Source organism: Pseudomonas sp. 9.2(2024), from assembly GCF_039695385.1.
Taxonomy (GTDB): domain Bacteria; phylum Pseudomonadota; class Gammaproteobacteria; order Pseudomonadales; family Pseudomonadaceae; genus Aquipseudomonas; species Aquipseudomonas paraglycinae.
This window is the reverse complement of the sequence record NZ_CP155585.1, coordinates 3097792-3155462: the sequence shown is the minus strand read 5'-3', so window position 1 is coordinate 3155462 and position 57671 is coordinate 3097792. Positions and strand designations below refer to the sequence as shown.

48 protein-coding genes and 1 pseudogene (2 of these 49 only partly in view) are annotated in these 57671 nt (G+C 60.9%); 18 read left to right on the top strand and 31 right to left on the bottom strand.

The window, feature by feature from the left end:
- Both treS and ABFB52_RS14135 read right to left on the bottom strand, forming a co-directional pair.
- On the bottom strand, positions 1–2545 hold the 5' portion of the coding sequence (gene treS / locus ABFB52_RS14140) for a maltose alpha-D-glucosyltransferase (protein ID WP_129974288.1). The gene continues 797 nt to the left of window position 1, outside the view; the window shows 2545 of its 3342 coding nt (coding positions 1–2545); its start codon is at positions 2543–2545; its stop codon lies beyond the left edge, outside the window.
- Between the two features lie 178 nt (positions 2546–2723).
- Positions 2724–4721, bottom strand: a complete 1998-nt coding sequence (locus ABFB52_RS14135; RefSeq protein ID WP_129974289.1) for an alpha-1,4-glucan--maltose-1-phosphate maltosyltransferase — start codon at positions 4719–4721, stop codon at positions 2724–2726.
- A gap of 218 nt (positions 4722–4939) precedes the next feature.
- Between ABFB52_RS14135 and ABFB52_RS14130 the strand changes: the two genes are divergently transcribed.
- Entirely contained in the window at positions 4940–5098 is a 159-nt protein-coding gene (locus ABFB52_RS14130; protein WP_165369575.1) for a hypothetical protein, read from the top strand.
- On the opposite strand, the gene ABFB52_RS14125 is transcribed toward ABFB52_RS14130, so the two are convergent.
- Positions 5099–5635: an MgtC/SapB family protein gene (locus tag ABFB52_RS14125; RefSeq protein ID WP_085745831.1), complete on the bottom strand. Its 537-nt coding sequence runs from the start codon at positions 5633–5635 to the stop codon at positions 5099–5101.
- Between the two features lie 123 nt (positions 5636–5758).
- Here ABFB52_RS14125 and ABFB52_RS14120 point away from each other — a divergent pair, with 123 nt between their 5' ends.
- The 3 genes from ABFB52_RS14120 to mapR all read left to right on the top strand — a co-directional run bounded on the left by ABFB52_RS14120 (position 5759) and on the right by mapR (position 9288).
- The gene (locus ABFB52_RS14120; RefSeq protein ID WP_007952135.1) at positions 5759–6007 is read left to right on the top strand and encodes a DUF3203 family protein; all 249 of its coding nucleotides are present in this window, start codon (positions 5759–5761) and stop codon (positions 6005–6007) included.
- 195 nt (positions 6008–6202) lie between these two features.
- Complete coding sequence (gene ccoG, locus ABFB52_RS14115; RefSeq protein ID WP_129974290.1) at positions 6203–7633, top strand: cytochrome c oxidase accessory protein CcoG; 1431 nt, start codon at positions 6203–6205, stop codon at positions 7631–7633.
- A 245-nt stretch (positions 7634–7878) separates the two neighbouring features.
- The gene (mapR, locus tag ABFB52_RS14110) at positions 7879–9288 is read left to right on the top strand and encodes a GntR family transcriptional regulator MpaR (RefSeq protein ID WP_039772397.1); all 1410 of its coding nucleotides are present in this window, start codon (positions 7879–7881) and stop codon (positions 9286–9288) included.
- Between the two features lie 174 nt (positions 9289–9462).
- Here the strand turns inward: mapR and ABFB52_RS14105 are convergent, their stop codons facing one another.
- From ABFB52_RS14105 to tpx, 7 genes are all read right to left on the bottom strand, one after another.
- Entirely contained in the window at positions 9463–10209 is a 747-nt protein-coding gene (locus tag ABFB52_RS14105) for an SDR family oxidoreductase (protein WP_007955033.1), read from the bottom strand.
- A gap of 85 nt (positions 10210–10294) precedes the next feature.
- Complete coding sequence (locus tag ABFB52_RS14100; RefSeq protein WP_085745833.1) at positions 10295–12376, bottom strand: EAL domain-containing protein; 2082 nt, start codon at positions 12374–12376, stop codon at positions 10295–10297.
- A 189-nt stretch (positions 12377–12565) separates the two neighbouring features.
- Positions 12566–14035 (bottom strand): efflux transporter outer membrane subunit, encoded by a 1470-nt coding sequence (locus ABFB52_RS14095; RefSeq protein WP_129974202.1) that lies wholly within the window; start codon positions 14033–14035, stop codon positions 12566–12568.
- The gene (locus ABFB52_RS14090; protein WP_129974201.1) at positions 14032–17139 is read right to left on the bottom strand and encodes an efflux RND transporter permease subunit; all 3108 of its coding nucleotides are present in this window, start codon (positions 17137–17139) and stop codon (positions 14032–14034) included. Before ABFB52_RS14090 ends, ABFB52_RS14095 begins: the two co-directional genes overlap by 4 nt.
- Positions 17140–17251: 112 nt before the next feature.
- A complete protein-coding gene (locus ABFB52_RS14085; RefSeq protein ID WP_039772386.1) occupies positions 17252–20344 on the bottom strand; it encodes an MdtB/MuxB family multidrug efflux RND transporter permease subunit in 3093 nt (1030 codons plus the stop codon).
- Positions 20341–21648, bottom strand: a complete 1308-nt coding sequence (locus ABFB52_RS14080) for an MdtA/MuxA family multidrug efflux RND transporter periplasmic adaptor subunit (protein ID WP_085745836.1) — start codon at positions 21646–21648, stop codon at positions 20341–20343. Before ABFB52_RS14080 ends, ABFB52_RS14085 begins: the two co-directional genes overlap by 4 nt.
- Positions 21649–21823: 175 nt before the next feature.
- Positions 21824–22324, bottom strand: a complete 501-nt coding sequence (gene tpx / locus ABFB52_RS14075) for a thiol peroxidase (RefSeq protein ID WP_011333939.1) — start codon at positions 22322–22324, stop codon at positions 21824–21826.
- Positions 22325–22594: 270 nt separating this feature from the next.
- Here tpx and ABFB52_RS14070 point away from each other — a divergent pair, with 270 nt between their 5' ends.
- The 3 genes from ABFB52_RS14070 (at position 22595) to ABFB52_RS14060 (ending at position 25808) form a co-directional block, all read left to right on the top strand.
- Entirely contained in the window at positions 22595–23020 is a 426-nt protein-coding gene (locus tag ABFB52_RS14070) for a YciI family protein (RefSeq protein WP_129974200.1), read from the top strand.
- Positions 23021–23169: 149 nt separating this feature from the next.
- Positions 23170–24816 carry a J domain-containing protein gene (locus ABFB52_RS14065; protein ID WP_129974199.1) on the top strand — a complete coding sequence of 549 codons (1647 nt, stop codon included), beginning with the start codon at positions 23170–23172 and terminating at the stop codon, positions 24814–24816.
- Positions 24813–25808 (top strand): DUF3829 domain-containing protein, encoded by a 996-nt coding sequence (locus ABFB52_RS14060; RefSeq protein ID WP_129974198.1) that lies wholly within the window; start codon positions 24813–24815, stop codon positions 25806–25808. Before ABFB52_RS14065 ends, ABFB52_RS14060 begins: the two co-directional genes overlap by 4 nt.
- A 49-nt stretch (positions 25809–25857) precedes the next feature.
- On the opposite strand, the gene ABFB52_RS14055 is transcribed toward ABFB52_RS14060, so the two are convergent.
- The 4 genes from ABFB52_RS14055 to ABFB52_RS14040 all read right to left on the bottom strand — a co-directional run bounded on the left by ABFB52_RS14055 (position 25858) and on the right by ABFB52_RS14040 (position 29939).
- Positions 25858–26529 carry a DUF3313 domain-containing protein gene (locus tag ABFB52_RS14055; RefSeq protein WP_011333935.1) on the bottom strand — a complete coding sequence of 224 codons (672 nt, stop codon included), beginning with the start codon at positions 26527–26529 and terminating at the stop codon, positions 25858–25860.
- Positions 26530–26685: 156 nt separating this feature from the next.
- Positions 26686–27660: a hypothetical protein gene (locus tag ABFB52_RS14050; protein WP_064381826.1), complete on the bottom strand. Its 975-nt coding sequence runs from the start codon at positions 27658–27660 to the stop codon at positions 26686–26688.
- Between the two features lie 129 nt (positions 27661–27789).
- Positions 27790–28269 (bottom strand): DUF934 domain-containing protein, encoded by a 480-nt coding sequence (locus ABFB52_RS14045; RefSeq protein ID WP_129974197.1) that lies wholly within the window; start codon positions 28267–28269, stop codon positions 27790–27792.
- On the bottom strand, positions 28266–29939 hold the full coding sequence (locus tag ABFB52_RS14040) for a nitrite/sulfite reductase (protein ID WP_129974196.1): 1674 nt from the start codon (positions 29937–29939) through the stop codon (positions 28266–28268). Before ABFB52_RS14040 ends, ABFB52_RS14045 begins: the two co-directional genes overlap by 4 nt.
- Before the next feature lie 330 nt (positions 29940–30269).
- Between ABFB52_RS14040 and ccoN the strand changes: the two genes are divergently transcribed.
- Together ccoN and ABFB52_RS14030 are read left to right on the top strand one after the other, a co-directional pair.
- A complete protein-coding gene (gene ccoN / locus ABFB52_RS14035) occupies positions 30270–31697 on the top strand; it encodes a cytochrome-c oxidase, cbb3-type subunit I (RefSeq protein ID WP_085745864.1) in 1428 nt (475 codons plus the stop codon).
- Positions 31698–31712: 15 nt separating this feature from the next.
- A complete protein-coding gene (locus ABFB52_RS14030) occupies positions 31713–31934 on the top strand; it encodes a CcoQ/FixQ family Cbb3-type cytochrome c oxidase assembly chaperone (RefSeq protein WP_085700713.1) in 222 nt (73 codons plus the stop codon).
- A 291-nt stretch (positions 31935–32225) separates the two neighbouring features.
- Here the strand turns inward: ABFB52_RS14030 and ABFB52_RS14025 are convergent, their stop codons facing one another.
- Together ABFB52_RS14025 and ABFB52_RS14020 are read right to left on the bottom strand one after the other, a co-directional pair.
- Entirely contained in the window at positions 32226–32717 is a 492-nt protein-coding gene (locus ABFB52_RS14025) for a hypothetical protein (RefSeq protein ID WP_129974375.1), read from the bottom strand.
- Between the two features lie 115 nt (positions 32718–32832).
- Entirely contained in the window at positions 32833–33342 is a 510-nt protein-coding gene (locus tag ABFB52_RS14020) for a GNAT family N-acetyltransferase (RefSeq protein ID WP_129974376.1), read from the bottom strand.
- Positions 33343–33754: 412 nt separating this feature from the next.
- Here ABFB52_RS14020 and ABFB52_RS14015 point away from each other — a divergent pair.
- From ABFB52_RS14015 to ABFB52_RS13995, 5 genes and pseudogenes are all read left to right on the top strand, one after another.
- A pseudogene (locus ABFB52_RS14015) lies at positions 33755–34126 on the top strand (DUF6124 family protein).
- Between the two features lie 184 nt (positions 34127–34310).
- Positions 34311–36167, top strand: coding sequence for a hypothetical protein (locus ABFB52_RS14010; RefSeq protein ID WP_134023783.1), 1857 nt, complete (start codon positions 34311–34313; stop codon positions 36165–36167).
- 446 nt (positions 36168–36613) lie between these two features.
- Complete coding sequence (locus ABFB52_RS14005; RefSeq protein ID WP_085747265.1) at positions 36614–36985, top strand: DUF6124 family protein; 372 nt, start codon at positions 36614–36616, stop codon at positions 36983–36985.
- A gap of 146 nt (positions 36986–37131) precedes the next feature.
- A complete protein-coding gene (locus ABFB52_RS14000; RefSeq protein ID WP_129974314.1) occupies positions 37132–38907 on the top strand; it encodes a hypothetical protein in 1776 nt (591 codons plus the stop codon).
- Between the two features lie 50 nt (positions 38908–38957).
- Positions 38958–39098 carry a hypothetical protein gene (locus ABFB52_RS13995; RefSeq protein ID WP_165369578.1) on the top strand — a complete coding sequence of 47 codons (141 nt, stop codon included), beginning with the start codon at positions 38958–38960 and terminating at the stop codon, positions 39096–39098.
- Between the two features lie 153 nt (positions 39099–39251).
- On the opposite strand, the gene ABFB52_RS13990 is transcribed toward ABFB52_RS13995, so the two are convergent.
- The 13 genes from ABFB52_RS13990 to ABFB52_RS13930 form a co-directional block, all read right to left on the bottom strand.
- Entirely contained in the window at positions 39252–40229 is a 978-nt protein-coding gene (locus ABFB52_RS13990; protein WP_129974313.1) for a LysR family transcriptional regulator, read from the bottom strand.
- A gap of 39 nt (positions 40230–40268) precedes the next feature.
- Positions 40269–41216: a peptidylprolyl isomerase gene (locus tag ABFB52_RS13985; protein WP_129974312.1), complete on the bottom strand. Its 948-nt coding sequence runs from the start codon at positions 41214–41216 to the stop codon at positions 40269–40271.
- The gene (locus ABFB52_RS13980) at positions 41213–41680 is read right to left on the bottom strand and encodes a YbjN domain-containing protein (RefSeq protein ID WP_085683839.1); all 468 of its coding nucleotides are present in this window, start codon (positions 41678–41680) and stop codon (positions 41213–41215) included. Before ABFB52_RS13980 ends, ABFB52_RS13985 begins: the two co-directional genes overlap by 4 nt.
- A 29-nt stretch (positions 41681–41709) precedes the next feature.
- Entirely contained in the window at positions 41710–42339 is a 630-nt protein-coding gene (locus ABFB52_RS13975; RefSeq protein ID WP_129974311.1) for a DNA repair protein, read from the bottom strand.
- 17 nt (positions 42340–42356) lie between these two features.
- Entirely contained in the window at positions 42357–44054 is a 1698-nt protein-coding gene (locus tag ABFB52_RS13970; RefSeq protein WP_127797981.1) for a putative porin, read from the bottom strand.
- A 39-nt stretch (positions 44055–44093) separates the two neighbouring features.
- Positions 44094–44798, bottom strand: a complete 705-nt coding sequence (locus ABFB52_RS13965) for an energy transducer TonB (protein ID WP_064381837.1) — start codon at positions 44796–44798, stop codon at positions 44094–44096.
- A 3-nt stretch (positions 44799–44801) separates the two neighbouring features.
- Positions 44802–45227: a biopolymer transporter ExbD gene (locus ABFB52_RS13960; RefSeq protein WP_007955109.1), complete on the bottom strand. Its 426-nt coding sequence runs from the start codon at positions 45225–45227 to the stop codon at positions 44802–44804.
- Positions 45228–45238: 11 nt separating this feature from the next.
- Positions 45239–47038 carry a DUF2341 domain-containing protein gene (locus ABFB52_RS13955; RefSeq protein ID WP_346836135.1) on the bottom strand — a complete coding sequence of 600 codons (1800 nt, stop codon included), beginning with the start codon at positions 47036–47038 and terminating at the stop codon, positions 45239–45241.
- 14 nt (positions 47039–47052) lie between these two features.
- Entirely contained in the window at positions 47053–48648 is a 1596-nt protein-coding gene (locus tag ABFB52_RS13950) for a ShlB/FhaC/HecB family hemolysin secretion/activation protein (RefSeq protein ID WP_129973658.1), read from the bottom strand.
- 55 nt (positions 48649–48703) lie between these two features.
- Positions 48704–49330 carry a transposase gene (locus ABFB52_RS13945; protein WP_129973657.1) on the bottom strand — a complete coding sequence of 209 codons (627 nt, stop codon included), beginning with the start codon at positions 49328–49330 and terminating at the stop codon, positions 48704–48706.
- 281 nt (positions 49331–49611) lie between these two features.
- Entirely contained in the window at positions 49612–50820 is a 1209-nt protein-coding gene (locus ABFB52_RS13940) for a DSD1 family PLP-dependent enzyme (protein WP_165369560.1), read from the bottom strand.
- Between the two features lie 74 nt (positions 50821–50894).
- A complete protein-coding gene (locus tag ABFB52_RS13935) occupies positions 50895–52223 on the bottom strand; it encodes a D-arabinono-1,4-lactone oxidase (RefSeq protein ID WP_165369559.1) in 1329 nt (442 codons plus the stop codon).
- Positions 52224–52299: 76 nt separating this feature from the next.
- Positions 52300–52653: a c-type cytochrome gene (locus tag ABFB52_RS13930; RefSeq protein WP_102687644.1), complete on the bottom strand. Its 354-nt coding sequence runs from the start codon at positions 52651–52653 to the stop codon at positions 52300–52302.
- Between the two features lie 353 nt (positions 52654–53006).
- Here ABFB52_RS13930 and ABFB52_RS13925 point away from each other — a divergent pair, with 353 nt between their 5' ends.
- Both ABFB52_RS13925 and ABFB52_RS13920 read left to right on the top strand, forming a co-directional pair.
- Positions 53007–54632 carry an NADP-dependent glyceraldehyde-3-phosphate dehydrogenase gene (locus ABFB52_RS13925; RefSeq protein ID WP_074690886.1) on the top strand — a complete coding sequence of 542 codons (1626 nt, stop codon included), beginning with the start codon at positions 53007–53009 and terminating at the stop codon, positions 54630–54632.
- Between the two features lie 46 nt (positions 54633–54678).
- Positions 54679–55719, top strand: a complete 1041-nt coding sequence (locus tag ABFB52_RS13920) for an FUSC family protein (RefSeq protein ID WP_173892785.1) — start codon at positions 54679–54681, stop codon at positions 55717–55719.
- 3 nt (positions 55720–55722) lie between these two features.
- Here the strand turns inward: ABFB52_RS13920 and ABFB52_RS13915 are convergent, their stop codons facing one another.
- Positions 55723–56616: a DMT family transporter gene (locus ABFB52_RS13915; RefSeq protein ID WP_129973654.1), complete on the bottom strand. Its 894-nt coding sequence runs from the start codon at positions 56614–56616 to the stop codon at positions 55723–55725.
- A gap of 138 nt (positions 56617–56754) precedes the next feature.
- Between ABFB52_RS13915 and ABFB52_RS13910 the strand changes: the two genes are divergently transcribed.
- Together ABFB52_RS13910 and ABFB52_RS13905 are read left to right on the top strand one after the other, a co-directional pair.
- Positions 56755–57192 carry an Lrp/AsnC family transcriptional regulator gene (locus tag ABFB52_RS13910; RefSeq protein WP_007955121.1) on the top strand — a complete coding sequence of 146 codons (438 nt, stop codon included), beginning with the start codon at positions 56755–56757 and terminating at the stop codon, positions 57190–57192.
- A gap of 40 nt (positions 57193–57232) precedes the next feature.
- On the top strand, positions 57233–57559 hold the full coding sequence (locus ABFB52_RS13905; RefSeq protein WP_102687648.1) for a YceK/YidQ family lipoprotein: 327 nt from the start codon (positions 57233–57235) through the stop codon (positions 57557–57559).
- Positions 57560–57630: 71 nt separating this feature from the next.
- On the opposite strand, the gene ABFB52_RS13900 is transcribed toward ABFB52_RS13905, so the two are convergent.
- Positions 57631–57671, bottom strand: partial view of a Bax inhibitor-1/YccA family protein gene (locus ABFB52_RS13900; RefSeq protein WP_007955123.1) — the final stretch only. Its footprint extends 631 nt past the window's final position; 41 of the gene's 672 nt are visible here — the last part of the coding sequence; its start codon lies off the right edge, out of view — the gene reads right to left on this strand; it ends in the stop codon at positions 57631–57633.

Below are 57671 nucleotides of genomic sequence, written 5' to 3'. Positions count from 1 at the left end.
GTTGCGCCTGCTCGGACACGGCGTCCGCCAATTCATCGCGCAGCGCCCGTTCAAGGTTGTTCTGCGTCCATTCCCAGGCATCGCCCTGATTGCTCAGGTAGCCTTGGGCGATCATCAGCAGGTTGTCTTCGCCCTTCCCGTCCCGGCGAATCACCGAGCCGAGCAGCGGAGAGATATTGGCAAATCCGGCCGCCGTCAGGTAAGCGCTCATCTCCAGTTCCGGGTGTACGCCGGAAGCGACTTTGCGGATCAGCTTGAGCACCAGACTGTTGCCGATCACCACCGAACTGTTGGACTGCTCGGCGGACAGATAGCGCACTTCGGATTCCGCACCGAGGCCGAGTTTTTCCAGTTGCGACGTTGCCTCGAAACGGATCTCGCCCTCACTGGATTCCAGCACCGTTCCGCTCTGCATGCCTTCGAGCACCGCGCGAATAAACGCTTCGAGACTGAACGCATCGGTGATCAACCCGACCTGACGCACCCGACGCACTCGGGCCAAAGCCAGTTGTTGCGGCAACGCCGGCCCGACCTGATCTTCGGCAATGAAGCCGAACGGCAATTGATAACGGCTGGTCTGCCCGCCGCTCTGCACTTCGATTTCACTGAGCAGCACCGGATGCTGCGCGTCGCCGAAGCGCACGCCGTAGGCCAGTTTCACCTGGTCAATCGCAGCGTCCTTGCCGGCGAACCAGCGGCGGTTTTGCAGCCAGCTCGGCAGGATCGCCCGTTCGAGGGTGGCGCGGGACGGCGCTTCGAGCAGTTCTTCCATGCGCTTTTTCAGCACCAGAGTGGTGAAGTCCGGCAGGCTCTGCGCCGGCTCGACGTGCCAGCTCGGCATCTGGTTTTCCGCCGCCAGGCCGAACCAGTAGAAACCGTAAGGCGGCAGGGTCAGAAGGAAACTCAACTGGCCGATGGGCGGGAACGCGTTACCGCCGAGCATCTCCACCGGCACCATGCCGACGTAGGCCGACAGGTCGAGCTCAACGGCTTGCGCACTGCGGGATACGTTGGCCACGCACAGAATGATTTCGTGCTTGCCGTCCGGCCCGGTGTATTCACGGGTGTAGGCCAGCACCCGGCGGTTGGCCGGCGAAAGCATTTTCAGCGTGCCGCGCCCGAATGCCTTGGATTGCTTGCGCACCGCCAGCAGGCGGCGAGTCCAGTTCAGCAGCGAATGCGGGTCACCGGCCTGGGTTTCGACGTTGACCGATTGATAACCGTATTGCGGGTCCATGATCGGCGGCAGTACCAGACTGGCCGGATCGGCGCGGGAGAAACCGCCGTTGCGGTCGATCGACCATTGCATCGGCGTGCGTACACCGTCGCGGTCGCCGAGGTAGATGTTGTCGCCCATGCCGATTTCATCGCCGTAATACAGGGTCGGCGTGCCGGGCATCGACAGCAGCAGGCTGTTGAGCAGTTCAATGCGGCGGCGGTCGCGCTCCATCAACGGCGCCAGACGCCGGCGAATCCCGAGATTGATCCGAGCGCGACGGTCGGCGGCGTAGTAGTTCCAGAGGTAGTCGCGTTCTTTGTCGGTGACCATCTCCAGCGTCAGCTCATCGTGGTTGCGCAGGAAAATCGCCCACTGGCAGTTGGCCGGGATCTCCGGGGTCTGGCGCAGGATGTCGGTGATCGGGAAGCGATCTTCCTGGGCCAGTGCCATGTACATGCGTGGCATCAGCGGGAAGTGGAACGCCATGTGGCATTCATCACCATTCACACCCTCGGCGTCGGTGTCGCCGAAGTACAGCTGAGTGTCTTCCGGCCATTGGTTGGCTTCGGCCAGCAACATGCGATCCGGGTAGTTGGCGTCGATCTCGGCGCGGATCTGCTTGAGGACGTCGTGGGTTTCCGGAAGGTTTTCGTTGTTGGTACCGTCGCGCTCGATCAGGTACGGAATCGCATCCAGGCGCAGGCCGTCGATGCCCATGTCCAGCCAGTAGCGCATCACCGACAGCACCGCTTTCATGACTTGCGGGTTGTCGAAATTCAGGTCCGGCTGGTGCGAATAGAAGCGGTGCCAGAAGTACTGGCCGGCTACCGGATCCCAAGTCCAGTTGGACTTTTCGGTGTCGAGGAAAATGATCCGGGTGCCGTCGTATTTCTGGTCGTCATCCGACCACACATAGAAATCCCGCGCCGCCGAACCGGGCTTGGCCTTGCGCGCCCGCTGGAACCACGGGTGCTGATCGGAGGTGTGGTTGATGACCAGCTCGGTGATCACCCGCAACCCACGCTTGTGCGCTTCGGCAATGAACCGCTTGGCATCGGCCATTGTCCCGTAATCGCTGTGCACGCCACGGTATTCAGCGATGTCGTAACCGTCGTCGCGGCGTGGCGAGGGGTAGAACGGCAACAGCCAGATGGTGTTGACGCCGAGTTCGGCGATGTAATCGAGTTTGGCGATCAGGCCGGGAAAGTCGCCGATCCCGTCGTTGTTGGAATCGAAAAAGGATTTGACGTGAACTTGATAGATGACCGCGTCCTTGTACCAGAGCGGGTCTTTGATGAAGGTGGCAGCCTTGGGTTTCTTCGCCATGTGAAACTCCTGTTGAATTCAATAAGGGCGCCCTGCGCAGATCGCTGATCGCTGATCGTTCCCACGCTCTGCGTGGGGAATGCATACCGGGACGCTCCGCGTCCCAAAGCGGACGCAGAGCGTCCATGGCGGCATTCCCACGCGGAGCGTGGGAACGATCAGGAACCGATCAAGTCGATCAGGAAGAAGTGATCCGCCAGATTCCGAACGGCTGGTAAGCCGGGTCGATCCGCATGAACTGGTACTTGCCGTGCCAGTCCCAGCGATGGCCATTCATCAGGTCTTCGCCGTGGGTGGTGGCATCGTCCGGCAGGCCCATTTCCCACAGCGGGAGCTCGAAATTCGCTTCCTGAACGTTATGCGGATCGAGGCTGACGGCCACCAGAATGAAATTGCTGCCGTCCGCGCTGCGTTTGCCGAAATACAGAATGTTGTCATTCCAGGCGTTGTAGATCTTCAGGCCCAGATGGCTGTGCAGCGCCGGATTCTGCCGGCGGATGCGGTTGAGCTGGGCGATCTCGGCAATGATGTTGCCGGGCTGGTTGAAGTCGCGGACGCGGATCTCGTACTTCTCGGAATCGAGGTACTCCTCCTTGCCCGGCACCGGCGCCGATTCGCACAGTTCGAACCCGGAATACATACCCCACAAGCCCGAGCCCATGGTCGCCAGCGCCGCGCGGATGAGAAATCCGGGACGTCCCGATTCATGCAGGAACGCCGGGTTGATGTCCGGGGTGTTGACGAAGAAATTCGGCCGGTAGCACTCGCGCCACGGCGATTCATTGAGTTCGCTGAAATAGGTCGCCAGTTCGGCCTTGGTGTTGCGCCAGGTGAAATAGGTGTAGCTCTGGGTGTAACCGACCTTGCCCAGCCGCGCCATCATCGCCGGCGTAGTGAAGGCTTCAGCGAGGAAGATCACTTCCGGGTACAACGTACGGACATCGGCGATCAACCATTGCCAGAACGGCAGCGGCTTGGTGTGCGGGTTGTCGACGCGAAAGATCTTCACGCCCTCCTGCACCCAGCCGACCACGATGTCGCGCAATTCGACCCACAGGCTCGGAATCGCTTCCGGTGCGTAGAAGTCGACGTTGACGATGTCCTGGTATTTCTTCGGCGGGTTCTCGGCGTATTTGATCGTGCCGTCCGGCCGCCAGTTGAACCAGCCCGGATGCTGCTTGAGCCACGGGTGATCCTGGGAACACTGAATGGCGAAATCGAGGGCGATTTCCAGACCATGCTCAGCGGCTGCGGCCACCAGCCGACGGAAATCCTCGCGGGTGCCGAGCTGCGAGTGAATCGCTTCGTGGCCGCCCTCCTCGCTGCCGATCGCATACGGGCTGCCGGGATCGTCCGGGCCGGCGGTCAGGGAATTGTTGCGGCCCTTGCGATGGCTGCGGCCAATCGGGTGGATCGGCGTGAAGTACAACACGTCGAAGCCCATGTCCTGAATCATCGGCAGGCGCGCGTGCACGTCATTGAAGGTGCCGTGGCGGGCGGGATCGTCGGTGATCGAGCGGGGAAACAGTTCGTACCAGCTGGCGAATTCCGCCAGTTCGCGCTCGACGTCCACCGGGAATTCCGGGCTGAGACTCAGATAGGCGCGGTGATCGGCCTCGGCCATCAGTTGCGCACTGCGCGAGTGCAGAAACAACGCGACCTGCTCGGTTTCGAGCAGGCCGGACAATTCGTGGTGCAGGCCGGCCAGTTGTTCGCTGAGCTGACCTTCACTGCGCTCGGCGGCCTGTTGCACCATGGTGCGCCCCTCTTGCAGCTCGAGGCTGACCGGGACGGCGGCGGTGTGCTTTTTCTCCAGTTCGTACTGAAAACTGGCGAACTGGTCGATCCAGGCTTCGATCAGAAACAGATAACGGCCCACGCGCTGTGGCTGGAAAACGCCTTTCCAGCCGTTATTGCCCTGATCGGACATGACCTCGGTCTGCCACGACTCATCGCCCTCTTCGCGCCAGCGGATGCGCACCGCCAGTTTGTCGTGACCGTCGGCGAACACCTTGCTGGTGACCACGATCTCGCGGCCCGCGATCGCCTTGACAGCAAACTGTCCGCCGTCGAGGGTCGGCGCGGTGTTTTCTATGACGATGCGCGGCAACAGCAAGGCCTGCGACAGCGGTATATGCGGGTTGTAGCTCTGTTCCGAGGGTTTTTCAGCAGTCATTGAGCATCTCTCCTTAACGCCCCAAGGACGCTCGTTTGCCTGTTTGGCGGTCACGGCCGGGCCTTCGCCCGATGATGAACTCTCTCAGGTTCCGAGCGGCCGTCGCCGGGAAAAGTTCACAGGGATTTGCCGCGCTACAAAATCGGATCGATTTCGCAGTGAAGTGGTCAATCCACTTAAGCACGTCCCACGCCAAGTTCCACACGGAGGTTCACCCGATGACTATTCCGATTCCCGCTGAAACACCCGATCCGAACATCGATAAACCGACCCTGCCCGAGACCGAGCCGCAGCCGATTCCCGAACAGGAACCGCCTGGCACCACGCCACCACCGAAGGAAGAACCACCCACGACCATGCCGCCGGTAATCGTCTGATCAGCGTAGGTCGCTGTGGTCTTTCTCGATGCGGTCCTTCTCGATGTGATCCTTTTCGAAGACCCTGACGATCCGCGGCATGACACTGAATATTCCCAACGCGAGCAACGTACTGAGCACCGCCGTCGCCTCGCGGCCCAGACCGGCCGCGACGCCGATGGCGGCAGTCATCCACAAACCGGCGGCGGTGGTCAGGCCCTTGACGTGGCCTTCGTCGCCTTCATGATTTTTCAGGATGGTGCCGGCCCCGAGAAAGCCGATCCCGGCAATCACGCCCTGCACCACCCGGCTCATCGCGTCGGCCTGGGAACCGGACAATTGCGGTACCAGCACGAACAACGCCGCGCCAAGGGCTACCAGCATGTGCGTTCGCACCCCGGCAGCCTTGCCCTTGTGCTCGCGCTCAAACCCGAGAATCCCGCCCAATATCGCCGCCATCAGCAGGCGCACGGTGATCCGGGTCAGCTGCGACGCATCGCCGATGTCGGCGAATTCCGCTTGCAGGGTTTCCCACACTTCATGCCACCAGGCGTTCATCGGCCAGTCCTTGTTATGAGTTTATAAAGGATGGACAGCGCCGACCATTAATCGGTTGCGTAGAACGATCTGCAGAACCGCGCACCCAAATGATTCAGACTCCCGTGAAAAAAGGACAACCCCATGCCCCTTCGTATCGATGAAAGCAATCCGGAATCGAAAGTCTGTTTTTTCACCGTTGAAAACGGTGAGGAAATCCGGATCTGCGACACGCTGGAAGTCAGGACAGATAGCGAAAAAGCCATGTCGTTCGTCGAAGTGGAAGGACGGCGCATCTACGTCACCGAGGCCGAAGCAGATGCATTGACCGTCGCCGGCGCCCGGGATGGACGCAAACACCTGAAGGCCGACGACAGTGATTCGGTGATTTGACTGACCTCGATCAACAAGCGGCGCAGGCGTCTGGGATAGGCGTCTGCGCCTCGGCCCACGGGCTGCTTCAAGTTGTCGCAGGCGTTTGTGCGAAACCCATCTGATACGCTTTTTATTGAAATACCTGAGTCTGTTATGCAAACAGATCGGCGCTCATAGTTCCCTGGCCTGATGGAGGCTGATGAGCGAACGACCATGAGCGAACGAATCCCCGTCCGAACCGTAGAAGCATCTCCCCAGATAAAAAAAGTACCGGCGCGCCCAATGAAGGCGAAACACGCCACCAGCGACAACCAGATCTTCACCCGCAGCTTCACCGGCCTTTTCCGCACCCTGCGCATGAGCGGCGCGGGGTTTCTGTTCCTGTTGTTTTTCGGCACGGTGTGGCTGAACTGGGGCGGTCGTCAGGCGGTGCTCTGGGACCTTTCCGAAAGCAAATTCCACATCTTTGGCGCGACCTTCTGGCCGCAGGATTTCATTCTGCTCTCGGCGCTGCTGATCATCGCCGCGTTCGGCCTGTTCGCGATTACCGTGTTCGCCGGCCGGGTGTGGTGTGGCTACACCTGCCCGCAGAGTTCGTGGACGTGGATCTTCATGTGGTGCGAGAAGATCACCGAAGGTGAACGCAACCAGCGGATCAAGCTGCAGGCTGCACCGTGGAGCCTGAACAAACTGGCCCGGCGTGCGGCCAAGCACACGCTGTGGCTGGCGATCAGCGTACTGACCGGCCTGACTTTCGTCGGCTACTTCACCCCGATCCGGCCATTGGCCGAAGAGTTGCTGACCTTGCAGATCGGCGGTGTCAGCCTGTTCTGGGTGCTGTTTTTCACCGCCGCCACTTACATCAATGCCGGCTGGCTGCGTGAGGCGGTGTGCATGCACATGTGCCCCTATGCACGGTTCCAGAGCGTGATGTTCGACAAGGACACCCTGGCGATTTCCTACGACGTGGCCCGTGGCGAAAACCGAGGCCCGCGCAAACGCGACATGAAACCGGCCGAAACCGGCCTTGGCGATTGCATCGACTGCCAGTTGTGCGTGCAGGTCTGCCCGACCGGCATCGACATCCGCGACGGCCTGCAAATGGAATGCATCGGCTGCGCGGCGTGCATCGACGCCTGCGATTCGATCATGGACAAGATGAATTACCCCCGTGGCCTGATTCGCTATACCTCCGAGCGTGAGTTGCAGGGCGGCAAGACGCACTTGTTGCGCCCGAGATTGATCGGCTACGTCGCGGTGCTGGTGGTGATGATCGGCGCCCTCGCCCTGGCGCTGGTCGAGCGACCGATGGTGTCGTTGGACGTGACCAAGGATCGTGGTCTGTTCCGTGAGAACGGTCAGGGCCAGATTGAGAACATCTACACCCTCAAGGTCATCAACAAAACCCAGCAGCGTCAGGACTACAACCTGAGCCTGGTGGATGGCGACGGCTTCCAGCTGCAAGGCAAGACTGAGCTGAGCCTGGCGCCGGGCGAAATTGTCGATGTGCCGGTGTCGGTGGCGATGACCACGGAACGCGCGGCCAGCAGCTCGCAGACCTTGAGTTTCAAGATTGCCGACAGTGATGAGCCTGAGGTTTATAGCGTGGCGAAGAGCCGGTTTGTTGCGCCGATGAATCGCTGATCCCTTAGAATCGCCCCCTCACCCCAGCCCTCTCCCGGAGGGAGAGGGAGCCGACCGAGGTATCTGGCGCTATACGTCGACCTGAAATACCGCGTCGATTATGGATTCACTGCAGCATGTTCATGTCGGCGCAACTCTTAAGCATCCCACGATCAGTCCCCTCTCCCTCCGGGAGAGGGCTAGGGTGAGGGCTGATGCCACTGACCCACCACAAAAACACCAAACACCACGTACCAAGGCCCCCGATGAAACGCTACGAAAAATTCGCCGACGACATCGCTGAACTGATCCGCTCCGGCGTCCTCGGCCCCGGTCAGCGGGTGCCGTCGGTGCGCTACGCAAGCCAGACTTACGGCGTCAGCCCGTCCACGGTGTTCCAGGCCTACTACCTGCTGGAGCGTCGCGGCCTGATCCGTGCCCGGCCGCGCTCCGGCTACTTCGTCAACACCCACGCCCCGAGCCCGTTCTCGGAGCCGGTGATCAGCAGCCAGGTCAACGAGTCCACCAAGGTCGACGTCAGCGAACTGGTGTTCTCGGTACTCGAATCAATCAAGGATCCGAGCACCGTGCCATTCGGCTCGGCATTCCCCAGCCCGACCCTGTTCCCCCTGCAGCGTCTGTCCCGCTCGCTGGCCAGTGCCGCCCGGGAGATGGACCCGCGCATGGTGGTCACCGACATGTCGCCGGGCAACCCGCAACTGCGTCGGCAGATCGCCCTGCGCTACATGGTCGGCGGGCTGATGCTGCCGATGGAAGAACTGCTGATCACCAACGGCGCCCTCGAAGCGCTGAACCTGTGCCTGCAAGCGGTGACCGAACCCGGCGATCTGGTGGCCATCGAAGCCCCGGCGTTTTACGCCAGCCTGCAAGTGCTCGAACGCCTGAAGCTCAAAGCCGTGGAAATCCCCGTGCACCCGCGCGACGGCATCGACCTCGGCGTGCTCGCCCAGACACTCGAGCGGCACCCGATCAAGGCCTGCTGGTGCATGACCAGTTTCCAGAACCCGATGGGCGCGACCATGCCCGAGGCCAAGAAACAGGAGCTGGTGGAACTGCTGAAACAGCATCAAGTGCCGCTGATCGAAGACGACGTCTACGCCGAACTTTATTACGGGCAGCAGGCACCGAAACCGGCCAAGGCCTTCGACACCGAAGGCTTGGTGATGCATTGCGGTTCGTTCGCCAAAAGCCTGGCCCCCGGCTACCGCATCGGCTGGGTCGCCGCCGGCCGCTACGCGCAAAAGATCGAACGGCTGAAACTGATGACCTCGCTGTGCGCCTCAATGCCCGCGCAAGCCGCCATCGCCGACTACCTGCAACACGGCGGCTACGACCGTCACCTGCGCAAACTGCGCTACGCCCTGGAAGAACAGCAAAGCGCGATGCTCGCAGCCATCGCCCGCTACTTCCCGGCGCAGACACGCGTCAGCCAACCGGCCGGCGGTTACTTCCTGTGGCTGGAACTGCCACCGCAGATGGATTCGTTGAAGTTGTTTCAGATGGCGTTGGCGCAGGGGATCAGCATTGCGCCGGGGCCGATCTTTTCGCCGACCCAGCGCTTCAGGAACTGCATTCGATTGAACTACGGCAGCCCGTGGACCGAGGATGCGGAGAAGGCGATGGAAACGTTGGGGCGGATTGTGCGGTCGTTCTGAAAGACCGCTGATCGTTCCCACGCAACCAGTTCAACGCCTAGACGATGATCGTTCCCACGTCGAGGCGTCGAACCGTCCGCGTGGGAATGCCTCAAGGGACGCTCCGCGTTCCAGCTCTGGAAGGGACGCGGAGCGTCCCGGGCTGCATTCCCACGCGGAGCGTGGGAACGATCATTAACGGCCGCCGCCGAGATCGACAAAAGTCCCGGTGGCATAAGAAGCCTTGTCCGACAGCAACCAGACAATTGCCTCCGCCACCTCATCCGGCCGGCCGCCCCGGGCCATCGGAATCGCCGACTCCAGCTTGCTGACCCGATCCGGGTCGCCGCTCAACGCATGGAAGTCGGTATAGATGTAACCCGGACGCACCGCATTCACGCGAATCCCCTCGCCCGCCACTTCCTTGGACAGGCCGATGGTGAACGTATCCAGCGCGCCTTTGGACGCTGCGTAATCGACGTATTCGTTGGGCGATCCCAGCCGCGCGGCGACCGAAGAAACGTTGACGATGCTGCCGCCCTGCCCGCCGTGTTTGGGCGACATACGCAGGATTGCGTGCTTGGCGCAAAGGATCGGCGCCAGGACGTTGGTTTTCATGATTTTGAGAATGCGAAATTCGGACATTTCGTCGACCCGGGATTTTTGCCCCACGGTGCCGGCGTTGTTCACCAGGGCGGTGACGCGGCCCAGTTCGCTGTCGACCCGGTTGAACAGCGCGATCACTTCGTCTTCGATACTGACATCGGCGCGCACAGCGATGGCCGTGGCGCCGCGCTCACGCACCTGATCGAGCACGTGGTGAGCGGCCTGTTCGTCCGTCTGGTAATTGATGCAGATCCGATAGCCTTGCTCGGCAGCCAACAATGCAGTGGCGGCGCCGATTCCTCGACCGCCGCCGGTGATCACAATGACTTTATCCATGCTGGCCTTTCCCCCGATGCACACGTGACAGTCGGGGCAAGAATAACCGTCATTGCAGGGTTTTGCATGACCTGCGATTAGCGGCTCAGCTCACCGCCAATGGTTTGCCGCGCGCGATGTCCTGCAGGAAGCGATCCGCCGGCATCGGGTGACCGAGCAGATAACCTTGCAGCGAATCGCAGCCCAGTTGCGTCAGGAAATCCTGCTGCGAGTCGGTCTCCACACCTTCAGCCACGATGCGCAGCCCCAGTGCCTGACCGAGGGCGACGATCGCCGAGACGATAGCCGCGTCATCGCTGTCGTGTTCCAGATCGCGGACAAAACCGCGGTCGATTTTCAGCTCGTTGGCCGGCAGCCGCTTGAGGTACATCAGGCTCGAATAGCCGGTGCCGAAATCATCGATGGACAGGTCGACGCCCATGTCAGCCAGCTCCTGCAACACCGTCATGCTCGCATCGGCGTCGCTCATGGCAGTGGTTTCGGTGATTTCCAGGGTCAGGCTGTTGGCCGGCAAATGGTGGGTGGCCAGGGCCTTGGCCACGCTGCGCACCAGTCCTGAGTGGCAGAACTGCAATGCCGACAGGTTCACCGCAATCCGCCAGTCGGTGTAACCCAGCACGTACCATTCGCGCATCTGCCTGCAGGCTTCGTTGAGCACCCATTCGCCAATCGGAATGATCAGTCCGGTCTTCTCCGCCAGATCGATGAACTTGTCCGGCATCAGCATGCCTTGGGTCGGATGTTCCCAGCGCACCAGCGCCTCGGCACCGACCGGACGACCATCGGCCGCATGGAATTTGGGTTGGTAATGCAGGCTGAACTCGCCGTGCTCAAGCGCCGCCCGCAAGTCCTGCAGCAATTGCAGCTGCTTGCGGGCGTTGCTGTTCATCGAGGCGTCGAAGAAGCTGTAGCCGTTCTTGCCGCCGCCCTTGGCGTGATACATCGCGGCGTCGGCGTTCATCAGCAGCTCCTGAGCGTTCTGGCCGTTGCCCGGGTACAGGGCGATGCCGACGCTGGCGGAAATCTGCAGCTCATGTTCGGCGACCCGGAACGACTGCGCGATCAGGCCGACCTGACGCGCCGCCAGGCCCAGTGCATCGTTGGGCTCGGTCAGGCGCACCAGCAAGACAAATTCATCGCCGCCGATCCGCGCCAGCGTGTCGAGGCTGCGCAAGTCTTCACGCAGACGCACCGCCACTTCGCGCAGCAACTGGTCGCCCATGTGGTGACCGAAAGCGTCGTTGACCGGTTTGAAGCCGTCCAGATCGATGAACATCAGCGCAAAACAGCCGCCCTGTTCGTTGACCTTTTTCATCGCCTGGTTGATCCGGTCGTCCAGCAGCATGCGGTTCGGCAGGCCGGTCAGGGTGTCGTGCAAGGCCAGTTGGGTGAGTTCGCGGTTGGCGACGGTCAACGAATGGGCCAGATCAGCCGTGCGGGCTTCCAGACGCGCGTCGAGAATCGAGGTCAGCAGCGCGATGGCCAGCACCGCCAGCGTGGTGATCAGCACCAGATTGTCGAGGCCGTTGCCGTTCAGACCGCCGAGTGCCGCGCCGCAGAAACTCCCGTCGGGAAACCGCGCCGCCGCCATGCCGGTGTAGTGCATGCCGACAATCGCCACACCCATGACAATCGCCGCCCCGGCCCGAAACACCCGCACGTAAGGCGAGTGTTGACGCAGTCGGAAAGCGATCCACAGCGCTGCCGCGGACGCGCCGACGGCGATCAATAAGGAGGCGCCGAACAGTGTCGGATCGTAGTCGATGCCCGGTTGCATACGCATCGCGGCCATGCCGGTGTAGTGCATGGCGCTGATGCCGGCGCCCATGATCAATGCGCCAAAAGCCAGTTGCCAGGCTGGCAGTTTCGGCTGGCTGACCAGCCACAGGGCAAAACCGCAGGACAGCACGGCGATCAGCAATGAAAGCGCGGTGATTGAAATGTCGTAACCGAGGCTGATCGGCAGCTTGAATGCCAGCATGCCAATGAAGTGCATCGACCAGACGCCGATGCCCATGGCAAACGCCCCGCCGGCCGTCCACAAATGCACGGCGCGGCCCTTGGCAGTGGCAATGCGCCCGGTGAGATCGAGCGCGGTGTAGGAAGCGAGGATCGCCACACACAGCGAAATGAAAACCAGCGTGAAGGAATAGCTACCGATGAGCATGAGAATTCTCGTGACCACCCCGCCGTACTGCGTCCGTTCTCGGCGGGGCCAAATGCGCCGATTGTACTGATTGCGTAAAAGAATTCACTGACAAAGTAATCAAATGGCCATCAACCCGATGAAACGCTTGTTTGATCGTCTGACAGGGCTCTAATTCAGGGTCTTGAGAAGATCGTTACCAGCTCGGTTTCAGCGGTTATCAGTGGTTTCCAGCTGCCCGTCCCAACCACCGCCCAGCGCCGCAATCAACTGCACGCTGGCAATCAAACGGCTCTGCAGGATATTCAGGACAGTGCGCTCATTGCTCAACGCCGTCGCCTGCACCGTCACCACGTCGAGATAAGCAATCACCCCGGCCTTGTACTGGTTCTCGGTCAGACGCAACGAATCCCGTGCCGCATCGAGCGCTTCCTGGCGCACCGCCGCTTCGTCCTCGTACACCTTCAATTGCACCAGATAGTTTTCCACTTCGCGGAAACCGTCGAGCACGGTCTGGCGGTATTTGGCCACGGTCTGGTCGTACACGGCTTCGGTGCGGTCGACTTCGGCCGAGCGGATGCCGCCGTCGAACAGCGGCAGGGTCATTTTCGGCCCCACCGACCAGAAGCGGTTCGGCAGGCTGATCAGGTTCTGCGAGGTACTGCTGCTGTAGCCGCCGCTCAGGCTCAGGCTGAAGTCCGGGTAGTACGCGGCCTTGGCCACGCCGATGTTGGCGTTGGCCGCGATCACCGAGCGCTCGGCCGAAGCGATGTCCGGGCGGCGCTCGAGCAACTGCGACGGCAGACTCAGCGGGATCTGCGGCAGCTTGGGAATGTCCTGGGTTTCGGCAATGTTGAATTCGGCGGGCGGCTGGCCGGTCAGTACCGCGATGGCGTTTTCGAACTGCGCCCGTTGCCAGATCAGGTCGACCAGATCGCCCTGAGTGGTTTTCAGCTGGGTCTGTGCCTGCGCCACCGCGTCACGCCCGGAAACCCCGGCGTTGTACTGGTTCATGGTCATTTTAAGCGAGCGCTCATAGGCGGCCACTGTCGATTCGAGCAAGCGTTTCTGCTGATCGATCACCCGCAGTTGCAGGTAGTTCTGCACCAGTTCCGACTGCTGGCTCAAGCGCATCGCCGCCAGATCGGCGTAGCTCGCCTGGGCGCTGGCTTCATTGGCTTCAAGGCCACGACGCAACTTGCCCCAGACATCCGCTTCCCAACTCACGCCCAGTTGCGCGTTGTAAGTGTCACGGATACCGCTGGAGGAACTGCTCAGGCTCGAACTGCTGCTGCCAGTGCCCTGGCTGGAACGGGTCTTGCCGGCGCTCAGATCGACACTCGGGTAAAACGCTCCGCGCGCGCTGCGCACCAAGGCCTGGGCCTGACGGTACTGGGCTTCGGACTGGGCGACGGTCTGGTTCGAGCTGTTGAGTTTCTCGATCAGCTCGTTGAGCTGACGGTCGCCATACAGCTCCCACCAGGCACCGCGTGCCAGGGAATCGCTCGGGTTGGCCTGACGCCAGCCTTCGGCTTCCTTGTACTGGGCGATTTCGGCGGTCTGCGGGCGCCGGTAGTCCGGGCCGACGGCGCAGGCACTGAGCATCGCCACGCACAGCGACAGGCTCAGCAGACGCGAGCCGCGAACGGTAGCCAGATTGATAAGCGAACGGTCAGTCATAGCGGAGTTTCCAGAGCGGCATCGGTGCGCACGCCACGCCATTTGTTGAAACGATGGCGCAGCTTGTCGAGATAGAGGTAAACCACAGGCGTGGTGTAAAGGGTCAGCACCTGGCTGAAAACCAGCCCGCCGATGATGGTCAGACCCAGCGGCTGGCGCATTTCCGCGCCTTCGGCCCGGCTCAGCAGCAACGGCAAGGCGCCGAGGATCGCCGCCAGCGTGGTCATCAGGATCGGCCGCAAGCGTTGCAGACAGGCGCTGCGGATCGATTCCAGCGGCGCCATGCCTTGATGACGCTCCAGTTGCAGCGCCAGGTCGATCATCAGGATCGCGTTCTTCTTCACCACACCGATCAGCAGGAACAGCCCGAGCAGCGAGATCAGGCTGAATTCGCCGCCCAGTACATAGATCGACAGCAACGCACCGACCCCGGCCGACGGCAATGTCGACAGAATCGTCAACGGATGAATGTAGCTTTCATACAGCACACCCAGCACCAGATACACCGCCAGCAGCGCACCGAGGATCATGAACGGCTGGCTCTTCTGAGTGGCGGCGAAAGCGTCGGCTGTACCGGCCATTTTTGCGATCACGTCTTCGGGCAAGCCAACCTTGGCAATCGCCCGCTCGATGGCCGCACTGCCCTGCTCCACTGTCACGCCTTCGGCCATGTCGAAGGAAATGCTCTCGGAGGCGAACTGGCCTTCGTGGCTGACCCGGTCGTCTTCCAGGCTGTTTTCATAATGGGCGAAGGTCGACAGCGGAATCCGCGCACCGTCGGCGGTGATTACCTGAACCTGCTTGAGTGTCACCGGATCCTGGGCGTATTTCGGATTGACCTCCATCACCACCTGATACTGGTTGAGGCTGTCGTAGATCGTGGAAATCTGCCGCTGACTGTAGGCGTTGTTGAGCACGGCCGTGACCATGTTCATATCCACGCCCAGGCGCTTGGCCTGATCGCGGTCGACGATCAGCGTCACCTGCTGCGCACCGCGTCCTTCACGGGCGTCGATGGCAGTCAGTTCCGGCAAGGCGCGCAATGCGGTGACCACTTTCGGGTACCACTCGCGCAAGGCGCCCAGATCACCACTTTGCAGGATGTAGCTGTACTGCGAAGTGGTCTGCTCGCGACCGCCGCCGAATTGCAGGTCCTGGTCAGCCATCAGCATCAACTGCGCACCGGCCACCTTGGGCATTTCCTTGCGCAGGCGCTCGATGACCTTCTGCGCAGAGATATTGCGCTCCTTGATCGGTTTCAGGCGCACCAGCATGAACGCGTTGTTGGTGCCGTTGGTGCCACCAATGAACCCGGCCACACTCTCGACCGCTGCGTCCTTGAGCACGGCGCGGCGGAACACTTCCATTTTCGGCTGCATCACGCTGAACGACAGACCGTCGTCACCGCGCACAAAACCGATCAACTGGCCGGTGTCCTGCTGCGGCATGAAGGTTTTCGGCACCACCACATAGAGAGCGACGTTGACCCCGACGGTGATGATCAGGCTCAGCAAGGTCAGTCGACGGTGGCGCAACACCCAGTCGAGGCTGGTGGCGTATTTGCCGACCATCCAGTCGTTGGTGCGGCGGCTCCAGCGTTGCAGGCGGTTTTCCTCACCCGGCGTATGAGGTTTGAGCCAGCGGGCGCAGAGCATCGGGGTCAGCGTCAGGGAAACCACCAGCGACACCACGATGGCGGCGGCCAGGGTGATTGAAAACTCGCGGAACAGGCTTTCGATGATCCCGCCCATGAACAGGATCGACAGAAACACCGCCACCAGCGAGACGTTCATCGACAGCAAAGTAAAACCGACTTCCTTGGCCCCGAGGTACGCGGCCTTCATCGGTTTGACGCCTTCGTCGATGTGCCGGGAAATGTTTTCCAGCACCACGATGGCGTCGTCCACCACCAGCCCGGTGGCGAGAATCAGCGCCATCAGCGACAGGTTGTTCAGCGAGAATCCGTAGAGGTACATCACCGCGAAGGTGCCGACCAGCGACACCGGCACCGCCAACGTCGGAATCAGGGACGCGCGGAAGTTACCGAGAAACAGGAACACCACCAGAATCACCAGCGCCACGGCGATCAGCAGGGTCATTTCCGCTTCGTGCAGGGTGGCCTTGATCACCGGCGAGCGATCCATGGCCAGGTTCAGTTTGACGCTGGCCGGGAGCACTGCCTGCAACGCCGGCAACTGCGCCTTGATTTCGTTGACCGTCTCGATGATGTTGGCGCCGGCCTGGCGGTTGATCACCAACAGCACCGCCGCGTCATCATTGAAGAAACCGCTGTTGTAGCGGTCTTCCACGCCGTCGCTGACCTTGGCCACGTCTTTCAGACGCAGGGCCGCGCCACCGTTGTAGTGGATGATCAGCGATTCGTAGTCCTTGGCTTTCTCCAACTGGTCGTTGGCCTGGATCTGCCACAGGCGCTGCTCGTCCTCGACCGAACCCTTGGGCCGGCGCACGTTGGCTTCGGCGATGGTCTTGCGCACATCGTCCAGCGCCACGCCGTACTGGTTCAGCGCCTGGGGTTCGAGTTCGATGCGCACCGCCGGCAGGGAACTGCCGCCGATCTGCACTTCGCCGACGCCCTGCACCTGGGACAGGCTCTGGGACAGGATGGTCGAGGCCAGGTCATAGAGCTGGCCTTTTTCCAGCACGTCCGAGGTCAACGACAACACCATGATCGGTGCCTGCGACGGGTTGACCTTCTTGTAGGTCGGCATGCTGCGCATCCCGCTCGGCAGCAGGTTGCGCGAGGCGTTGATCGCCGCCTGCACTTCCCGCGCCGCGCCGTTGATGTCGCGGTCGAGGTCGAATTGCAGAATCACCCGGGTCGAGCCCTGGCTGGAGCGGCTGCTCATGGTATTGACGCCGGCAATGGCGCCGAACGAACGCTCCAGCGGCGTGGCCACGGTGGACGCCATGACTTCCGGGCTGGCGCCGGGCAGGCTGGCCTGCACCACGATCACCGGGAAGTCCATTTGCGGCAGCGGCGACACCGGCAGCAGACCGAAGCTCACACCGCCCAGCAGCATGATCGCCAATGAAAGCAGCATGGTTGCCACGGGGCGTTTGATGAAAGGACCCGAAAGATTCATAGGTGGCAACCACTAGCGACAAGCTGCAAGCCGCAAGCTAAAAACCTGTTCCGAGTCCGCTTTTCTCTTGCAGCTCGAAGCTTGACGCTTGCAGCTGTATTCACGTCGCCCTTCACGCAACCTCTCCTGTGCCGGACTTCGCCCAACGCCGTCCCAACCGATCAAAAGCCAGGTAAATCACGGGCGTCGTGAATAAGGTCAGCACCTGACTCACCAGCAACCCGCCGACCATCACCAGACCCAGCGGTTGACGCAATTCAGCGCCGGAACCGGTGGCCAGCATCAGCGGCACCGCACCGAACAGCGCAGCCAGCGTGGTCATCAGAATCGGCCGGAAACGCAACAGCGCCGCCTGATAAATCGCCTGCTCCGGCGCCATGCCCTGAGTGCGTTCGGCGTCGAGGGCGAAGTCGATCATCATGATCGCGTTCTTCTTCACGATACCGATCAGCAGGATGATGCCGATGATCGCGATCATCCCCAGGTCATTGCCACTGAGCAGCAACGCCAACAAGGCCCCCACCGCCGCCGACGGCAAGGTCGACAGAATGGTGATCGGGTGAATGTAGCTCTCGTAAAGCACGCCGAGCACGATGTACATGGTCACCACCGCCGCCAGAATCAGCAGCAAGGTGCTCGACAGCGATGCCTGGAACGCTTCGGCCGCGCCCTGGAACTGGGTCTGCACGCCGATCGGCATGCCGATGTCCTTCTGCACCTGCTCGATGATGTCCACCGCATGCCCCAACGCCACGCCGGGCGCGAGGTTGAACGACATCATCACCGCCGGGAACTGGCCGATGTGGGTGATCGCCAGTTGCGCCTGCCGCTCCTCGACGTGGGCCAGACTCGACAACCGCACCTGACCGCCATCGGTGGTCTTGACGTGAATCTGATCCAGCGCCTGCGGGCCGATCTTCTCCCCGGCCTGTGCTTGCAGCACCACGCGGTACTGGCTGGCCTGGGTGTAAATGGTCGAAATCTGCCGCTGGCCGAACGCGTCGTACAGCGCATCGGTGATGTTCGACACCGACACACCCAGCCGTGAAGCAGCGTCGCGGTCGATCACCAGGAACACCTGCAAACCCTTGTCCTGCAAGTCACTGGCGACGTCGGTCAGTTCCGGGCGCTGGGCCAGGGCCTCGACCAGACGGCCGCTCCACAGGCTGAGCAATTCAGAATCCGGCGACGACATGCTGAACTGGTATTGGGTACGGCTGACGCGGTCTTCGATGGTCAGGTCCTGCACCGGCTGCATGAACAGACGGATGCCGACAAGCTTGTCCAGCTGCGGTTGCAGGCGGGCAATCACTTCGGTCGCCGTCAGATCACGCTGGCCATGGGGCTTGAGGTTGATCAGCAGCCGACCGCTGTTGAGCGTGGCGTTGTCACCGTCGACACCGATGTAGGACGACAGGCTTTCCACCGCCGGATCCTCGAGAATCACCTTGGCCAGCGCCTGCTGACGCTCGCCCATCGCCGCGAAGGAAATCGACTGCGGTGCTTCGGAAATGCCCTGGATCACCCCGGTGTCCTGCACCGGGAAGAAGCCCTTGGGCACCACCATATAAAGGAACACGGTCAGGGCCAGGGTGCCGATGGCCACCAGCAGGGTCAGCGGCTGGTGCTTGAGCACCCACTGCAACTTGCGCCCGTAAGCGGCGATCATCCAGTCGATGAACGCACCGCTGGCACGGTAGAAACGGCCCTGCTCATGTGCTTCCGGCTCACGCTTGAGCAGACGCGCGCACATCATCGGCGTCAGGGTCAGCGAGACCACCAGGGAAATCAGGATCGCCACCGCCAGGGTGATGGCGAATTCGCGGAACAACCGCCCCACGACGTCGGCCATGAACAGCAGCGGAATCAGTACCGCGATCAGCGACAGGGTCAGGGAAATCAGGGTGAAACCGATCTGCTTCGCGCCCTTGAGCGCCGCCTGCATCGGGCTGTCGCCCTCCTCGATGAAACGCGCGATGTTTTCCAGCATCACGATCGCATCGTCGACCACGAAACCGGTGGCGATGGTCAGCGCCATCAAGGTCAGGTTGTTGACCGAGAAGCCGGCGAGGTACATCACGCCGAACGTACCGATCAGCGACAGCGGCACAGCCACCGACGGAATGATCGTGGCACTGGCGCGGCGCAGGAACAGGAACGTCACCATCACAACCAGTGCGATGGCGATCAGCAATTCATGTTGCACGTCGGTGACCGAGGCACGGATGGTCTGGGTGCGGTCGGTCAGCACGACTACGTCGAGACCGGCCGGCAGGTTGTCGGTGATGCTCGGCAGCAGCGCCTTGATCCGGTCGACCACCTCGATCACGTTGGCGCCCGGCTGACGCTGGATGTTCAGCAGCACGGCCTGATTCTGGTTGGCCCACGCCGCCAGACGCTCGTTCTCGGCGCCGTCGACGATCTGCGCGACATCCTTGAGCCGCAGCGGTGCGCCGTTGGCGTAGGCCAGGATCAGGTTGGCGTAATCCTTGGGCGAGGTCAGCTGGTCATTGGCGTCGAGCATTGACACCCGGGTCGGACCGTCGAAGTTGCCCTTGGGCTGGTTGACGTTGGACGCGCTGATCAGCGTGCGCACGTCCGACAGGTTCAGGCCGTTGGCTGCGAGTGCTTCTGGGTTGACCTTGATCCGCACCGCCTGACGCTGGCCGCCGGCAATGCTGACCATGCCGACGCCGCTGATCTGGGCGATCTTCTGCGCCATGCGCGTATCGACCAGATCATTGAGCTTGGGCAGCAGCATGGTTTTCGAGGTGATGGCCAGGGTCAGCACCGGGGTGTCCGCCGGGTTGACCTTGTTGTACACCGGCGGCGCCGGCAAGTCGGTCGGTAACAGGTTGGTCGCGGCGTTGATCGCGGCCTGCACCTGCTGTTCGGCGACGTCCATGTTGATGTCGAGGCTGAAACGCAGGGTCAGCACCGAGGCACCGCCGGAACTGGTCGAGGCCATTTGCGTCAGGCCCGGCATCTGCCCGAACTGGCGTTCCAGCGGCGCGGTAACGGCACTGGTCATCACGTCCGGACTGGCACCCGGATACAGGGTCATGACCCGGATGGTCGGGTAATCGACCTGCGGCAAGGCCGAAACCGGCAGCAGGCGATAGGCGATCAGACCGGCCAGCACGATGGCCAGCATGCTCAGCGTGGTGGCGACCGGGCGGAGGATGAACAGACGCGAAATGTTCATGCGCCCTTCTTGGCCTTGTCGGTGACGGCGGCGTCAGGCGCGGTGGCGGCGGACTTGCCTTGCAGGTGTTCGGTCGGAGTGGTCGGCACATCCTTGCTGTCGTTGACCACTTCCACTTCACTGCCTTCCTTCAGGCGGTCGGTGCCTTCCAGCACCACGCGGTCGCCGGCGGCCAGGCCTTCGGTGATCACGGTGTTTTCACCATCGCTGGCGCCGATCTTCAATTGGCGGATGGTGACTTTCTTGTCGCCGTCCAGCGCGTAGACGAAGGTGCCGTTGGTACCGAACTGGATGGCAGCCGATGGAGCCAGCACCACACCTTTCAAGGTGTCAGCCAGCAGGTGAACGTTGACGAACTGGTTGGGGAACAGCGACTGATCGCGGTTCTCGTAGCGCGCCTTGAATTTCAGGGTGCCGGTGGTCACGTCGATCTGGTTGTCGAGACTTTGCAGTACACCGGTGGCTTGCAGTTTCGTGTCGCCACGATCCCAGGCCTCGGCCGGCAGTTTGGCGCCGCTGCGGTAGCGGGCGAGTACGGTTTCCAGGCTGTTTTCCGGCAGGGTGAAGGCCACGCTGATTGGTTGGGTCTGGGTGATGACCGCCAGGAACGTGGTGTCGTTGGCCGCCACGAGGTTGCCGACGTCGAGCTGACGCAGGCCGACGCGACCGGCAATCGGTGCGCGGATCTTGGTGAATTCGAGATTGAGCTTGGCGTCGTTGACCGCCGCCTGATTGGTTTTTACGGTGCCGAGGTACTGGCCGACCAGCGCTTCAGCGGTGTCCAGTGTCTGCTTGGCGATGCTGTCTTCCTTGTAAAGACCGCGATAGCGTTCGACATCGACCTGGGCGTTCTTCAACTGCGCCTGATTCTGCAGCAAGGTGCCTTCAGCCTGGAGCAAGGCGTTCTGGTACGGGCGCGGGTCGATCTCCGCCAGCAGGTCGCCGGCCTTGACCATTTGCCCTTCCTCGAAATAGATCTTCACCAGCTCGCCGCCGACCCGGCTGCGCACATTGATGGTATTGAGCGCCGTCACCGTACCGAGGGCCTTGTAGTACAGCGGAAAGTCCCCGGTGACTGCCGGCGCCACGCGCACCGGAATCGGCCCGGCCGCCCCGCCGAAGCCCGGACGCATCATCCCCGAACGACCGGTATGGCCGGCCTGCGCCTTCTCGCCGCCCTCCTTGTGGGTCGAACCGGCGGGCCAGAATTTCCAGCACAGACCGGCAATGACCAGCAGGACAAGCAGGCTCAACAGCCAGCGACGGGAGTTTCGGGAAGACGATTGCATGGAGTGATTAACCATTGGGCGCGTGGGCTTCTTTTACGGGAGGCTGAACGATAAGCACTGGCCGGGATTTAGCAAAGCAGCTTTACCGGCAATTTACCTTCCACTTACGTTTCAAGGTGTGAGGCAAAACACTGATACACAAATGAAAACGGCCTGGACAGGGCCAGGCCGTTAACAATTGTAAAAGCGCTTACTTGAGAACGGACAGCGCCGCTTCGTAGTTAGGCTCTTCTGCAATTTCCTTGACCAGTTCGCTGTGCAGGACGTTGTCGTTTTCGTCCAGAACAACCACCGCACGGGCGGTCAGGCCTTTCAGCGGGCCGTCAGCGATGGCCACGCCGTAGTTCTCGAGGAACTCGGTGCCGCGCAGGGTCGACAGGTTTTGTACGTTTTCCAGGCCTTCGGCGCCGCAGAAGCGAGCCTGGGCGAACGGCAGGTCAGCCGAGATGCACAGCACTACGGTGTTGCTGATGTCGTTGGCCTGAGCGTTGAACTTGCGCACGGAGGTGGCGCAGGTCGGGGTGTCGACGCTTGGGAAGATGTTCAGCACTTTGCGCTTGCCGGCGAAGTCTTTCAGGGTGACGTCGGACAGATTGCCGGCTACCAGGGAAAAGGCTGGCGCCTTGGAACCGGCTTGTGGCAGTTGGCCGTTGACTTGAACCGGGTTGCCTTTGAGCGTGACTTGAGCCATGAACGGAGTCCTTCTTAACGTTGTTGGGAAAGCATGCAAGAGGCAGAAGTTAACCACGAAATTGTCCGACGACCTATGCCTGGACTGAAATTGTCATGTGCTGGCACGCAAAACTGGATACACATTCTCCAGTAGCCCCACATCCCCGCCCTCAAAGAGGGTGATGCTTGTTAAAACGCAAGTCTGCGTCTTTTCTTTAACGACCTGTCGATTCAGACCCCGGCCGTTCGACTAAGCCATGAATCCCTCACCTATCTGCGGAGAAACACCATGCGCTTCATGATCATTGTCAAAGCCAGCCACGACTCCGAAGCCGGCGTGATGCCCAGCGAGCAATTGCTGACCGACATGGGCAACTACAACGAACAACTGGCCAAGGCCGGCATTCTGGTGTCCGCCGACGGCCTGCATCCTAGCAGCAAAGGCGCCCGCGTACGTTTCAGTGGTGAAACCCGCAGCGTGATCGACGGCCCGTTTGCCGAGACCAAAGAGCTGATCGCCGGTTACTGGATCTGGGACGTGAAATCCAAAGAGGAAGCCATCGAATGGGTCAAGCGTTGCCCGAATCCCATGCCGGGCACTGAGTCGGAGATCGAGATTCGCCAGGTCTTCAGCCCGGAAGATTTCGGCGCCGAGTTCACCCCGGAACTGCGCGAGCAGGAAGAACGCATCCGCGAACAAGCCAAAAAACACTAAGGCCCCGAATCGGGAGCGTGAGCATTTTCTGCATGGCCGATGACGACTGAGCGAGACACGAGGACTTTTCGACGCGAAACAGGTAGGGTGCGCAACATCACAATGCCACCACTGGATCGCGTCGCGGTTGTTATGGAGTTGTCATCGCAATGAGTTGCTGGACCGTCCTTGGCCTGTCGGCCGACGCCGATGTGCGCACTATCAAACGCCAATATGCCGTCCTGCTCAAACAGACCCGCCCCGACGACGACCCCGAGGGCTTCCAGCGGCTGCGCGATGCCTATGAGCAGGCGCTGGCCTACAAGGAATGGCAGCAGTATCACGAGCAGAATCAGGACGAAGAGCAGGAACAGAGTATTGAAGAATCCTGGGACCTGACCGGCCTCACCGTGGTCGAGGTCGATGCCCTGCAACTGGCGACCCGCTCGCTGGATGGGCTCAGCGTTGAAGAGCTGAATCATCGCCATGCCGTCACCCTCGAACAGGGTTGCGCGCATTTCTTCGAAGACACGGTGCTGCATCATTGCATTGAACACCCTGAGACTTCGCAGACGCTGGTGGACTGGGCCATCCCGACCTTCTTCTGGTTCAGCGCCTGGCAACGCCTGGAGCTGGACGAAATATCGATTGACCTGTTGCTGGATCAACAACGCGCGCGCATTGCGCAACCGATGCGTGATGCGCTCGAACGGGAAGACGTCGACGGATTTCTCCAGGCCTATGCCCGCTGCGCGGATTTCAACTGGTTGGCGATTCAGCAACATCAGGAATGGTTCAACCGTGCCCTGAGCCATTTGCTGCTGGATGCGCCGGTCTGGTCTCCCGAGATTTTCGAACGGGTGCGCGCCGGTCAGGGCTGGCACGGCTGCACTGGGAATCCCTGCCCTGACGGCGAATGGCAACGCCTGCTGGCTCGCCAGAATGCGCCGCTTTTCCTGGCTCACCAGCAACAACTGGCCACGGAGCCCGCCGTCACCCCCGAACACCGCGCCGCCCGCCTGCTGCTGGGCACCGGCTCGTTCAGCGCCCGCCGCGCACTGGCCCGACGCCTGAGCGAAGACGACTGGGCGCAGTGTCGCAAGTTGAGTTCCGAGCTGTACGCCAATCACCCCAAGGTCTGCACACAGATGCCCGGCGGTACGGCTTTTTTCTGGCGTGACTGGGAGCTGAGCTTCAATGACTGGCCGACCTACGTGGGCGTGGTATTGGCCTGCCTGATCGGCGCGTTCACCCATTACATTCCGCTGGGCGTGCGGCTCAGCGGGTTGATCAACATCGTCATGATTTCGACTGTGGTGTTCGGCGTGATCGTGGCCGGGCTCAATTGGCTGGTGCACAACCTCGCCCATCGCGTATGGCGGCTGGATGACCGGCTCAGCGCTGCTCTTAGCCCCGGAGTTTTCAAAGACTCGCCGCCGTTCGGCGTGCTGCGTGACCTGGTGCCCGGCGCGTTGATGGTGGCCGGGCTCGGCTGGTTTTTCGGCCCGATTGCCGGCGGGGTGTACGCCGCGACCCTGACGACCTTCGGACTGGTTCGCCGCTGGCAGTCCAGGCCACGGGTATCCTGGGAAGAGAGCCGAACAGCCGTGAAAGTCGGCGTGACGATCCTCGGGATTGTGGTGCTGTCCCTCGTGCTCGGCGTATTCAAAGTGGTCGCCAGCCAAGGTACGGTCAATCGCAATCAGGGTCTGCAACCCTGGACCGAACGCCTGTGCAGCCGCTTGCCGGCCACCACCGCCGAATGCAGCGCACCGGCCACCGTTGAACAGTGGTACGGCAAGGAGGCGCGCCCATGACCACGAGAGTGATGTTTTGCGTCGGTATTTTCTTCGCGCTGGTGGTGATGGCGCTGACGAGTGCGACCCGCCCTTTCCTGCAACTCGATCTCTGGCTGGATGGGCGCGATGCACCGATCACCGCCCAGGCCAATGCCCTGAGCCCGGTGATCGCCTGCGTCAACCGGATCGACGTGCAATGGCGAGTGGCCTACGACCGCTACAAGAAACCTCAACCGCCCTTGCCCCGCGACCAGCGCTGGTTGAAGAGCCTCAATGATTTCGACGACAGCGACGCGTTCAATGTGCGAGACATTCAGCGCGATGTCTGCGGTCAGGGCCTCACGGAAAAACTCGAACTGCTGACCTGGCAACCAGATCTGACGCGACAGGCCAACGAGTACGTCCGGGCGCTGAATCACGTCACGACCACCATTGCCCCCACGCGATTTTACCGAGAAGCGAGCTTCACTTCGGGGTCGCAACAGCCCTCCCCTGGAGAACTGGCGGCGATCGAGCGCGTTTCACAGGAGTACATCGGCGCCTCGACGGCTCTGCGGCAAAGCCTGCTGCCGCTCGACTCCGCGCAACGTCCTGAACAGCTCAAGCTGATCGAGGCGCGTCTGGGCAGGGACATTCACTGGGACTTGCTGGCGTACATGATTCAGGCGCGGGAGACTGTCGACGTGCTCGACGAAGCGATGAAAAACCGCACGCTGACCCCAAAATTGCTGGCCGACACCACCGCGAAGTTGCAACAGGCGTGGAACCGTCGCGAACCCTGGCTCGCGCCGCGCACGGGTGGATTCCAGAACAAGACCGATGCCGCACGGGATCTGTGGCTGCGCATCGGCGAGCCGGGGCAAAGCTATCTCGAGGCGTTGAACACCCTGCAAGCAGACTGGCACAACCACGCTAAGCCCGAACGTTTGAGCGAGGACTACTACGCCGTGACCCGCCGTTACGACGGTTTGCTCAGCCATTACAACCGACTGGCGCGCGCCAGTTTCTGACGCCGTGCGCACGCCGGATCGCCCTCAGGGACGACCCGGCGCGCCGGTCTTACTTGGCCTTGAGCTTGAGGTAGGACTGATGCAGGTCCGACGCCCAGCCATCGATCACGCTTTTCACGTCATCGGCCTTCATCACCTGCGAATCGTTTTCCAGCGGTTTGCCAGTGCCCTTGCGCACCACCTGCGCCGCCACCTTGTTGGTGCCGCCATCGAGGAACACCGCCTCGGTCGCCAGCGTGGTTTCCTGATCGCGAATACCGCTGGCGGTGCTGACCGCTGCCGCCACCAACGCCACCGGAATCACTTCATAGGCATGCAGGCCTTCGGTCTTGCTGCTGACGGCGGTGATGGCCGCGCGCACCACAATCACGCCCGGCCCGGGGCCCGAGGCCAGCGGCAGGGATTTGCCCAGTTCACGCTTGAGCGCCTGATCGTAGTAGCTGGTGATGCCGTTGAGGGTCTGCTGCGGAATCTTCACGGTGGGTTGCGGTTTGGGATAGAGCTGGGTCGGTTCGACGTAGAAGCTGGTGAATTTGCCGATGTCGACTTTCGGGTCGATCCAGCGCATCACTTCGGCCCCCGACGGGGATTTGGCCTCCCTCAGCTGGCTGTAGTCCTTGAGGAAGCCTGAGTACTCGTCGGGTGCGACGGTTTTGCTGGAGCAACCCACCACGCCCAGCGTGGCAATGCACAGGGTGCTCATCATTACGGCTAGCTTCATGCTGTAACTCCTGTCGGAAGGCCGAATTTATTGCGTCGGGGGAGTTACAGGTATAGCTAAATTCGCGCCGTTTGCGATCAGAAACCCCAACATTGCACAACGTCGGGTCCGGACCTTTGAAAGGTCCGGACCATCACAGGTGCTCAAGGCTTTCTTCTACCAGCTCGAAGTCTCCCCACTCCTCAACGCCATCTCCCGCCGGCTGTTGGCCCGCATCGCCTTGATCAGCGACACCGTGCCCACCAGCAAAATCGCCGCGCCAAACAGAAAATCAATGTTGTACAGCTGGAAATCCTGCACCGGCCCCACCAGCACCGTGCGCACCACGCCGATCCCCACCAGCGTGGCAAGGAAGTCGATTCCCGGCTCATCGCGGTAGAACACCAGCAGCAACGGCAGGCACAGCACCAGCAGCATCAACAGCACCACAACCTTGAACGAGCCTTTGCGCTCGACGCTGAACGCGCATTCGTGGGGGCCGTAGGCCTTGTAGTCCTCGTCGCGGATCATCGAGTTTTTCTCGTTGATGTAGTCGGCGCGGTTGTACTTCTGGATCGGCGTGAAGGTGTTGGACATCTCCATCAGCGTGGTGATGTTCTTGAAGCGCAGGTCGATGCGCTCGCTGCCCTTGAGGTAATACAGCACCGGTTTGTAGCCGTAGCGATAGGTGTCGAAGGGAAATTCGGTGACCCGGCCCTGAACGCTGATCGGGCGCGATTCGAGTTCGGCGAAGGCGCTCTTGTCGGTCGAGGCGAGGTTGCGGCTCAGGGGCAGGACTTTCACCTGTTCGAGGAAGATCGGCGTGACGCCAAACGACCACTGCAACGGTTCCAGGCGCAGACGCAGCTCGTTGCGGCCCAGGTCATAGCGGTTGAAGGTACGTTCGGAGACCACCACCGCGCCGCTGAGCATGAACTCGCCGCGCAGGTTGTTGGTGATGCGCAGGGTCAGTTGATCCTTGCCCAGCAGCGCCGCTTCGGTGTTCGGCGGCGTGCCGCACCAGGCGGTGCTTTCGCCGACGCCGCCGAGCTGACCGCCACGGTTTTCGTTGAACACATAGATGTAACCGGCCCACAGCGTCACCATCAGCAGCAACGCGGTGATGCCCAGAATTTTTTTGCCCGGACTCACTGATCAGACTCCCTTCTTCGTTCCGTCGTCCAGCCGAAAACCCGCTGGCGACGGGGACTCTACCAAAAGGCCACCATCGACCCAAGGAAAAATCCCCGATTCATCAGGGTTCTAAGGGTTTCCCCTGCATCACCGGCGTCGGAACAACGGTCGCGGCTCGATCACCGAGCGCCCGTACAACACGCTCATCCCGGCCAGGCCCTTGAGCGCATCCTCGGCGGATTTGTCTTCGCGCACCGCGAAGCTGTCGAAACCGCACTGGCGCATGTGGCTGAGCTGGTCGCGCAGCACATCGCCGATGGCGCGCAACTCGCCTTTCCAGCCGAAACGGCTGCGCAGCAGATAGGCCTGGCTGTAGGCGCGGCCGTCGCGAAAGCTCGGGAAGTCGAGGGCGATCAGCGGCAGCGAGGTCAGCCATGGCAGCAGGCTTTCGACGCCGTCGTCAGGGCCGAGCCAGACCGCATGGGTCGAGGGTGATTCGAGCCAGTGGGCCAGCGGCAGAATCAACATCCCGGCGCTGAACTCTGTTTCTGGTGAGCGAATCAGCGTCCACGGATCATCCAGCACGATCCGCGCCCCACTCTCCTCCATGCGCAACAGATTGTTCATGCCGACACCTCCAGCGCTTTCGGGTAGACCCGCTCCTTGAACGGTTCCAGTCCGATGCGCGCCACGGTGTCGACGAACAGTTCTTCAGCTTCGCGATAACGCACGAAAGTGCCGATGATCCGCTCAATCACCTGCGGCACTTCGGCGGCGCTGAACGATGGGCCGATGACCTTGCCCAGTGCGCTGTTCTTGCCTTGCGCGCCACCGAGGGTGATCTGGTACCACTCGCTGCCGTTCTTATCGACGCCGAGAATCCCGATGTTGCCGATGTGGTGATGGCCGCAGGCGTTCATGCAGCCGGAGATGTTCAGGCTGATGTCGCCCAGATCATGCAGGTAATCGAGGTTGTCGAAACGCGCCTGAATCGCTTGGGCAATCGGGATCGACTTGGCATTGGCCAGCGCACAGAAGTCGCCGCCGGGGCAGGCAATGATGTCGGTCAACAGGCCGACGTTGGCGGCGCCCAGGCCCTGCTCTTTCGCCTGCTCCCACAGCGCGAACAGCTCGGACTTGGGCACGTCCGGCAGGACGATGTTCTGCTCGTGGGCGATGCGGATTTCGCCGAAACCGAAGCGCTCGGACCAGTCAGCCACGGCCTGCATCTGCGCATCGGTGACGTCCCCCGGCGGCGAGGCCAGACCCGGTTTGGTCGACAGCACCACGCTGGTGTAGCCCGGCACTTTGTGCGGTTGCACATTGCGCGCGACCCAGCGGGCGAACGCCGGGTTGTCGGCCAGGTGCGTGCCGAAATCCAGATCGGTACCCGCCAGTGTGCGATAGCTCGGCGGCACAAAAGCACTGGCGACCCGCTGGTATTCATCTTCGGTCAACTGCGCGGGGCCGTCCTTGAGGTGTTGCCATTCCTCTTCGACTTCCTTGGCGAACGCCTCGATCCCCAGCGCCTTGACCAGAATCTTGATCCGCGCCTTGTACTTGTTGTCCCGGCGGCCGTGGCGGTTGTAGACCCGCAGCACCGCCTCGACGTAGGACAGCAAATGCTGCCACGGCAGGCCATCGCGGATCTGCAATCCAAGGATCGGCGTGCGCCCCAGACCGCCGCCGACGATCACCCGCAGTAGCATCTGCCCGTCGCGGCCGGGGTAAAGGTAGAGGCCGATGTCATGCATCATGATCGCCGCGCGATCCTGTTTCGCCGAGCAGATGGCGATCTTGAACTTGCGCGGCAGGAACAGGAATTCCGGGTTGATCGTCGACCATTGCCGCAGGATCTCGGCCAGCGGGCGCGGGTCGATCAGCTCGTCCGCCGCGACCCCGGCGAAGGCTTCGGTGGTGATGTTGCGCACGCAATTGCCCGAGGTCTGGATCGCATGCATGTTGACCTGCGCCAGACGTTCGAGAATGTCCGGCACCTCGTGCAGCTCGATCCAGTTGAACTGCATGTTCTGCCGGGTGGTGAAGTGGCCGTAGCCACGGTCGTAATCCCTGGCGATGCTCGCCAGGGTGCGCATCTGTTCGGCACTCAGCGTGCCGTAAGGAATGGCCACCCGCAGCATGTAGGCGTGCTTTTGCATGTACAGGCCGTTTTGCAGGCGCAGCGGCAGAAACTCTTCTTCGCTCAACTCCCCGGCCATGAAGCGCTCGACCTGATCGCGAAACTGCGCAACGCGCTCGAACACCAGCGCCCGGTCGTAATCATCGTACTGATACATCGGCCTACTACCTCGTCAGGAACTTGCACGGATTCCTGTGGGAACGGGCGAACCCGAGATAGCGCCAGTTCGCGTCTGGCGCTATCTCGGGTTCGCCCGTTCCCACAGTATTTTCCCTGACTATGGACGAACGGCGCAGTGCACAACAGATTCACCTGAACGCATAAAAACCGTATCAGGGCGCGGCAGATGACCGCAGGCAGCGCTTTGATCTGATCCGCATAAATGAACAATTCCTGAGCCTGTTTTGTTTCCGGTGGGGTTTCTACAGTGCAGCTCGTGCCAGACCGGGTGGCCTGGCAAGACTTTGCAACCGTGGATGAACTGACCATGAGCACAGCAACAATCGGACAGGCTTATAACTACAAGGTCGTCCGCCAATTCGTCATCGCGACTGTTTTCTGGGGTGTCGTGGGCATGGCGATGGGGGTATGGATCGCCTCGCAACTGGTGTGGCCCGACATGAATCTGGACTTGCCGTGGACCACCTTCGGCCGCTTGCGACCGTTGCACACCAGCCTGGTGATTTTCGGCTTCGCCGGCAGCGCGCAATTCGCCGCCAGTTACTACGCCGTGCAGCGTACCTGCCAGGTGCGGCTGTACTCGGACAAACTCGCCGCGTTCACTTTCTGGGGCTGGCAATCGGTGATCGTGATCATGCTGGTCACCCTGCCGATGGGCTACACCACCACCAAGGAATACGCCGAGATCGAATTCTCCGGCGCGGTGTGGATGGCGGTAGTCTGGGTCGCGTATGCCATCGTGTTCTTCACCACCGTGGTGCAGCGCAAGACCAAGCACATCTACGTCGGCAACTGGTTCTTCGGCGCGTTCATCCTGGTGATCGCCATGCTGCACGTGGTCAATCACCTGTCGATTCCGGTGGACTGGTTCAAGTCTTATCCGGTGTACTCCGGCGCCACCGACGCCATGGTGCAGTGGTGGTACGGGCACAACGCGGTGGGTTTCTTCCTGACCACCGGGTTCCTCGGGATGATGTATTACTTCGTGCCCAAGCAAGTGAATCGGCCGGTGTACTCGTACCGGTTGTCGATCGTGCACTTCTGGGCGCTGATCACCCTGTACATCTGGGCCGGCCCGCACCATTTGCACTACACCGCGCTGCCGGACTGGGCGCAGTCACTGGGCATGGCGATGTCGCTGATCCTGCTGGCGCCGAGCTGGGGCGGCATGATCAACGGGATGATGACCCTGTCCGGCGCGTGGCATAAATTGCGCACTGACCCGATCCTGCGCTTCCTCGTCCTGTCGCTGGCGTTCTACGGCATGTCGACGTTCGAAGGCCCGATGATGGCGATCAAGACCGTCAACGCCCTCTCCCACTACACCGACTGGACCATCGGCCACGTTCACGCCGGTGCCCTCGGCTGGGTGGCGATGATCACCTTCGGCGCGACCTATCACATGGTGCCCAAGGTCTTTGGCCGCGAACGGATGCACAGCACGCCGCTGATCAACCTGCACTTCTGGCTGGCGACCATTGGCACGGTGTTGTACATCGCTTCGATGTGGGTCAACGGGATTACTCAGGGTCTGATGTGGCGGGCGATCAACGAGGACGGCACGCTGACGTACTCGTTCGTTGAAGCGCTGCAGGCCAGTCATCCGGGGTTTGTCGTGCGGTTTGCTGGCGGGGTGTTCTTCCTCAGCGGTATGTTGCTGATGGCCTATAACGTGTGGCGCACGGTGCGTGTGGCGGATGTTGCGATTGCCCATCGTGAAGCGCAGATCGCCTGATAAAGGGAGCCGGTCATGTTCGATGTTTTCTTGAATGTGTTGGGCGTGTTGTTTTTGTGGCTGGCGGTGGAGTACTGCTTGCGGCACGAGACGGCCGAGAGCCTGGATGAGGCGAGTCTGACGCCGTTTGCGGATGATCCGGAGGTGGCTCGGCGGGTGGAGTTGGCTACCGGTAAAACCGTGAAAGCGGTGGCGCCGGAGGTGGCGAAGCCGGGGTGGGTCAATCTCGAAATGTGAGGTGTGTCAGGGGCAGCCCCCTCACCCTAACCCTCTCCCGGAGGGAGAGGGAACTGACCGGGTTGTTTACTCGAAATACACCGACCTGAAATATCGAGCCGAACTCAAAAACTGAAAAGCCCCCGATCTGCTCCCTTTCCGTCGAACTCAATATTGAAAACGACACAAATCTGCTCCCTTTCCGCCGAGCTCAAAATTGAAAACAACGCAGATCTGCTCCCTTTCCCCCTCGCCCCCTTGGGGGAGAGGGCTGGGCGGGCGGCGTTCCGATGAGGGGGTAGGCTTTTGATCTTAGGTGCGGTCGCGGGGGATGAGGCTCTGCAGTTGCTGCGCGAGAAAATTCGCATCGAAGGCAAAGGTGTCCGGATCCTTCAACCCATTGGTCTTGCGCCACTGCCAATCACCATTGGGCAACCCCACCAACGAAACACTCCCATAACGCGCCGCCGTCAGCCCCACCACCGCCAGCGAAATCTGTCCACCGCTGCCCATCACATCCGGCACAAACTCCACCGGTTTGCCAGCAATCACGATGCTCAGTTTTTCAGTCTTGAAGGTTGAGGTCTCAACCGGTGTGCTCGGCCCGAACGCCACATAAGCCTCGCGACTGACCTCCAGCAACCCCGGCGCCTGCACCGGCTCCAGCCATTGCTGAATCTGCCCGAACAACTCGGTAATCCGTGTGGCCCAGGTCGCCGATTGCGTCTCGAACAATTGCTTCTTGTGCGCTTCGCTGTCGGCATAGTGGCGAAGCATTTCGCCCAGTTGCTGTACGTCGTCCATTGCGGTGTTCCTTCAAGGAGCGGTGCTGCGGACTTTGAGCATGGCAGATGCCGATGACGACCGTGCAAGTCATTTGCCTACCCGGTCGTCCCCTAGACCATTGACGGACAGAAGGTCAGCGTTTGCGCAGCCGCGCCATGCTCAAGGTGTCGACCCATTGCCCGTCACGCACAGCGTAATCGCGGAACAGGCCCTCGTTTTCGAAGCCGAACTTGCGATAGAGCCTGATGGCCGCCTCGTTGTCGGCGTACACCGAAAGTTCGACCCGGTGCAGGTTCATCCAGTTGTCGGCAATGTCCAGCGCCGCGGCCAACAGCTTCGAACCAACACCCTTGCCCTGCCACGCTACCGCAACGGCCATGCCGACACTGCCCGCGTGACTGCGGCGAATTCGCGAAAAAGCCTCCAGCCCGAGATGCCCGATCACCGCACCTTGATGCAACGCCACCAGTTTCACCATCCGTTCGTTTTCCGGCATCAGTCGTTGACGCCAGATCTCGGCAGACTGAAACGGCATCTGCAGCACCTGCCGGGTCACAGCCGGGTCGTTGTAAAGCGCGGTGACGCTTTCGATGTGGGATTCGCTGAAGCGTTCGAGGTGAATGGCGGGGTTGTGCTCAGGCATGAAAGATCCCTCCTGGATCAGTGCTTGGCCGGTCACTGTAAACCGCTTCTTCACGGATTCGCCATGACTGTTTAAAGCCGTTGACGGAAACGTCCGGCAAGCCACAACGCCTTGCGCCATTGCCTACGCATCCGCCAGAATCCGCCGGCTTGTGTGCCTTGGGGGCCGGCCCTATCGTTTCCGGGTCGCTGATGAATCAGCGATCGGATTTGACCGTCCGACTCAATCAAGGCGCGCCAGTGCCCAAGACCGGTTTCAGAAACCTTTCTGAATCCACGTGTCGCGGTGGCTGTGCGTGGGATACCTTCGGGTATGCCGGGTTCCTTGATTCCCGGTCGGTCAACCCGCGTACAGCTGCCACCTTTCGATTGACCGCGAACGGTTGCAGCTCCGTCTATCAAGGAGCTTCACCATGATCAAACCAACGCCAAACCCGCCCGAAACCGACTCCACCTCGCCTTACGAATCGGTGGATTCAAAGACCTTCCACTAAGCCGCCGAACGCGCCCTCGACCACTACTTCAATCCCCTGCTCCCCAGAAAACCGCTGCTCAAACCCAACACCCGCTACCTCATCGCCCCCGGTATCGACAGCGAAGAGCTGCTGGCCGACGCCTGCGAAACCCTGACTTCGGCCAAAACCATGGCCACCGACTTCGCCGGGCTGGTGGACGGCTCGCATCGGCATGTGCTGCTGGGGATCGCGCAACTGATCATGCTGGGGGAACTGGCGGTGAATCGGGCGCTGGATAATCTTGAGGTGGCGGCTGAGCCGCGCGTCTGAGTGCTGAAACCAAAACGGCCCCTTTACGGGGCCGTTTTTGCGTCTGCAGGAAACCGTTTACCGATGACCATTCGTCTTGAAATCACGCTCACCTGTCAGATCTGACAGGTGACGATGCTCCTCTTTCGCGGTGTCATGAACTTCGTCCCGAAGATGGCTATTTATCGCACGCCAGGAGAGCAACATGAGCATCAACGTCAATTCGACACAGATCACCGCCTTGCTCCAGCTGTATCCGATGGCAATCCCGGGCGCAGAAGAAAACCTGCAACCGCCGAAAACCTACGATCTCGGCATTTCCCAGAGCATTTATTCGCCAACCATCAAACTCTTCATTGTGATCGACCCGGTCAGGTTGTTTTCCACCTCCTTTACAGCAGGTGACTCCGTAAGGCTGTGGGTCAACAGCCTGGCGACATCCGTGATCAAGCTTATCAAGCCGGGCGAAGAGAACGACCGCATTTTTATGGACGCTCCTTGGGGAGTGTTGAAGGATGGCCTCAATAGGCTGTACTACGAAGTCACCCGGGTCAGCGGTAATAAAGATCAATCCACCCCGATACTGAATGTGCTGTTCAACAACCCGGTCTCCGGTATCACGGTCAGCCATCCGCCCAGCATTGTTCCGGGGCAGTCGCCTACCGTCACTTTAACCCGGAGCGACCCGCGCCAATTTGACGAAATGGAACTGACCATAGGCTCATGGAGTAAAACCATTCCCTATGTCCATCCTGCCAACCCGGTCACCTACAACCTGACGACCCTTGACCTCCAGCAGATCGGTGACGGTACTCGTACAGTGAGCGCCACCATAAAAGATCAACTGAGCAACCTCAGAGTTTCGCCTACGACCTCCATCCTCATCAGTGCCAACCAGCCGCTTATCGTTCCGAAGCTCATTTCCGTTCTTGACGCAACCGGCAACGATGTTCCAGAAGGGAATACAACGAGCAGCACCTCGCTGACACTCCACGGCGAGGCAAGTGCTGGGCGGCAGGTCGAAATCTATGACGGCAGCGGCCCAAGCGCAGTGCCGAAGGGCAAGGTAACGGCTGACCCGACGACAGGAACATGGGTACTGACGATCACAGTACCGTCGGGCGCACGGCGCCTGTATGCAAAATCGCTCTATCACCCGACTAATACCTATTCGAATGTGCGTAATTTGAAAGTGGTGGCGTATGTGGTGGTGGCGTTTCTCAATGGGCCTTACACCGCCACGGCGGGTGATCAGTTGGGAGGCATCGAGTTGAGTTTGACGCAGAACGGGCAGCCGATTGTGGGAATCATCAAGGTGACGTTGCCACAGGGAACAAGGTTTGCCGATGGGACGAGCACCAAGGACTTCACGACAGGAGTTGACGGAAAGGTAACGATTAACGGGGCAACAGCGGGTTCAGTGCAAGGAGTGTTTTCAATTACTGCGTCCAGCAGCGAGACCACGGTAAGTGCGGAATTGAGCATTCGGCCCCCCGATCTGGCTATTGATACGACCGAAATGGAATTGGACGGCGTCATGATAGTTAACCCCTATGGCTGGCCTACCAACGAAATGGCAGGGAACACGGCTACGCGTACTGCGACAGGGGGGGTGCCTCCGTACTCCTACATGTCAGCGAACACACTGGTTGCACAAGTTTCGAGCAGTGGCAAAGTAACGGGATTGAAAAACGGCATCACGAAGATTACGGTCACCGATGCTGCAAACCAGAGCGTTTCGTATTCCGCTAAAGTCTTGAATGTCTACCAGCTTCTCGTTAACAACGCCCTACTGACGGCAGATGAGGGGAAAACATGGATACAAAGCGTTGGAGGTGTAAATAGCTACAACATAATCCAATATGTAACGCCATCTTTGGTCAACCCCGTTCGTGATCTTTACGAAAACCGAATTTACCCTGACCCCCTCGGATCACGAATTTACCAGTACGTCGCAACACAGGTTAATTTTCTATGCTGGAATGGTTCAATCATTGGTGGTTTGGGGTTGCTTTATGGGGACAGTAAGAGGATCAGGGCATTCACTTGCATTCCGACTTGATGGCAAAAGCTAATAACAAAAGGAGACGGAAATATTTCAAAACAAAAAGGGGACGCATTTATTTACGAACCGCGTATCAGTGCGTAGCCGGTTACCTTAAACCGCTTCTTCACGGATTCGCCACGACTGTTTAAAGCCGTTGACCGAAACGTCCGGCAAGCCACAACGCCTTGCGCCATTGCCTACGCATCCGCCAGAATCCGCCGGCTTGTGTGCCTTGAGGGCCGGCTCTATCGTTTCCGGGTCGCTGATGAATCAGCGATCGGGTTTAGCAGCTCGGCAATTCTCAAGGCACGCTGGTTTCGCCATTTCTGTTTTATGGCGGCTTGCGTGGGGCACTTCGGTGCGCCGGGATCCTTGAGCCTGGTCTGCTAACCCGCGTACAGCCGCCACCTCATTCGTTTAGCAGCGATGGATGACGGCTCCATTTCTCAAGGAGCTTCACCATGATCAAACCAACGCCAAACCCGCCCGAAACCGACTCCACCTCGCCTTACGAATCGGTGGATTCAAAGACCTTCCACGAAGCCGCCGAACGCGCCCTCGATCACTACTTCAATCCCCTACTCCCCAGAAAACCGCTGCTCAAACCCAACACCCGCTATCTCATCGCCCCCGGCGTCGACAGTGAAGAACTGCTGGCCGAAGCCTGCGAAACCCTGACTTCGGCCAAAACCATGGCCACCGACTTCGCCGGGCTGGTGGACGGCTCGCATCGGCATGTGCTGTTGGGCATTGCGCAATTGATCATGCTGGGGGAGCTGGCCGTGAACCGGATGCTGGACAATCTGGAGGTGGCGGCTGAGACGCGCGTTTAAGTGGTGAAACCAAAACGGCCCCTTTACGGGGCCGTTTTTCTGCCTGTTCAAATCCTTGGAGATCTCTTCGGCACTCGACCGTTCATCTATAAACAGCCTTCACCTGTCAGATCTGACAGTGGTCGATGCAACTGCATGGTGCTTTGATGAAGCTCATCTCAATTGCCCCGCGAGCAGATGCCATGAACGCCACCACGTCGCCCCCCATCGCCATTTTTGCTCTCACGCCTCCACAAGTCCTCCTCAAGACTGACCCGGTGATTGGTGCGCATATCGGGGTCTCGATCGTCAATCACTACAAAGACCCTTTGGGGATGGCAGTGCTGTTCGGGCCTTGGCAAGGTCAGGATCTGTATGAAACCGTTCACTTGCACCTGAACAACAACCCAAAGCCGATCAGCAGTGAAATCGTATTCAGCATCAGCGACCCGGTGCTGTTACGCCTGCCTGCCGGTTTGCTGCTGGAGGACATCAACAGTTTGCACTGTACGGTTGAGCGTCTTTCAGGCAACGGCGACACGTCTCCCTCATTGACGGTGCTTTACGATGCTTTTGCTCCAGGTGGCGATGAACAGGTACCGGGGGGCGGACATTCGGCACTCGCCATCAACGCCACCCCCACCAGCGTGGACGCCTCACAAGCTGCACAAGGCGTACTGCTAACGCTGGATTATCCGCACAAACATCTCTATGACCTGATCACTGTTGATAGCGGCGGAGTAGAGACCAAACATCGAATCGAACCAACGCCGACCAACCCCAACCCCGACCTGACCCAGCCAATCACACTCACTCTGACTACACCGCACTTTGCCAAGGATCCGAACAATCCGCAGTTCCCGATCAAGTACAACGTGATCAGCCAGACAAACAATTACTCAGGAACAACACAGTTGGGCCAATTCAATGCACAGGATCATTGGTCGATTCCTTGTCTGATCGATGTGCATCTGGATTGGGCAGAACTGCTCGAGGCCATCCTTCAGGAAATCCTCGGAGAAAACGGTGACGATCCGAAAGAAGTCGATCTGGGCAAAATGAATGGCGGGCCATTGTGGGCGCTTATTCACTTGATCAATACGATTTGGCAGGCAGGGGATGAATGCGATCTGACTTTCGAGGCTTTGGTGAACGGGGTCGTGACGGCTACCCATCAAGTGAAGGTGCCAGTCATTCAGGTACCGGGACAATTGTCAGTGGATATTCCCAACGCCAAGGTCATTCCCGGCAGTACGGTGCAGGTGACATTCAAGCAGACCAGGGGAGGGAAAATTGTTGGTGTTTCCAAAACGGCGGAAGCACGGGTGGTAGGGGCCGGGTTACCTGAGTTGGAGATGGATGTCAGCCCGGTGCATTTGTCAGCTGAGCGATACTACGCTGATCAATTCCCCCCCCAATTTCCCGAGTATTTCTTTCCATCCGACCCGAAAAGCGCAAGTTACATCGATCGTAAAGCCACAGGCGGGGTTGGTACGATTATTTATGCTTCCAGCGATACGAACATCGTCTCGGTCAATCAAGACGGCAGGTCCTATGCTCGAGGAAATGGCGAAGCCATCGTTACCGCCACTGACGCTGCCAATCAAAGCAAGAGTTATAAAATCACTACATCCGGTACCGCACATCAGGTGGTTTTCCGATTCTGGACTCCTGGACTTAGTACCTGGAAAGACGCCTCGCAATTTGCAGTGGCCAGCGGTGGAAGGCTTCTCACTCTATCCGAGGTTCAAAGTCATAGTCGAAGCTTCACTCCCACGAAGTATCAGGACTCTGCATTCGGCCATGGAACATGGACATCCACACCTGGCACTAGTGGGGGGCAGCCAGCCTACTGGATTGGAAGATGGGATGGCGTGCATCATTTGCATGCAGATAATCCGACATTTCAGTCGATATACGTCTTCCTCATAACCAAGACATAACAACAAAAGGGGACGCATTTATTTATCAGACCCTGACCTCGGCCAAAACCATGGCCACCGACTTCGCCGTGCTGGTGGATGGTTCGCACCGGCATGTGCAGCTGGGCATTGCGCAATTGATCATGCTAGGGGAACTGGCGGTGAATCGGGCGCTGGATAATCTGGAGTTGGAGGCTGAGGCGCCGCTGTAGCCTGATCGCCTGATCGTTCCCACGCTCCGCGTGGGAATGCAGCCCGGGACGCTCCGCGTCCCTTCCGGAGCTGGAACGCGGAGCGTCCCTTGAGGCATTCCCACGCGGACGATTCGACGCCTCGACGTGGGAACGATCTATAAACCTGCGTGGTTATTCAAACCACTCCTGTCGCTCATTGAACGTTCGCCGAATCAACTCAACCAACGTCTGCACTTCGGCCACATCCCGCGATGAGGAATTAACCGCCAACCAAGCCTGCAACCGCATCGCCTCCTCAAACAACCCCGGCAACGCCACCAACCCGCGATCAAACCGGCTCATGTACATCGGCAACAAACCAATGCACGCACTGCAGCGAATCATCTCCAGCATCAGCTCATACGACTGCATCTGCACCACCCCAGCCAACCGCTGTTCGACCAGCTCATTCCACGGCCGAAAGCTGTCGATCTGCCGATCGTGCTGCCATTGCACCAGCATGAAATCGGCGAGGTCATCGGGGCTTTCCGGGCGTGCAGTCACGCGCGAATAGCGTTTGGCGATGTGCGGCTGGTATTCCAGTTGCGCCAGGCGTTGCGGTTCGCTGGTGGCGAAGGTCGGGCCGGGATGTGGGGTGTCGCCGTTGGCCAGCCACAGCACGATGTCGGCGCTGACGGCGCGCAGGGCCAGTTCGCTGTCGAGGGCGATGATCTCCAGGCGAACGCTGGCGTTGCGGCGCAGCAGTGCAATGAGGTCGCGGCCTAGGATGTCATGCAGGATCGATTCGGCGACGGCCAGCCTGATCAGCGGTTGCTCGATCACCGGCAGTTTGCGTTCGTGAGCCAAAGCGATCAGCTGCGCCTGCAATTGCTGGCCTTCGCGGGTCAGGCTGAGCGCGCTGCCCTGAAAGCTGAACAGCGCGCATTGCAGTTGCTGTTCGAGCTGCGCCAGTTGTTTGCGCAGCAGGGTCGAGCGCACGTTGAGGCTGCGAGCCGCCTGCATAAAGCAGCCGCAACGGGCGCTTACCAGAAAGTACTGCGCGACGTCGCCGTCGAGGGTCGCCGCTTGCGCCAGCCAGGGTTCGTCCTTGTCCCGGGGCCAGCGGAAATCGGCGCTGCTCTGTCGTGCTGCGGGTTCGGTGAATGACATCGATGACTCCCTGTCGATCTTTGTTTTGGTGTGCAGCGCTTAAGGTTTGCTCTCCAGCACCTTATTGAGCTCGGCCCCGTCGATACTCAGCGTCGCGGTATTGAGCATGCCGTCCAGATAGGCCTGGGCGATCTGTTCCTGACGCTGTGCCCGCAAGGCCTGGGTCAGTTGATCGCGCAACTCGTCGAGGGTCGCGGTGCGGGCCGGTTGTTGTTCGGTGAGTTTGATCACGTGAAAACCGGCGCTGCTTTGAACGGGATCGGAGACCGCACCAACCTTGAGCCGCGCCACCGCACCGCGAACTTCCGGCACCAGTTGCTGCAACGGTTGCAGGCCTGTGTCGCCGCCGCGTTCAGCGGTGAGGCGATCCTGGGAAAACTCCTTGGCCAACGCCGCGAATTCCGCCGGGCTCGACTGGGCTTTCTTGCTCAACTCCGTCGCCTGTTTGCGCACCACCTCAAGATTCTGTGGCTCATTCACCCCAAGGAAAATCTGACTGACCCGATACAGCGCGGGCGTCTGCCAATTGGCCTTGCCCGCGTCGTACGCCTGCTGCAATTCGGCAGCGCTCGGGTAATCCGCCGGCACCTGGCTCACCGACTGCAAATAGTCGCGAAACACGATCTGTTCGGTGGCGGCGCGGGTCTGCCGCACCACGTCCGGGCGCTGCGCCCAGCCTTGGGCATCGGCCTGTTCCAGCACGGCTTTTTCGGCCAGACGTGAACGAATCCAGCGCTCGAGCGCCTCACGATTACCGCGCAGTTGCTCGCGGGTTTGCGGTGGAACAGCCGCCAGCAACGCCTGCAATTCCTCCGGCGAAACCTGCTGCTTGCCTAATCTGGCTACTGCCGGTTCATTGTTCGCCGCAATCACCGGCGCCGGTTGCTGGGCGGCGACCGGGTCATTACCCGGCCGCACCACCAGCGCCACGGCGACCACCAACAGCGCCACCGCAGCGGCGCTGATTACCATGGCAGGTTTTGTCACAGCGCGACTTCCTCTTGCTCAACTTTTGGTGCCTGGGCAACGGCAGCGCTTTGGGTGAAATCACGCAGGTAAACGATGAACTCCTGAAGCAGGCGATCCCACAATTCCAGGTTGCCGCGCAGGTGGTCATTGCTGACGCCCGCCGCTACCACCACGTCCATTTCCATCACCAGAAACTCGCCCTGCAACGACAACCGGGCAAACCGGCGGGTCGCGTTCCACTGCTCGGCCACACCGGCCGGCAATTCACCCTGCACGCGCAAGGCGCAGCTGAAGGTGAAGTCGACGTAGCTGCCCTGCTCCGCCACCGCCGGGTTGCCGAAACGCACGGCATAACCGATGCCCTGGCTGGCGCTGAGCAACTGGACGATGCCGTTCTGTTCGGTCTGGTTGACGCGGTAACCGGCGGCTTGCAGTACGTCGGTCAGGGATTGCGGGGATACGTGGGAGATCAATTGAGTCATTACTTCTTCCTTGTCCATGAGTCTTTTAATCAGTGCGCAATCGCGGCTTGCGGCGCATCGAATTGAGTCTTGTACAGTTCGTCGCCAAAGCCCTGAGCCAGTTCATCGAACTTGACCCGGGCGCTGCCGGCGAAGGGCTGGCGGATCTTCATCACCTCGGCCACATCGATGTTTTCGTAGGCGGTGAGAATCTGCTTGGCCACGCCGTACATCTGCTGATTCTTGACCGAACATTGCTGCACTTGTGTGTCACGTTCAGCCAATTGCGCTTGAAGCTTAGACCGTTCTGCCTCTTTGGCACGGGCCATGACCAACAACTCGTCATAGGCTTTCTTGAATTTGCCGGTCTGCTCGTTGCTGGCCGCGACTTGCGCCTGGGCCTGGCTGTGCAGGCTTTGCTGCTGCCCGGCCAGTTGCTCGGCGAGGCCTTTGGCCTTGGCCAGTTCGGCGGTCAATTGCTTGATTTGCGCCTGCGCAGCCTTGGCTTCGTTCTGCGCCGCCAGTTGCGCGGCGCTGGCCTGGGCCTGCTGGCTTTGCAGGGTTTGCAACTGCTGGGTGGTGCTGCGCAACTGGGTGCGCAGGCGTTCTTCCATGCCTTCGGCGCTCGCCCCGGTGGCGATCAACATGCCGAGCCCAAGCCATAAACAGCGGATTTTCATAACCCTCTCCCGGCGCTTTAGAAGCGCGTGTTGATCTCAAGCTGCATGACGTCGATGTCGAACGGCGCGCCATACACCGCCTCCGAACTCAGCCAGCGGCCGGTGGCGTAGACGTTCTTCGCCAGACCGTAATTGCCGCCCAGGAAGTAGCCCTTGGCGTTGGTGCCGCCGAGGTGGAACGACGAGTCGTTGAAGCCGTCCGGCAAGGCATCCGGCTGGATGTACTTGTAGCCGGCGAACAGGTTCCAGTCGCCCTGCTTCTTCAGCTCCAGCGCGTTGCCGAGGGTGAACTGGACCATCCACGCATTGGCACCGCTTTCGATGTTGCCGTTGCTGTCGAGGTTGTTGACCAGTTGCCCCGCCGAACGCTTGCGCATGTCGCCTTCGTCGTAGCCGAGGTTGTGGATGTAGTTGCCCTGGCTGCGCAGTTTGAAGTCTTCCGGCAGGTCGGCGTCCCACACCACGTTGAGGTCCAGCAGGTTGAACTCGGACGCCAGGCCAACGAATTGCGGTTGCGGCGTGGTGGTCGGGTTGAGCGGGTTCGGCGTGATGTCACGCAGCAGGAACACGCTGTTGCCCTTCTGCATGAACGCTGCGCGGGTGCCGTCGCTGTCGCAGCCCGGTGCGCCGGCCCACGGTTCGCAAGGGCTCGATCGCTGGCCTTCGATGTCGTCGAAGCGGTAGTAGGCCAGCGCACCTTTCAAGCGGTTGTTGCTGTTGATCGCCCATTTGGCGCCGACCTGCGCACCGTACAGCCATTTGTTGTCGCTTTCTTCCTTGTCGAAGCCGTTGCTGGTGGTGGTGTCGTTGGTGTAATCCACCGGGAACGCGCCGACGGTGCCGAACACGCCCCAGTCGCGGCTGAGCTTGTGGTCGAAAATCGCCGCCACGCCGTCGAAGTTCAGGTCGTTGGAATACAGCATGTCGGTGGACATGAACGGGTTGGCGAAGCGGCCACCGGTCAGGGTCAGCTCATCCGACGGCTTCCAGGTCAGGTAACCCTGATCGAGCCAGATGTCTTTTTTCGAGAAGCCGCCGCCGAGGTTCTGGGTGGTCGACACCGGATTGTTGTCCGAGCCGGTGCCGATGCGGATGCCGGCGGTCCATTCCGGCGAGATCACCGCTTTCATGCCCAGGCGGGCGCGCAGGCGGAACAGGTTTTCGCGGTCTTCGCGGGTGTTGAGCAACGGCGGCAACGCGGTGCTGCTGTTGGGGTTCACGTCGTACGGGCCGTTGTTGTTGAGCTTGGCGAAGTCGACGATTTCGTTGCTGTTGCTGCCCGAGTAGTAGCGCGATTCGTCACGCAGGCGGATGTCGCCGTCGAAGCTGATGCGCGAAGCCCAGTCCGGGAATGTATTGGGCGCGGCCCAGTTTTCCTGCTTGGCGGTGGCCATCACTTCAGCCTTGACCTGATCGCGGATCTGGTCGCGCACCGCCGCCGGCACGTATTGCACCCGCACATCACCCGGTGCGGCGACCGGCCCGGCCGCCACAGCGGTAGACGCTGCTGCCTGTTTGGCCTGGGCCGCTTCGTTCTGGGCCTGGGCGATCAGCGCGTCGGCCTTGTCCTGTTTCAGAATGCCCTGCTCGACCAGCAAGCGGATCAGATTGATCGTGGCGTTCTCCGAGGGCGCAGGCGCTGCCGCGGCCTGACCGACCAGGGTCGCGATGACCATGCCGACCGCCAGGGACAATCGATTCACGTTGGAAATCATCTGCACACAACTCCTTTTCATACAGCTTTATGAATGCGGTTAACCCGGACGCCGCCCTTGCAGGGACATGCGCACAGGCAAGGTGATGGAGGCCGGTGGCCGCTCGCTCAGATGCGGCGCGTTACGCAATGCGGCCAGCACCTGACTGTCGATCTCGGGGTTGCCGCTGGACTTGATCAGCTCGACCCGGGTGATCTCGCCGACGCTGCTCAGCCACACATCGGCCTGCAGCGAAAACGCCAGGTTGCGCAGGTCGGGGTTCTCGCGCAGCAGCTTCTGGAAAGTGAACGCGAGGAACTGGCTGTAGGTGCCGTTGCCCAGGCGCCCACCGCCGGAACCGGCCATGCCGCCGCCCTTGCCCGCGCCGATGTTGAACGCGTCGCTGCCGCTCTGGGCGTCGCCGTCAATCTGCATCGGGTTGGCCAGGTCGTCCGCCGGCGATGGCGGTGCTTCTTCCTCGGGCTTGACCTCTTGCGGCTCGGGCGTCGGCTCGGGCTCGACGATTTTTTCCTCGACCGGGGTTTCCGGCTCCGGCGGTTTTTCCGGCGGCGGAGGTGGCGGTGGCGGCAACGGGATGATCGTCGGCACCTTCGGCGCTTCCCGGCGGATGCCGCTCATGTCGTTGGCCCACTGCCACAACAGGAATGCCGCGACGGCGCCCAACAGCAGCCCGGCGCCCCACTTCACGTAACGCAGTGGCGACTTCTTCACTGGCAAAGGCTCGATTGGCAGTTGTGCAGTCATCACTCAGCCCTGCGTCGGTTTGCCGGTAACGAGACCGACCTGGGACAGTTCGAGCCGGCGCAGCAGATCCAGCACTTCGATGACCTTCTGGTACTGCACCGTGGCGTCGCCGCGCACGATCACCGGGAAGTCCGGGTTCTGCGCTTTCTCGATGCGCAGGCGTTCTTCCAGCTCCGGCAAGGTCACCGGGTAGGCGTCAAGGAACACCTGGCCGCCGTCGTTGACCGAAATCGCCTTGGTCTTGGCCTCCGACAGCGACACGGCGGCGCTGGCCTTGGGCAGGTTGATCTGGATCCCGGAGACCTGCGCAGTAGCGGTGAGGATGAACATCACCAGCACCACCATCAGCACGTCCACCAGTGGCGTGATGTTGATGCTGTCCACTGCGGCATCTTCGTCATCGTCGTGGGAAGCATTTACGGACGCCATGTCAGTGCTCCTCAGGCCGGTACGGAGTGGTTGGCGTGATGACCGCGCTGATGCGCCGCTTCACTGGACTGGCCTTCGCCGTGCATCTCCGCCAGACGGGTGATGAACTCGTCGACGAACACGCGCATGTCGGCGCTGACTTCCCTGTTGCGGGTGATCAGGCGGTTGTAGCCAAACAGCGCGGGGATCGCGACGAACAGGCCCATGGCGGTGGCCAGCAACGCGGCCGCCATACCCGGCGCGATGGCGTTGATGTTGACGTCGCCGGCCATGGCCGTACCGAGGAACACCACCATGATCCCCAGCACCGTGCCGAGCAGGCCGATGTACGGGCCGCCGGCGATGGCGTTGGACAGGGTCGAAAGTTTCGAGCTGAGCTGCTGGTTTTCACGGGTGCGCACGCCGTCCATCGAGCAGCGGATGGCTTCGATGGTTGCGGCGGAAACGGACGAGGTATCGGCGCCCTGCTCGCGGCGGGTGCGGATTTCTTTCACCGCCACTTGATACAGGCGCCACAGCGGCGAGTGCTGCAAACGCTGGGCGAGTTGTGTGTCGTCGGCGAACATTTCCAGGCGGGTGCCGACCTTGGCGAATTGCACGCGGAAGTCTTCGTTGGCGGCGGTGACACGGCTGAGGGTGCGATTCTTGCGCAGCATGATGATCCACGACTGGAACATCATCAGCACCAGCACCGCGATGATCACCCAGGCATCCACCGGCACCGCGTTGAGCAGGAAGCCGAGGCTGCCGAAACCGAAGCCGGACTGTTCTTCATCGACGCCATAGGCGACCAGTTTCGACTCGGCACCCTGGGAAGTGGCGTCGGCCAAAAGCAGCGGCGCCGGGCGGGCGACTTTCGACAGCCGCAACTCGTCAATGGCGCCTACGAACGGCTGGAAAGGACCTTCATGAAGATCGGCGCCGATGGCCATGACCGAATTGAAGGCCGGCATCGCCTGAGCCAGTGCCGCGCCTTCGCGACCGTTGATGTACAGCGTCACTTTGGCGCCTTCAGCGGTCAGTGCGACGTGCTGCCATTGGCCCGGATTCAGCGGTTGCGTGGCGATGGCGCGCTGGCCGTCGATTTCCACAAATGGCACGCCTTGGTTCACACCAACCAGCAGGCTGTTGGCGCCTTCGCGGCGGGCCAGGATCAGTTGCTCGCCATTGGCCTGATCCAGACGCAGCCAGGCACTGAAGGTGAAAGCGCTGCCAGCGTTGTGCTGCAGCGACGGGCTGGCCGGAAACAGCAGCGGCTGGCCGCTGAACTGCAAGGCACGCCCTACTACGCCGTCGATGGCGGCGCCGGTCGCGCTCTGCGCGGTGTTGCCGTAAGCGGTGGTGTCTTTCGCCGGGGTGCCAGTAGCGCCGTCGAAGTGATAGAGCGCGGTGTAATTCGGATCGAACGTCAGTTGGCCGTTGCCGGTCGCCGGCGCCTTCTGGTTGCCGTAGTACATCCAGATGTCCTGACGCTGACCGCCCTCGACATTCGGCACATCAACCCAGATCAGCGCCATGCCCATCAGCGCATCGAAGCTTTCGATCTGGTGATTGAGCACGGTCTTGTCGTCGGCGGCGACGAAGCGCAGGTCCGAGCCGTCCTCTTTTACGCCATCAAACGTGAAGTTGCCGGTGTGCAGGCGCACCAGCAGCGCGGTACGACCGAGGGCCTGATTGATCGCGGCGCCTTGTGGCGTGGTGTCGACGGCGATCTGTTTGCGGTAATGCCAGTCGTCCTGCCACCAGGCCTGAGCCGTGGCCGGGAGCACGAAGCCCAGGCAGATCAACAACGAAAGGAAAAGGCGCTGCATGGAAGTGCTCCTTGTTAGAAAGTGGCCTGAAGGTTGAAGTGCAGGCGCGATTCCTGTTTCGAGGTGTTCGGCCCTTCGAGTAGCGGATAGCCCCAGTCGAGGCTGCCGGACAGCCATTTGCTCAGGCTGGCGCGGGTGCCGAGGCCGACGCTGGCCAGGGCGTAATTGGCGTCCTGGTCCGGCAGTTCGTCGCGCAGGTAGAGTTGCGCGCCTTCGGCGAAGGCATAGAAGCGCCAGTCCTGCATCCAGCCGCCGACGTATTTGGCCAGCGACGGTGTGCGCAGCTCTTCGCTCAACAGGAAGCCGTCATCGGCGGTGCGTTCGGCAGCCAGATAACCGCGTACCGAAGTGGCGCCACCGGCGGAGAATTGTTCGTTGGAAACCAGCGGCCCCGACGCCAGCTGGAACGCGGCTTTACTCGCGCTCTGCCAGTCGCTGTCGAAGGTCCAGGTAAAGTTGGTATCGCCCTTGAGCACGGCGAAACTCGGGTTGGCGCGGTAGCGTTTGTAGTCGAAGTCTTCGTCGGAACTGCCGTAGCCGAAGATGCTGCGAGTGGCCGCGACCAGGCTCAGGCCGAGGCCGAGCTGGCTCTTTTCGCTGTAGCGGTAGCCGTTGTAGGCAAAGGTGAACGGCGCGTATTTGAGCGGCACCTTGTCGCTCTCGCCGGACAGGGTCAGGCGTTCGTCGAAGTCCTTGAAGTCGATCCCCGCCGACAGCGAGTTCGACCAGTTGCCGCTGGACGGGATCGTGTAGATCGCCGCTACGCCGTAGGAATGGCCCTTGCCGAGCACGTTGCTGCCGCCGATGGTGGCGACGTTACTGTCGGACTGGTAACCGGAGAACTGCACACTCCAGCGCTCGGTCAGCGGCGCGGTGTAGGAGCCCGACCAGACCTTGGCGTTGTCGGTTTCCTGGGGTGCGGTGAAGAACGTCAGGTTGACGCTGTGCCCCAACTGCCAGAGGTTGTTGTAGCCGAGGCTGGTGACGGTTCGCAGCTTTTCGGTGTCGGCGCTGTAGTCGTTGTTCAGCCCAACGCTGGCGGTCCACGGGTTCTGGTCTTCGACCTGCAGGTCCACGTCCATGGTGCCGGGGCGCTGGCCTTCGCGCACCAGCGGCATCACCTGCCGGCCCGGGGTCTTGTTGAGTTGCGCCAGTTCGCCCTGGACCTTGGCGAAGTCCGGCACCTCGCCTTCCTTTAGCGCCGGGACGTTGTCGCGAATGTCCAGCGGCGAATAGTGTTTGGCGCCGACCACACGGACCCGGCCGACCTTGGTTTCGCTGACTTGCAAGTAGACGATGCCGTCGGCCACGGCCTGCTCCGGCAACTCGACGAACACCGATTGATAGCCGCGTTCCTGATAGGCCTTCTGCAGGGCATCCCGCGCGCCTTCGATATCGCTCAAGGCTTTTTGCGGGCCGAGGAACGGATACACCGCTTCTTCGATCGCCCGCGCATCGAGCACGGTGTTGCCGCGCACGAAGTATTCGTTGACGTCCACCAGACGCTGCGCTGCTGCGTTTTCGGCCTCATCGGCGAACGCCGGCTGCGCGCCGGCCGTCACCAGCAGCCAGCCCCACAGCGCCAGCCGTGACGTGAAAATCTGCTCCACACTACCCCCTGAAATTCGCGATGACCTGTTGGCGCTCATGCGCCTTGCGTGTGCGTCAGTTACTGGCGTTCTTGATTGCTGAAGTGCTGGCCCCGGTGTGCTTGCCCAGCCAGGTGTGCAGCAGCGCGAAGTTCAAGGAGAACTCGGGCATTTGCAGCAGCGCGCCGCAGAACACTTCACCGATGATTTTCTGGATGAGCTGCACCGCACGCGGCTCGTTGAGCAGCGTGGCGATGTCGCGACTGAGGACGTTGAAGCTCCAGACTTTCTGGTTCAGGCCAAGGCCGACGAACCAGCGGAACAGCAGGTTGTAATTGAGCTGTTCGTAGAGCTGCTGCTCGCTGGGCACCGAATACAGCAGTTGCAGCAGCAGGATGTGCATGACCGTCTGCGGGGCGATCAGCATGCCGGGCTGGGCATTGAGGTCGTGCAGGAGGTCGCGGTGGGCGTCGAGCAAATCGTCGATCTGCGGGCGCAGCAGCACCAGCGAATGACCCGGCGGAATGTAGCTGGAGACCTCTTTCAAGGCGCCCTGCCAGTCATCCTGCGACACGATCCAGACCCACGGCGCGCCGTAGCGATACACCGAAACCGGCTTCTTGCGCGCGGCTTCGACGATCTTCGACAGGCGTTGATCGAGTTCCTGCATGCCCACTTTCGAGTAGCGTTCCATAGTCCCCATTGCCTCACTCCCGGCGTCCCGCCTCGGCTTGTGAAAAGCGCCCCTCAGGGCCCCTCAAGCGCGTTACATAGGCATGACCGGACTGGCGATGTGCTACCGAACTTTTGTCATAAAAGCTTCATTACAGAAATTGATCGGGGAATTGCAGACAGCACAAATACTGTGGGAGCTGGCTTGCCAGCGATGGGGTCAGGTCAGCAACATTTACTTGGCTGACACACCGTCATCGCTGGCAAGCCCGCTCCCACAGGGTTATGGGGTGTTTTCAGAAAAACATTCCGTCAGGTGTAGACGGGCCAAATGTCGACGATCTTGCCGCCACGCACCGCCAGCAAGTCGCCGAATTGCAGGAGGACGGCTTCGGTCTGGGTCGGGCGCAAGAACACCTGATCCTCCACCGTCAGCCCAACGGCATTCGAGCCATTGACCATTTCCTGATTCGAACTGCGCCCGTAAACGCCATTGCTCTGCAATCCGGGCGGTGATTCGAATTCGGCCATCCAGTTACCGCCGTAGATGAAAAAGGTCTGCCGCTGGTTGGTGTCCCACCACGAAAACAGCCTCGACTTGTCATCTAGCGCCGGAATGTTCACCGCCCCGGTGCTTTTCAATACCGGCGTTGCAATGTATGCAGCCGGCTCGTGCTCGACCAGCGACGGCAAGTCGTAATGAGTCGGCTTGAGCATCGCCGTCCCCACCGACACTTCACTGCTCAGGCTTTCGTTTTCATGCATGCGATAACTCGGGCTGCCGGCCGTATTCAGGCACAAGCCGTCATGCCACAGCGCCGGGTATTGCTGTCGGGTGAAATCGACGCAGCGCTGATAAATCACCATCACCTTGGCGAACAGTTCCTCGGGCGAACCGAGAATCCCCGGCACGCCCATGCCCACGAACGGGTCGTAACCCATGAAGCCGGCGAACTCCAGGTGCTGCGGGTTGGCGGCGATCAGCGCGAGCATCTGCCCGAGCACGTTCACGTCACTGACGCCGCCGCGGTGCAGGCCGACGTCCAGCTCGATGTTGATCCGCATCCGCGTGCCCAAGCCCTGGGTCAGTGCGAGGTATTGCTGCAAGCGTTCGGGGTTGTCGATCAGCCATTGCAGTTGTTTCGCTGGGTCGAACGAGCCTTTGTGGGTTTGATAGAACAGCTCTGCCGAGCGTACCGGTAAGGGCTTGCCGAGCAGAATGTCGGACTGCGGGAACGTCACCGCATCGTGATTGAGAAACGGCTGATGAAACGACATCAGCCGCTGCGTCCCTGCCCTTTGGCCGATGTAACTGAGCAGTCCCGGTGACGGCAGGGATTTCTCCACCAGCCGCAACTGCTTGCCTGCGCGTTTCACCGAGCGCATTACCACGTCGATGTTGTGGTCGAGTCGATCCAGATCGATCAGCAACACCGGGCGCATCGGGCCTTTGGTCTTGAGCTCATTGTTCAGCGCCCGGAAATAGTCACTGTAAGGCCCGCCGCGATCGCCCGGTCGCAACCATGCGCCAACCCCCAGCAGCAAAGCGCCGACACCCAAACTCCCGAGCACGAAATTACGTCGATTGACCGCCATCAGCTCACCCCCAGAATCGACGACAGATGCCCGTTGAGAAACTTGCCGCTCGGGTCTAGCGCTTCGCGTACCTGAATGAATTCCTGCCAGCGCGGATAGAGCATTTGCAACGTGCGGGCATTGAGCGTGTGCAACTTGCCCCAGTGCGGGCGGCCGTTGTACTTCCAGAAGATCGGCTCGACGGCGGCGAAGAAGTTGTGATGGTCCATCTGGTAATGCTGGTGGACCGATATCGAGCAGCTGTCGCGGCCTTCGAACATGCTCAGCGGAATGTCGTCGGCCTTGACGTAGCGGTATTCGATGGGAAACCAGGTGCGCAGGTCCTTGTCGCGGATCAGTTTGAGAATCTCCCGCAGGCAGGCCGGGCCGTGTTCGGCGGGCACCGAATATTCCATCTCGTTGAAACGCACGGTGCGCACGTTGGCGTAGATGTCGAACGAGTCGCCGACCCGATCATCGAAACTCGCCAGATGCCGCAGGCTGTTGAGCAGCGAACTGCGCAAGTTCGGGAAATCGCTGCCGTACTTGTCGATCTTCTCGATCAGGGTCACGAACTCGTTGCCACCCTCCTCTTCAGGCGGAATCGGTGGCGTGGGCGGGTCGGTGGTTTCGTTAAGGGCAATCGACAAGGCGTAGTCGGAATGGGTGACGACGAGCATTTCCCAGTGCTGGTTTTCGCTCGTGTTCTTGTCCAGGTCTTCGAGCAGTTCTTCGGTTTTGGCGATCCACTGGGTTTCCCGCAGGCGATAGGCGGGGCGGTTTTGCAGGCGGATTTTGGTGGCCACACCCAGCGCGCCGAGGGACACCCGGGCGGCGTTGAACACTTCGGGATGACGCTGGCTGTCGCAGTCCAGCACCTCGCCACTGGCAGTCACCAGTTGCATCCCGCAGACGTGTGCGGAATAGGACTGGAAGGTTTTGCCGGTGCCGTGGGTCGAGGTGGAAATGGCCCCGGCGAGGGTCTGGTAATCGATGTCGGCCATGTTTTGCAGGGCTTGGCCGACATCCTTGAGCGGCACGCCCATGCGCGACATCGGCGTGCCGGCGGCGAATTCGGCTTGCAGGGTTTTCGGGTCGTGGTCGAGCAGGCCGTTGAAGTAGCTCAGCGACAGTAACGTGCCGTCAGTGGGCACCAGCGCGCTGAAGGAATGCGCCGAACCGACCGGGCGAATCTTGCCCGGTGCCTGCTGAATCACCGCCGTCAATTCGTCCAGATTCTTCGGCGCCACCCGCGCCGCCGGAAGGCAACTCTGCCCGCCCGACCAGTTGCGCCAGGGAATCAGTCGCGGCGCGCGCATCAGTTGGCCCAGCGCCGGATTGGAGGCCAGCGCGCTGAACGCGCCGACGATGCTTGCCCGTTGCAACAACTGCCGGCGTGTCAGATCTATCGGCATGCCAGGATCCTTATTGAGGGAGCGGCTGATCGGCCATGAAGCCGATCAACTGAAGGAATTGTTCTTCCGAGCACTCGACGCACTGGCCCATCGGCGGCATGCCGTTGTAGCCATTGATGGCGTGGTCGAGCAGCGTGTCGGCGCCCTGCTGGATGCGCGGTTCCCAGGCCTTGCGGTCACCGGTCAGCGGCGCATTCGCGGCGGGGTTGGCGTGGCAGAGCTGGCAGCTGTTGGCGTAGATCTGCGCCAGCGCCGGGTCTTTGGGAATGGTGTTGTTGGTGCTGGCCGGGGGTTTGGGGTCTTCGCCGCAGCCAGGCAGCGTCATGGCCAACGCCAGTAATAATGTGAGTCGGATTGCCCGCATAACGGCCTCGCTTATTGTTGTGGTCACACCTTAAGGCAGGCGGGTCGGCGGGTTGAGGGCATTGCGGGACATTGAGGGGGGCAAACGGGGCCAGCCCATTACCTGAAGACGATCGTTCCCACGCTCCGCGTGGGAATGCAGCCCTGGACGCTCTGCGTCCGCTTGGAACGCGGAGCGTCCCTTGAGGCATTTCCACGCAGAGCGTGGGAACGATCATGTGTGGATGCCCGCTCTGCTGTGCGGTTTCGCGTGACATTCGCGTGACATTTGCGGGTTTAAATTTCCGCGCATTCAGGCGTATAACCTGTTGAGACTTTTTGATCTGCATGCGGACATCAACACGGGGTAGCGACATGACCACAGCAAACATCCTTGGCAACCTGTTCCCTTCTGTCAGCGACATCCCGGAAAAATACCGCCTCGACGGTCAGGTCGAGCAACGCGAATACCTGGTCGATGGCGAGTTGCGCCGCTGGGACGGCCCGCTCGCCACCGTGCGCAGCCCGGTCTATCTGCATGGCGACAACGGCGATGAACAAGTGATCCTCGGCAGCACGCCGCTGCTGGACGCCGACACCGCCCTCACCGCCCTCGACGCCGCCGTCCGCGCCTACGACCGGGGCCAGGGCCTGTGGCCGACCATGCGCGTAGCCGAACGCATCCAGCACGTCGAGGCCTTCCTCGGGCGCATGCGCCAGCAGCGCGACGCCGTGGTGAAGCTACTGATGTGGGAAATCGGCAAGAACCTCAAGGACTCGGAAAAAGAGTTCGACCGCACCTGCGACTACATCGTCGACACCATCAATGCGCTGAAAGAACTCGACCGCCGCTCCAGCCGTTTCGAGCTGGAACAGGACACCCTCGGCCAGATCCGCCGCGTACCGCTCGGCGTAGCGCTGTGCATGGGCCCTTACAACTATCCGCTGAACGAAACCTTCACCACGCTGATTCCGGCACTGATCATGGGCAACACCGTGGTGTTCAAGCCAGCCAAGCTCGGCGTGCTGCTGATCCGTCCTTTGCTTGAAGCCTTCCGCGACAGCTTCCCCACCGGCGTGATCAACGTGATCTACGGCAGCGGCCGCGAGACCGTCAGCGCGCTGATGGCCAGCGGCAAGATCGACATTTTCGCCTTCATCGGCACCAACAAGGCCGCCAGCGACCTGAAGAAGCTGCACCCGAAACCACACCGCTTGCGCGCCGCGCTGGGGCTGGATGCGAAGAACCCCGGCATCGTCCTGCCGGAAGTCGATCTGGATAACGCGGTCAGCGAAGCGGTCACCGGGTCCCTGTCGTTCAACGGCCAGCGCTGCACCGCGTTGAAGATTCTGTTCGTGCATGAAGATGTGGTGGACAGCTTCATCGAGAAATTCAACGCCAAACTGGCCAGCCTCAAACCAGGCATGCCGTGGGACAGCGGGGTTTCGCTGACGCCGCTGCCGGAGTCGGGCAAGGTCGATTATCTGCATGGGCTGGTGGCTGACGCGCAGAGCAAAGGCGCCCAGGTGGTCAACCCGAATGGTGGCGAGTCGCGGGAATCGTTCTTCTATCCGGCGGTGCTGTACCCGGTGACGCCGCAGATGCGCGTGTATCAGGAAGAGCAGTTCGGGCCTGTGGTGCCGATCGTGCCGTATCGTCACCTCGATACCGTGATCGATTACGTGCTGGAATCGGACTTCGGCCAGCAACTGAGCATCTTCGGCACCAACCCGGTGGCGGTCGGCCGACTGGTCGATACCTTCGCCAACCAGGTCGGGCGGATCAACCTCAACGCCCAGTGCCAGCGCGGCCCGGACACTTACCCGTTCAACGGGCGCAAGAACTCCGCCGAAGGCACGCTGTCGGTACACGATGCACTGCGGGTGTTTTCGATCCGCACCCTGGTGGCGACCAAGTTCCAGGAACCCAACAAGGATCTGATCAGCGAAATCATTCGCGGGCGCGATTCGAACTTCATCGCAACCGACTACATCTTCTGAGGAGGAATCAGCGCTGAGCACTTTCAGCCCCCACCGCTGGCCGCCGCTGTTACGGCGGATCCTGCGGCCGTTGCTAGACCCGTATCGACGTTATCGCCATGCTCGAACGATTCACGCGGTGCGGGTCGCGTTGGGGTTGCTGGCGACAATCCTGCTGACCACCGGCATCAATCTGCCCCACGGCGAATGGGCGTCGGTGACCATGCTGGTGGTGATCGGCGGTTTGCAGCATCACGGCAACATCGGCAAGAAAGCCGCCGAACGCGCCACCGGCACCTTGATCGGCGCCGGCGTCGGTTTGTTGATCGTGGCGCAACAGGCGTGGCTGGGCATGCCGTGGCTGACCTATTTTGCGATGGCGGTGGTGTGCGGATTCTTCTCGTATCATGCCATCGGCAAGGGCGGCTACACCGCCCTGCTCTCGGCCATCACCGTGTTCATCGTCGCCGGGCATGGCGACAACCCGATCACCGACGGGCTGTGGCGCGGGGTCGATATCCTGATCGGTATCGCCCTGGCCCTGGCCTTCTCGTTCGCCCTGCCGCTGTACGCGGTGTACTCGTGGCGCTACAACCTGGCCGATGCGCTGCGCGATTGCGCGACGGTGTACGGACGGATTATCGGCGGCCAACCGGTGACCGCCGACGAACACTTGAAGTTGATGAACCGGCTGAACGCGGTGATGGTGCAACTGCGCTCGCTGATGCCGTCGGTGTCCAAGGAAGTCAAAGTCTCGATGACCGAACTGGACGCCATCCAGCGCAACCTGCGCATGTGCATCAGCACCCTGGAAATCCTCGGCAACATCCGCCCGGACGCCAACGACCCCGACGCCATGACGCACCTGCAAGCGGCGCTCAAGGCCGAACACCGGCACATTCGCGTGCAATTGATCGGCATGGCCCGAGCGTTGAAAACCGGTGCGTCCGGTCGATTGGGACGCCCGGTGGAATTGCCGGACGCCAGCCTCGACACGCCGGTCTACAGCCCGCTGGACGGCTACCGTTTGCTGACCCGGCAACTGGCGGCCAACATCGGCGAAATGCGCCAGCGCCTGGCGAAGACTGCGCCGCGCTGGAACATCTGAGATTTACTGCGCGGCCAGGCGCCGCGCCTTCAATCCCCAACCCTGTTGCATGCCGGCAGCGGCCAACAGGATCGCTGCCACGCCGATCCATTGCAGGGTTTGCAGTTGATGACCGAAGGCAAACCAGTCGACGAAAATCGCCGCAATCGGGTAGATAAACGACAGAGCGCCGGTCAATGCAGTCGGCAGTTTCTGGATCGCGCCGTAAAGCAGCACGTACATCAGACCGGTGTGGACGATGCCCAGCGTCACCAGACTGGCCCAGGCACTTGGCGCCTCGGGCATTGCTGAAAAATGCGCGAATGGCGCGAGCAACAGCACGCCGGTGCAGACCTGGATCAGCGCAATCAGATGCGGCGGCGTGCCGGTCAGGCGCTTGATGATCAACGCAGCTATGGCGTACAGAAACGCCGCCCCCAGCGCCAGCGCGATCCCCATCAGGTAATCACTTCCGCCCTCGCCCTGCCCGCCATGGGCACTGACGATGGCCAGCATCCCCATGAAAGAAATCGCCAGCCAGAACAGCTTCTGCAAGGTGATCTTCTCGCCTAGAAATAGCGCTGCCAGCCCCACCAACATGAACGGCTGCACGTTGTACACCGCCGTGCCGATTGCAATCGACGCCCGTGAATAGGAGGCGAACAGCAGCACCCAGTTGCCGACGATTGCCACCCCGCTGATCACCGCCAGCAGGAAGGTGGTGCGGGTCAGAATGCCGGGGCGCAGAAAGCCGAAGGCGGCGCAGATCAGCAGCAAAGTCCCGGCGCCGAACACGCAGCGCCAGAACACCACGTCCAGCACCGGTTGCCCGGACACCAGCACGAACCAGCCAATCGTCCCGGATATCAGCATGGCGGCGGTCATTTCAAATGAGCCGCGACGGATTGTTTTGTCCATCATCAATCTCCTTAATGTGTGGCAAAAGTATGCCAAGCGTGACCGGGGCTTCTCCAGCGCAAAAAGCAGGCTAAACTCGATTTCTACCTTTTTTATCGAGGGTGGTTTGCATCATTCGCCTAATGCGGGAGTTTTTGTATGACCGACGATATCGACCAGATCCTGATCGGGGCCTTGATGGAGGATTCACGGCGCTCGCTCAAGGCGCTGGCGCAGATCAGCGGTTTGTCTTCGCCGAGCGTGGCCGAGCGTTTGCGCCGCCTGGAAGAACGCGGCGTGCTCAAGGGCTACACCGTGGAGATTGACCCGAAGTGCTTCGGTTATCAGTTGCAGGCGATTGTCCGGGTGCGGCCATTGCCGGGGCAATTGCAGGAAGTGGAGCGGCAGATCATGTCGATTCCCGAGTTCACCGAGTGCGACAAGGTCACCGGCGAAGACTGCTTTATCGCCCGCCTGCATGTGCGCTCGATGGAGCAGCTGGACACCTTGCTCGACCGGTTGAATACGTTGGCAGAAACCAATACAGCGATCGTCAAGAAGACCCCGGTAAAACGTCGATTGCCGCCGATGGCGTGAGCGGCGTAGATTGAGTTTTTTCCGGCGAAGGATTGGCGGCATGAAAATTCAGGCAACGATGCTGGCAGCGTTGATGCTGGCTGGGTGCGGGACGGTGCAGACCGTAGCGTTCAGTGACAAGCATTCCACGGAGCAGTTGAAAGCGAACAAATCCTACTGCGGCGCTGTACCGCGCATCTACAGTGGCGTGACGTACGACTTCTGCATGCTGCACGCCGAAAAGCCGGATGACGTCGATGCGTTCAACTACAAGAACGCGACGCCGGGTCTGCTGGTGGACGCGGCCGTGTCGGGAGTGCTCGATACGTTGCTGCTGCCCTACACGATCTACAAGCAACAGGCCGATGGCAGCATCGTGATCAATTGATCGCTGCTCTCTTTTTCGCAGGCAACAAAAAACCCGCTTTCGCGGGTTTTCTGTTTATTGCAGTGCAGCGATCAGTCGTCGCGGCTCATGATGCCGAAGATCTGCAACAGGC

Excerpts from the sequence above, each read along its gene's own strand:
- ABFB52_RS14080 (WP_085745836.1), bottom strand. The coding sequence starts at position 21,648 with ATGGTTAATCACTCCATGCAATCGTCTTCCCGAAACTCCCGTCGCTGG.
- ABFB52_RS13965 (WP_064381837.1), bottom strand. The coding sequence starts at position 44,798 with ATGACTGCACAACTGCCAATCGAGCCTTTGCCAGTGAAGAAGTCGCCA.
- ABFB52_RS14045 (WP_129974197.1), bottom strand. The coding sequence starts at position 28,269 with ATGAACAATCTGTTGCGCATGGAGGAGAGTGGGGCGCGGATCGTGCTG.
- ABFB52_RS14055 (WP_011333935.1), bottom strand. The coding sequence starts at position 26,529 with ATGAAGCTAGCCGTAATGATGAGCACCCTGTGCATTGCCACGCTGGGC.
- ccoN (WP_085745864.1), top strand. The coding sequence starts at position 30,270 with ATGAGCACAGCAACAATCGGACAGGCTTATAACTACAAGGTCGTCCGC.
- ABFB52_RS14095 (WP_129974202.1), bottom strand. The coding sequence starts at position 14,035 with ATGACTGACCGTTCGCTTATCAATCTGGCTACCGTTCGCGGCTCGCGT.
- ABFB52_RS14030 (WP_085700713.1), top strand. The coding sequence starts at position 31,713 with ATGTTCGATGTTTTCTTGAATGTGTTGGGCGTGTTGTTTTTGTGGCTG.
- ABFB52_RS13945 (WP_129973657.1), bottom strand. The coding sequence starts at position 49,330 with ATGGGGACTATGGAACGCTACTCGAAAGTGGGCATGCAGGAACTCGAT.
- tpx (WP_011333939.1), bottom strand. The coding sequence starts at position 22,324 with ATGGCTCAAGTCACGCTCAAAGGCAACCCGGTTCAAGTCAACGGCCAA.
- ABFB52_RS14090 (WP_129974201.1), bottom strand. The coding sequence starts at position 17,139 with ATGAATCTTTCGGGTCCTTTCATCAAACGCCCCGTGGCAACCATGCTG.
- ABFB52_RS13955 (WP_346836135.1), bottom strand. The coding sequence starts at position 47,038 with ATGCAGCGCCTTTTCCTTTCGTTGTTGATCTGCCTGGGCTTCGTGCTC.
- ABFB52_RS14100 (WP_085745833.1), bottom strand. The coding sequence starts at position 12,376 with ATGCTCATCGGTAGCTATTCCTTCACGCTGGTTTTCATTTCGCTGTGT.
- ABFB52_RS13960 (WP_007955109.1), bottom strand. The coding sequence starts at position 45,227 with ATGGCGTCCGTAAATGCTTCCCACGACGATGACGAAGATGCCGCAGTG.
- ABFB52_RS14065 (WP_129974199.1), top strand. The coding sequence starts at position 23,170 with ATGAGTTGCTGGACCGTCCTTGGCCTGTCGGCCGACGCCGATGTGCGC.
- ccoG (WP_129974290.1), top strand. The coding sequence starts at position 6,203 with ATGAGCGAACGAATCCCCGTCCGAACCGTAGAAGCATCTCCCCAGATA.
- ABFB52_RS13995 (WP_165369578.1), top strand. The coding sequence starts at position 38,958 with ATGGCCACCGACTTCGCCGTGCTGGTGGATGGTTCGCACCGGCATGTG.
- ABFB52_RS13905 (WP_102687648.1), top strand. The coding sequence starts at position 57,233 with ATGAAAATTCAGGCAACGATGCTGGCAGCGTTGATGCTGGCTGGGTGC.
- ABFB52_RS13980 (WP_085683839.1), bottom strand. The coding sequence starts at position 41,680 with ATGACTCAATTGATCTCCCACGTATCCCCGCAATCCCTGACCGACGTA.
- ABFB52_RS13915 (WP_129973654.1), bottom strand. The coding sequence starts at position 56,616 with ATGGACAAAACAATCCGTCGCGGCTCATTTGAAATGACCGCCGCCATG.
- ABFB52_RS13975 (WP_129974311.1), bottom strand. The coding sequence starts at position 42,339 with ATGAAAATCCGCTGTTTATGGCTTGGGCTCGGCATGTTGATCGCCACC.
- ABFB52_RS14085 (WP_039772386.1), bottom strand. The coding sequence starts at position 20,344 with ATGAACATTTCGCGTCTGTTCATCCTCCGCCCGGTCGCCACCACGCTG.
- ABFB52_RS14000 (WP_129974314.1), top strand. The coding sequence starts at position 37,132 with ATGAAGCTCATCTCAATTGCCCCGCGAGCAGATGCCATGAACGCCACC.
- ABFB52_RS13910 (WP_007955121.1), top strand. The coding sequence starts at position 56,755 with ATGACCGACGATATCGACCAGATCCTGATCGGGGCCTTGATGGAGGAT.
- ABFB52_RS14005 (WP_085747265.1), top strand. The coding sequence starts at position 36,614 with ATGATCAAACCAACGCCAAACCCGCCCGAAACCGACTCCACCTCGCCT.
- ABFB52_RS14120 (WP_007952135.1), top strand. The coding sequence starts at position 5,759 with ATGCCCCTTCGTATCGATGAAAGCAATCCGGAATCGAAAGTCTGTTTT.
- ABFB52_RS14025 (WP_129974375.1), bottom strand. The coding sequence starts at position 32,717 with ATGGACGACGTACAGCAACTGGGCGAAATGCTTCGCCACTATGCCGAC.
- mapR (WP_039772397.1), top strand. The coding sequence starts at position 7,879 with ATGAAACGCTACGAAAAATTCGCCGACGACATCGCTGAACTGATCCGC.
- ABFB52_RS14010 (WP_134023783.1), top strand. The coding sequence starts at position 34,311 with ATGAGCATCAACGTCAATTCGACACAGATCACCGCCTTGCTCCAGCTG.
- ABFB52_RS14070 (WP_129974200.1), top strand. The coding sequence starts at position 22,595 with ATGCGCTTCATGATCATTGTCAAAGCCAGCCACGACTCCGAAGCCGGC.
- ABFB52_RS13930 (WP_102687644.1), bottom strand. The coding sequence starts at position 52,653 with ATGCGGGCAATCCGACTCACATTATTACTGGCGTTGGCCATGACGCTG.
- ABFB52_RS14020 (WP_129974376.1), bottom strand. The coding sequence starts at position 33,342 with ATGCCTGAGCACAACCCCGCCATTCACCTCGAACGCTTCAGCGAATCC.
- ABFB52_RS13925 (WP_074690886.1), top strand. The coding sequence starts at position 53,007 with ATGACCACAGCAAACATCCTTGGCAACCTGTTCCCTTCTGTCAGCGAC.
- ABFB52_RS13990 (WP_129974313.1), bottom strand. The coding sequence starts at position 40,229 with ATGTCATTCACCGAACCCGCAGCACGACAGAGCAGCGCCGATTTCCGC.
- ABFB52_RS14125 (WP_085745831.1), bottom strand. The coding sequence starts at position 5,635 with ATGAACGCCTGGTGGCATGAAGTGTGGGAAACCCTGCAAGCGGAATTC.
- ABFB52_RS13970 (WP_127797981.1), bottom strand. The coding sequence starts at position 44,054 with ATGATTTCCAACGTGAATCGATTGTCCCTGGCGGTCGGCATGGTCATC.
- ABFB52_RS14040 (WP_129974196.1), bottom strand. The coding sequence starts at position 29,939 with ATGTATCAGTACGATGATTACGACCGGGCGCTGGTGTTCGAGCGCGTT.
- ABFB52_RS14130 (WP_165369575.1), top strand. The coding sequence starts at position 4,940 with ATGACTATTCCGATTCCCGCTGAAACACCCGATCCGAACATCGATAAA.
- ABFB52_RS14105 (WP_007955033.1), bottom strand. The coding sequence starts at position 10,209 with ATGGATAAAGTCATTGTGATCACCGGCGGCGGTCGAGGAATCGGCGCC.
- ABFB52_RS14060 (WP_129974198.1), top strand. The coding sequence starts at position 24,813 with ATGACCACGAGAGTGATGTTTTGCGTCGGTATTTTCTTCGCGCTGGTG.
- ABFB52_RS14135 (WP_129974289.1), bottom strand. The coding sequence starts at position 4,721 with ATGACTGCTGAAAAACCCTCGGAACAGAGCTACAACCCGCATATACCG.